The organism is Flavobacterium sp., assembly GCF_029242675.1.
In the GTDB taxonomy this organism is placed as follows: domain Bacteria; phylum Bacteroidota; class Bacteroidia; order Flavobacteriales; family Flavobacteriaceae; genus Flavobacterium.
In genome coordinates this window covers 1-47,847 of record NZ_JAQWTM010000356.1, presented here as the reverse complement: position 1 = coordinate 47,847, position 47,847 = coordinate 1, and the positions used below count along the sequence as shown (strand labels likewise).

At 35.4% G+C, this 47,847-nt stretch carries 36 protein-coding genes and 1 pseudogene; 24 read left to right on the top strand and 13 right to left on the bottom strand.

The window, feature by feature from the left end; genetic code table 11:
• Positions 1-3,295 (bottom strand): annotated as a pseudogene (locus P8M54_RS13180) (hypothetical protein); the annotation flags it as partial.
• A gap of 331 nt (positions 3,296-3,626) precedes the next feature.
• On the opposite strand from P8M54_RS13180, the gene P8M54_RS13175 reads away from it, so the two are divergent.
• Positions 3,627-5,117, top strand: a complete 1,491-nt coding sequence (locus P8M54_RS13175; protein ID WP_300288391.1) for a HAMP domain-containing sensor histidine kinase — start codon at positions 3,627-3,629, stop codon at positions 5,115-5,117.
• 11 nt (positions 5,118-5,128) lie between these two features.
• On the top strand, positions 5,129-5,758 hold the full coding sequence (locus P8M54_RS13170; RefSeq protein WP_300288390.1) for a response regulator transcription factor: 630 nt from the start codon (positions 5,129-5,131) through the stop codon (positions 5,756-5,758).
• 29 nt (positions 5,759-5,787) lie between these two features.
• Here the strand turns inward: P8M54_RS13170 and P8M54_RS13165 are convergent, their stop codons facing one another.
• Both P8M54_RS13165 and P8M54_RS13160 read right to left on the bottom strand, forming a co-directional pair.
• The gene (locus P8M54_RS13165; RefSeq protein WP_300288389.1) at positions 5,788-6,864 is read right to left on the bottom strand and encodes an ATP-binding protein; all 1,077 of its coding nucleotides are present in this window, start codon (positions 6,862-6,864) and stop codon (positions 5,788-5,790) included.
• A 70-nt stretch (positions 6,865-6,934) separates the two neighbouring features.
• Complete coding sequence (locus tag P8M54_RS13160) at positions 6,935-7,618, bottom strand: response regulator transcription factor (protein WP_300288388.1); 684 nt, start codon at positions 7,616-7,618, stop codon at positions 6,935-6,937.
• Positions 7,619-7,801: 183 nt separating this feature from the next.
• Here P8M54_RS13160 and P8M54_RS13155 point away from each other — a divergent pair, with 183 nt between their 5' ends.
• From P8M54_RS13155 to P8M54_RS13135, 5 genes are all read left to right on the top strand, one after another.
• Entirely contained in the window at positions 7,802-10,549 is a 2,748-nt protein-coding gene (locus P8M54_RS13155) for a TonB-dependent receptor (protein ID WP_300288387.1), read from the top strand.
• Between the two features lie 270 nt (positions 10,550-10,819).
• On the top strand, positions 10,820-12,031 hold the full coding sequence (locus P8M54_RS13150) for a hypothetical protein (protein ID WP_300288386.1): 1,212 nt from the start codon (positions 10,820-10,822) through the stop codon (positions 12,029-12,031).
• A 104-nt stretch (positions 12,032-12,135) separates the two neighbouring features.
• Positions 12,136-12,474 carry a T9SS type A sorting domain-containing protein gene (locus P8M54_RS13145; RefSeq protein WP_300288385.1) on the top strand — a complete coding sequence of 113 codons (339 nt, stop codon included), beginning with the start codon at positions 12,136-12,138 and terminating at the stop codon, positions 12,472-12,474.
• 125 nt (positions 12,475-12,599) lie between these two features.
• On the top strand, positions 12,600-13,580 hold the full coding sequence (locus tag P8M54_RS13140; RefSeq protein WP_300288384.1) for an acyl transferase: 981 nt from the start codon (positions 12,600-12,602) through the stop codon (positions 13,578-13,580).
• Positions 13,559-14,275: a hypothetical protein gene (locus P8M54_RS13135; RefSeq protein ID WP_300288383.1), complete on the top strand. Its 717-nt coding sequence runs from the start codon at positions 13,559-13,561 to the stop codon at positions 14,273-14,275. Before P8M54_RS13140 ends, P8M54_RS13135 begins: the two co-directional genes overlap by 22 nt.
• Before the next feature lie 72 nt (positions 14,276-14,347).
• On the opposite strand, the gene tyrS is transcribed toward P8M54_RS13135, so the two are convergent.
• Positions 14,348-15,646: a tyrosine--tRNA ligase gene (tyrS, locus tag P8M54_RS13130; protein WP_300288382.1), complete on the bottom strand. Its 1,299-nt coding sequence runs from the start codon at positions 15,644-15,646 to the stop codon at positions 14,348-14,350.
• Between the two features lie 114 nt (positions 15,647-15,760).
• On the opposite strand from tyrS, the gene P8M54_RS13125 reads away from it, so the two are divergent.
• Entirely contained in the window at positions 15,761-16,759 is a 999-nt protein-coding gene (locus tag P8M54_RS13125) for an NAD-dependent epimerase/dehydratase family protein (protein WP_300288381.1), read from the top strand.
• Positions 16,760-16,773: 14 nt separating this feature from the next.
• Here P8M54_RS13125 and P8M54_RS13120 read toward each other — a convergent pair whose 3' ends face one another.
• Genes P8M54_RS13120 through P8M54_RS13110 form a run of 3 tightly spaced genes read right to left on the bottom strand, consistent with a single transcriptional unit; the run spans position 16,774 to position 19,345 of the window.
• Positions 16,774-17,259, bottom strand: a complete 486-nt coding sequence (locus P8M54_RS13120; protein WP_300288380.1) for a DUF4296 domain-containing protein — start codon at positions 17,257-17,259, stop codon at positions 16,774-16,776.
• Positions 17,260-17,268: 9 nt separating this feature from the next.
• Positions 17,269-18,609: a dihydroorotase gene (locus tag P8M54_RS13115; protein WP_300288379.1), complete on the bottom strand. Its 1,341-nt coding sequence runs from the start codon at positions 18,607-18,609 to the stop codon at positions 17,269-17,271.
• A 10-nt stretch (positions 18,610-18,619) separates the two neighbouring features.
• Positions 18,620-19,345, bottom strand: coding sequence for a polyprenol monophosphomannose synthase (locus P8M54_RS13110; protein ID WP_300288378.1), 726 nt, complete (start codon positions 19,343-19,345; stop codon positions 18,620-18,622).
• A gap of 103 nt (positions 19,346-19,448) precedes the next feature.
• Between P8M54_RS13110 and P8M54_RS13105 the strand changes: the two genes are divergently transcribed.
• From P8M54_RS13105 to P8M54_RS13095, 3 genes are all read left to right on the top strand, one after another.
• Positions 19,449-20,120, top strand: coding sequence for a DUF4271 domain-containing protein (locus P8M54_RS13105; RefSeq protein WP_300288377.1), 672 nt, complete (start codon positions 19,449-19,451; stop codon positions 20,118-20,120).
• Positions 20,121-20,133: 13 nt separating this feature from the next.
• Complete coding sequence (locus P8M54_RS13100) at positions 20,134-20,883, top strand: uroporphyrinogen-III synthase (RefSeq protein WP_300288376.1); 750 nt, start codon at positions 20,134-20,136, stop codon at positions 20,881-20,883.
• Positions 20,884-21,064: 181 nt separating this feature from the next.
• On the top strand, positions 21,065-21,535 hold the full coding sequence (locus tag P8M54_RS13095; protein ID WP_300288375.1) for an Lrp/AsnC ligand binding domain-containing protein: 471 nt from the start codon (positions 21,065-21,067) through the stop codon (positions 21,533-21,535).
• 64 nt (positions 21,536-21,599) lie between these two features.
• Here P8M54_RS13095 and P8M54_RS13090 read toward each other — a convergent pair whose 3' ends face one another.
• Both P8M54_RS13090 and leuS read right to left on the bottom strand, forming a co-directional pair.
• Complete coding sequence (locus tag P8M54_RS13090; protein ID WP_300288373.1) at positions 21,600-22,292, bottom strand: zinc metallopeptidase; 693 nt, start codon at positions 22,290-22,292, stop codon at positions 21,600-21,602.
• 153 nt (positions 22,293-22,445) lie between these two features.
• Positions 22,446-25,322, bottom strand: a complete 2,877-nt coding sequence (gene leuS, locus P8M54_RS13085; protein WP_300288372.1) for a leucine--tRNA ligase — start codon at positions 25,320-25,322, stop codon at positions 22,446-22,448.
• Between the two features lie 160 nt (positions 25,323-25,482).
• Here leuS and P8M54_RS13080 point away from each other — a divergent pair, with 160 nt between their 5' ends.
• From P8M54_RS13080 to P8M54_RS13060, 5 genes are all read left to right on the top strand, one after another.
• Positions 25,483-26,358: a permease-like cell division protein FtsX gene (locus P8M54_RS13080; RefSeq protein WP_300288371.1), complete on the top strand. Its 876-nt coding sequence runs from the start codon at positions 25,483-25,485 to the stop codon at positions 26,356-26,358.
• Positions 26,359-26,398: 40 nt separating this feature from the next.
• On the top strand, positions 26,399-26,638 hold the full coding sequence (locus P8M54_RS13075) for a DUF3098 domain-containing protein (protein WP_300288370.1): 240 nt from the start codon (positions 26,399-26,401) through the stop codon (positions 26,636-26,638).
• A 70-nt stretch (positions 26,639-26,708) separates the two neighbouring features.
• The gene (locus P8M54_RS13070; protein ID WP_300288369.1) at positions 26,709-27,527 is read left to right on the top strand and encodes an undecaprenyl-diphosphate phosphatase; all 819 of its coding nucleotides are present in this window, start codon (positions 26,709-26,711) and stop codon (positions 27,525-27,527) included.
• Positions 27,528-27,535: 8 nt separating this feature from the next.
• A complete protein-coding gene (truB, locus tag P8M54_RS13065; protein WP_300288393.1) occupies positions 27,536-28,222 on the top strand; it encodes a tRNA pseudouridine(55) synthase TruB in 687 nt (228 codons plus the stop codon).
• A gap of 5 nt (positions 28,223-28,227) precedes the next feature.
• A complete protein-coding gene (locus P8M54_RS13060) occupies positions 28,228-28,761 on the top strand; it encodes a hypothetical protein (RefSeq protein WP_300288368.1) in 534 nt (177 codons plus the stop codon).
• A 165-nt stretch (positions 28,762-28,926) separates the two neighbouring features.
• Here the strand turns inward: P8M54_RS13060 and P8M54_RS13055 are convergent, their stop codons facing one another.
• Positions 28,927-29,547, bottom strand: coding sequence for a thioredoxin family protein (locus P8M54_RS13055; protein ID WP_300288366.1), 621 nt, complete (start codon positions 29,545-29,547; stop codon positions 28,927-28,929).
• Positions 29,548-29,641: 94 nt separating this feature from the next.
• Here P8M54_RS13055 and P8M54_RS13050 point away from each other — a divergent pair, with 94 nt between their 5' ends.
• From P8M54_RS13050 to P8M54_RS13035, 4 genes are all read left to right on the top strand, one after another.
• A complete protein-coding gene (locus tag P8M54_RS13050; protein WP_300288365.1) occupies positions 29,642-30,436 on the top strand; it encodes a patatin-like phospholipase family protein in 795 nt (264 codons plus the stop codon).
• 68 nt (positions 30,437-30,504) lie between these two features.
• Entirely contained in the window at positions 30,505-31,212 is a 708-nt protein-coding gene (pyrH, locus tag P8M54_RS13045) for a UMP kinase (protein ID WP_300288364.1), read from the top strand.
• A gap of 63 nt (positions 31,213-31,275) precedes the next feature.
• Entirely contained in the window at positions 31,276-31,839 is a 564-nt protein-coding gene (frr, locus tag P8M54_RS13040; RefSeq protein ID WP_300288362.1) for a ribosome recycling factor, read from the top strand.
• Between the two features lie 117 nt (positions 31,840-31,956).
• Positions 31,957-34,455, top strand: a complete 2,499-nt coding sequence (locus tag P8M54_RS13035; RefSeq protein ID WP_300288361.1) for a DUF5686 family protein — start codon at positions 31,957-31,959, stop codon at positions 34,453-34,455.
• A gap of 49 nt (positions 34,456-34,504) precedes the next feature.
• Here the strand turns inward: P8M54_RS13035 and P8M54_RS13030 are convergent, their stop codons facing one another.
• A complete protein-coding gene (locus P8M54_RS13030; RefSeq protein WP_300288360.1) occupies positions 34,505-36,775 on the bottom strand; it encodes a cation:proton antiporter in 2,271 nt (756 codons plus the stop codon).
• A 195-nt stretch (positions 36,776-36,970) separates the two neighbouring features.
• On the opposite strand from P8M54_RS13030, the gene P8M54_RS13025 reads away from it, so the two are divergent.
• The 3 genes from P8M54_RS13025 to P8M54_RS13015 all read left to right on the top strand — a co-directional run bounded on the left by P8M54_RS13025 (position 36,971) and on the right by P8M54_RS13015 (position 43,412).
• Entirely contained in the window at positions 36,971-39,385 is a 2,415-nt protein-coding gene (locus P8M54_RS13025) for an MMPL family transporter (protein WP_300288358.1), read from the top strand.
• 262 nt (positions 39,386-39,647) lie between these two features.
• Positions 39,648-40,484, top strand: coding sequence for a mechanosensitive ion channel domain-containing protein (locus tag P8M54_RS13020; RefSeq protein WP_300288357.1), 837 nt, complete (start codon positions 39,648-39,650; stop codon positions 40,482-40,484).
• 303 nt (positions 40,485-40,787) lie between these two features.
• Positions 40,788-43,412 carry a glucosidase gene (locus P8M54_RS13015; protein ID WP_300288356.1) on the top strand — a complete coding sequence of 875 codons (2,625 nt, stop codon included), beginning with the start codon at positions 40,788-40,790 and terminating at the stop codon, positions 43,410-43,412.
• A 50-nt stretch (positions 43,413-43,462) separates the two neighbouring features.
• Here P8M54_RS13015 and P8M54_RS13010 read toward each other — a convergent pair whose 3' ends face one another.
• Positions 43,463-44,245 carry a TlpA disulfide reductase family protein gene (locus P8M54_RS13010; protein ID WP_300288355.1) on the bottom strand — a complete coding sequence of 261 codons (783 nt, stop codon included), beginning with the start codon at positions 44,243-44,245 and terminating at the stop codon, positions 43,463-43,465.
• 112 nt (positions 44,246-44,357) lie between these two features.
• Positions 44,358-44,816 (bottom strand): RNA methyltransferase, encoded by a 459-nt coding sequence (locus P8M54_RS13005; protein ID WP_300288392.1) that lies wholly within the window; start codon positions 44,814-44,816, stop codon positions 44,358-44,360.
• Between the two features lie 438 nt (positions 44,817-45,254).
• On the opposite strand from P8M54_RS13005, the gene P8M54_RS13000 reads away from it, so the two are divergent.
• Positions 45,255-46,226: a zinc metalloprotease gene (locus P8M54_RS13000; RefSeq protein WP_300288354.1), complete on the top strand. Its 972-nt coding sequence runs from the start codon at positions 45,255-45,257 to the stop codon at positions 46,224-46,226.
• The last annotated feature ends 1,621 nt before the right edge of the window (positions 46,227-47,847 follow it).

The window sequence follows — 47,847 nt, the reverse complement described above, 5'->3', positions numbered from 1 at the left end:
TGTTGTTCGTTGTTGTTGTCCCTGAAATATCTGTTACATCGTTCCCTTTTGGATCTTGTGCTTTTACCAAAGCGCTGTTTGTAACTTTGCCTGCGTCGATATCGGCTTGGGTAATTGTGTAGGTTCCTTTGATGCTGTTGTTGGTCGCTCCTGCTGCTAATGTCGCAATTGGATTACCTGTTAGCACTAGTCCTAACATTGGATCACTAACCACTACATTACTCAAAGTGGTATTTCCTGTATTGGTTACTGCAAATGTGTACGTGATCACATCGCCTTTTACTCCTGTACCTGATACAGTAGCTGTTTTTACCAAGGCAATGCTTGGGTTAAACGAGGTTGGTGTTTCTGTTGGTGTGTTGTTCGTTGTTGTTGTCCCTGAAATATCTGTTACATCGTTCCCTTTTGGATCTTGTGCTTTTACCAAAGCGCTGTTCGTTACTTTATCTGCGTCGATATCGGCTTGGGTAATCGTGTAAGTCCCTTTGATGCTGTTGTTGGTCGCTCCTGCTGCTAATGTCGCAATTGGATTGCCTGTTAGCACTAGTCCTACCATTGGATCACTAACCACTACATTACTCAATGTGGTATTTCCTGTATTGGTTACTGCAAATGTATACGTGATCACATCGCCTCTTGCTCCTGTACCTGATACAGAAGCTGTTTTTACCAAGGCAATTGCTGGTGATTGTACAATTAAAGTCGCGGTACAAGTAGGACAATTTGGATCCACAGGACAAATTGTACATGGAGTTGGATCTGTCGAAGTAGCCGAAATTTGAGTACCTATTACTGTTATCGCCTTTACTGTTGCAAGGTTATAGACTACTCCAGCATCAATATCAGCTTGAGTTAAAAAATAGGTGCCCGAAAAAGTTGTACTATCACTGTTGTCCGGCTCTAAGCTAGCAATTGGACCACCACTAATAACGGCTTTTTCGTCAACAATTGTAATATTTTTTAGAGTTTGTTTACCCGTATTTGTAACAACAAATGTGTAATCAACCCTATCGCCTAAATTAGCAATACCATCATTATTAACATCTACAAAAACGCCCTCTTTAGTTACTTTTATAGAAGCAAAGTCACAAAGAAGATCTCCTCCATTGCTTTCGGTAGTATTGACAAATGCACCATAAATATTAATTGAATTAATCACACTAGCAATTGAATTTAGTGTAAGTCGGATTTCATCAAAGGCTAAGGTAGTTTTAAACCCAACACTGTAAGTTCCTGGTCTAGAACCCAAAACATCTAATCCTAATAATGACAAGTCAATTAGCTGACCACCCGTTTTAGATTCTTGTAAGACACCGTTTCTATAGGTCCTAATGGATAATGACTGAAACAAATTAACTTGTGCTAGCGTCCCTAGATCTTTAATAACAAATCCAGCAAAAGTTCCTTTTGGATAAGTATATAAAACATCTTTTACAGCTAACGAACCCGAAGCAACTGCCCCTGCAACTAAGCTGATGTTGGCAAAATCATTAGTATCCTCGGTAAGTAAATTTTGTGTTCCATTTACCGCGCAAGACACGCAAGCTACCCCTTCGATACCTGTTTTATCCGAGTCAATTATAACCGGAAACATAGGATTTGAAAGAACATAAGAAGTATTACAGGCAACTGTAGGTGCACATAGGTTTTGAAAAACGGCATTATATACTTTAACGCTACCCAAGTTTACTGCTAAAGTATTTATTACAGTAATACGAACCTCATCAAATGACTTGGTTGACACAAAGCCAATGGTTTGTCTAGTCGATCCTACCAACAAATCAGTACCTACACTAACAAGGGGGCCGTTTCCAGACTTCGTTTCTTGAAGCAATCCGTTTAAGTAGGTTCGAATGGTTATTGCATCAAGAGCACTAACATTTAAGAATGTAGGTGTTTCAATTGAATAACCTGCAAAAGTACCCGCTGGATAATCCGTGATTTCTTCTTTAACTGATAAACTCCCACTAGCGCCAATTGCGGCTGTCAAATTAATTTGTTCAAAATTAGTTAAGTCACTATCTATCAAATTATTTGTATTGGTGACTGTACATAAAGCACATACCACACCATCAATTCCTGACCTCGCGTTATTTACATATACTGGATAGACGGGTGCAATCAATGCTGTTTGAACATTACATGGTAATGCAGGGCCGGCACAAAATTTTTCGAAAATTGCTCCATATACTTTGGTTGTTCCTAAATTTAAACCCGCTGCTTGACTTAAGGTTAGTTTAACTTCATCAAAGCTTTTAGTAGTAACAAACCCTAATTTTATTGCGCCTTGGGAGGAAATCAATGATACACTCGCTACTAAATTACTACCCGAAAATTGTTCTTGAAAGGTTCCGTTTAAATACGTAGCCAAACTTATGTTACTCAAAGCGCCACTATTTAACAAGGCCAAATTTTCGATCTCCATTCCAGCGTAGGTTCCTGCTGGATAATCTGTAACTTGATCTTTAATAGCAAAATTTGCCGAAGCAAGTACGCCTGTCAATAAGTTGATGCTAGCAAAATCAGTAGCACTTGAACTTACGGCATGCTCGGGATTAGTAATACTTCCCACTGAAACTCCCGAAAATCCTGTCTGTAGTTGATCAATTGCAACTGGAAAAACAGGTAAGTTAACTTTGGTTACAGTGTTACAATCTAGGGCTGAGCCAGCACAATATTGTCTAACAACGGCATGGTAAATTGAAATGGAATTCAATGCAGCCACACCCGAGTTCAAAACGATTTCAATAGCATCAAAAGGTGCTGAACTATTAAACCCAATAATGTAATCCGTACTACTATTTAAAACACTCAAGCCCAAAAGCGACGAGCCACTAACGGATTCTACTAGTATATTATTTTTATAGGTTTTTACTGCAACAGCATCCAACAAACTTAAATTTAAAAGCCCTGATGTTGGAGCAATTTTAAAACCGGCAAATGTTCCTTGCGCGTAAGTTGTATTACCATCAGTAACACGCAAAGCATGCGTAGTACCAACTCCCAATACACCAAAACTTGCTGATGCACTATTGGTAAGGTCACTATCAATTAATCGATTAGCATTGAAAATACCACAACCAACCAAGCACAATCCAGTGGTTTTGGTTGAAACCGATAAATTATCAAAATTATCTAATATAAAAGGAGTAGGTGTTTCACTATTGCATTGACCAAACCCATTCACAGATACCAGTAAGCAACATGCCAAAACAACGATGATAGGTTGCTTTAAGATGGTAGTAAAAAAACTGGTGCATTTTATTCTATACAATTTAAGGTAATTATTTGCCATAGCATAAGTATTTTATTGTAGGTATAGGGGATTCATTACCGCTAAAACTGGTTATTGAGGGGGGATCTCAAAACAATACCAAATAGCGGTTATAGGTTATTACCAAATTTAAATGATAAAATCCTACTATTTAGGAAATAAGCCTAAACATAATTCGATGTGAAAGCAAAATAAAACCGATACAGAAATAGCTAAATGTCAATATTGCTCTGGACGGTTTCCTACAAAAAAGAGAAATAAATTTATTTTATTAATAAAATATTAACAATAGTGTATCATTTTACTAGTTCTAACTACTAATTGTTTTATAATTTAGCACAAACGATATTTCATGAAAAATCACTTACTACGATTCTTGTACCGGCTAAATCAAACCAACATTGTGACTTTGTTTGTGATCATATTAGCTTCTTGCTCGATGCTAATTTTTGTCAATTATTACACCATCAAAACCTTGTCAGCATCCAGAGCTTATGTTAGTGGTGAATCCCATTATTCAAAAGGACATAACATTGCCACGCACTATTTAATTTATTATATACTGACTTCTAAGAAAGAGTACTGGGATAAATTCGAATCCAATTTAGATATTGCTTTTGGTGGTGCCAAAGCAAGAAATGCGATGGCTACAAAGCTTGATCATAAAGCTGTAGCAGAGGGTTTTATACAAGGAAAAAATAATGAGGAGGACATCAATGATATGATTTGGTTGTTCCAAAATTTTAATTCGATTTCCTTTTTCAGAAAAGCAGTTCAAGAATGGAAAAAAGGCGATGCTTTAAATCTAGAATTATACCTAACCGGTTTGTACATTAAGGAGCAAGTAACGCATCAAAAGCTAGATTTTGCTACGCAGCTTAAATTACTAGAAGAGATCGATGCCATTAATACTAAGATTACAATCAATCAAGATGCCTTTTCCGATTCTTTTGGAGAAGGAACGCGACAAGTAAAGAATTATCTAATTGTGGCCAACACCTTTTTCATTCTAATAATTATTGGCTGTGTGAGTTTTTATTATGCCTTAACAATTAACAAACTAACTACATCACAAAAAAAGCTAAAAAATCAACAAGATAGATTGCGCAAAATCATAAAAGATTTACAGAAAACAAAAAAGAACTTGTCCACTGAAATTATTCAGAACAAAAAAATCATTGGAACGATTAGCCATGACATCAAGAGTCCGCTAAAGTACATTCAAGTCATCGCTAAACATTTAATCTCTATTACTGATAAATCAGAAATTGGATATCAATACATCAGCTCGATACACAAATCATCTAGCCAGCTCTTTGCGTTTACAAAAACACTAGTCGAATATTCTAAAATTTATACAAATGATCGCGACTTTGAACAAAAAACATACTCTGTTTTTGATCTAATTGACGAAAAAAGAGTTATATTTGAGGAGATTGCCGAAAACTACAATACCAAAATTGTAAATACCACGAATCGAAATTTAAATTCGAAAATCAACCGAAGAATTATTTCGATAATAATACATAATTTATTAGATAATGCGGTAAAAAACACCTTGAATGGTGCTATCGAAATAGGTGCAACCACCACAAACGACAGCATAACCTATTACGTCAAGGATACTGGAACTGGAATGAGTCAAGATATTATTGACTACTACACTAATTTATTTAATAACCGAGACCCTGAAAAATTAGTTCTAAGTACCTATGGTATTGGACTACACCTCGTTCTGGAATTAGTAATTATGCTAAATGGCACAATTGCATTTACAACAGGAGAAGAGGGAGGTACCATTGTATCTGTCGAAGTGAAATCTAAGAAGCAACTTACAAGTTAAAAAAATATAAAATGAATAAAGAAATACTTATCGTCGATGACCATTTAGTGGTACGGACTGGCGTATCGATCATTTTGCAGGAAAAATTTAAGCACTTTTCTATTTCAACAGCTTCGAATTATATGTCAACTATTGATATCATCAAAAGTAAAACTTTTGATTTGATTATTTTGGATATCAATATTCCAGGCGGAAAAAATACGACAATGGTTCACGAAATACGCGAAATTCAACCTGAAGTTAAGATTCTTATTTTCTCAGTTTATGATGAAAAAACACATGCATGTCCCTATATAGTTGCTGGAGCTAATGGTTATTTAAACAAACTAAGCAATGAAAAGGAAATAACAGGAGTAGTAAATACCATTCTATCCACTGGTCATTATATTAGTGCAGACATGGTTTCGGAACTGGTAAAAGCCTCTTCAAGCAAAGGGAGCTTAGACCCACTAGATATATTATCAACTAGAGAGCGAGAAATTGCCAATTTGTTGGTCTTAGGGGACGGCAACATAGAAATAGCTAATAAACTTGACATCCAGCTTACCACCGTAAGCACACATAAGAACAAGATTTACAACAAACTTCATATTAAAAACTTAGTAGATCTTATTAACTTATTTAAGAATTCTAGCAACTAATTCAGATGAAATAGAATTTTAAAGTAGACCTAAGTAATGACCTTATCTGCTTTTACCGCTTTTTCTATGGTAAACGAAAACTCAGAACCAATTCCGTATTCGCTTTCGACGTAGATTTTTTCCTTATGTGCCTCAATGATATGTTTTACAATTGCAAGACCCAAACCGGAGCCACCCTCTGAACGCGAACCACTCTTATTGACGCGATAAAAACGCTCAAAGAGACGCGGAATATTTTGTTGTTCAATTCCTTCCCCATTATCACTAATACGGACTAAAACTTTCTCTTTGGTCAAGTTGATAACAGCAACCTCCGTCAACCCTTTTTCTCGGCCGTACTTAATGGAATTCACCAATAGATTTTCAACAATTTGCTGAATCCTATCCTTATCACCTCTAACGTAGTTAGGATGAACAGGGCTGTTTTCGAATGCCAAAGTAATTTTCTTTTTATCCGCTTTCATTTCTAGCAAATCGAACACATTTTGGATCAATTCAACAATATCAAAATTGGTGTATTCTAAATTTAAATCACCCGATTCTAATTTAGTGATCATATCTAAATCCTCTACGATATAAATAAGTCGCTCCACTCCTTTCTCTGCCCGTTTTAGGTATTTTTTACGAATAGTTTTGTCTTCCATCGCACCGTCCAGTAGAGTAGAAATGTATCCTTGAACCGTAAATAAAGGGGTTTTTAACTCATGAGAAACATTCCCTAGAAATTCCCTACGGTATTCCTCACGCACTTGTAGCATCTCAATTTCTAGCTTTTTATCAGTAGCAAATTTCTTCACCTCTCTGGTCAGCGTTTCCATATCTGTGGTTATGGGTTGATTTAGAAGCGAACTTGATTCTAGAAGAGAAACGTCGTCATAGATTTTTTTAACACGACGGTAAATAAACCGTTCTACACGGTATTGAAGCACCAAGAAGGAAAAAGCATAGATTCCAATCAAGAAAATAATTCCAAAAAACAGCAAGCTTTTAAAAGTGTAATGAAACAAGGACATTAAAAGCAATACTACAAAAGCGGTAGAAAAAACACTAATGTACAAAGACGATTTTACTGCGAACTTATATGTTTTTTTAAAATTGATTTTCATTTATATGTATGATAACGCAAGAGACTGCCGATATTACTATTAAAATACCGTACCGCCATTTAAATTCTAATTAAACTTCAAATTTGTAGCCTACTCCTTTTATCGTTTTAAAAAGGTCTTCGCCTATTTTTTCTCGAAGTTTTCTAATATGCACGTCAATTGTACGACCTCCTACAACTACTTCATTTCCCCAAACTTTGTCTAATATCTCATCACGTTTAAAAACCTTTCCAGGTTTTGAAGCTAACAAATAAAACAGCTCGAATTCTTTTCTAGGCAATGCAATTTCTATATCGTCTTTGACAATTTTATACTCTTCGCGATTAATCTCAATACCGCCTACATTCAAAGTTTCGCTATTGTGTTCCTTCTCCTTTAGTCTTCGCAGTAATGCTTTGACTTTACTTACCAATAATTTTGGTTTTATTGGTTTGGTGATATAATCGTCAGCGCCAGCATCAAAACCAGCAACCTGAGAGTAATCTTCACTTCTAGCGGTTAAAAAAGTAATCAATACATTATTAAGTTCCGGGATTTTTCTAATGTTTTCGCACGCTTCCATACCATCCATTTCAGGCATCATTACATCCATAATGATCAGGTCCGGTATTTCTTTTTTAGCCTTAGCTATCGCTTCCTTGCCGTTGGTAGCTGTATAAATCTGATATCCTTCTTGCGTAAGGTTGTACCCCACAATTTCTAAAATATCTGGTTCATCGTCTACTAGTAATATCTTGGTGTTTTTCTTTTTCATAGGAAGCAAATTTACGTTTGCAATTGTAAATGTAAATGTAATAATAAATGAATTGTTAAAATAACCTATTTACCATAATTTAATTTCATAACATTTTCATAATATTAAATACACGCAATGATAACCTCGCGATAACTTCTACTTAATAATATCGTCCTTACTTTGCAAAAAATTTAAACACACATGAAACTTAAATTATTTATTTTGACCCTTTTCATCAGTACGCTTTCGTTTGCACAAAGTAAAGGTACGATTACTGGAGTATTAACAGATAAAGATTCAAACAACGAAACACTTCCTTTTGCTAACGTAATACTAAAAGGAACACCTATAAATGCCACAACAGATATCGACGGAAAATATAGCCTTGCAGCCCCAGCAGGTAGTTACATTATTCAATTTAGTTTTATTGGATATGAAACTCTTGAGTTTCCAGTTACAGTTGTAAGTGGACAAACCATTACAATTAGTAAAGGACTGGGTTCATCCAGCTATAAGCTAGAAGATGTCGTTATTACAACCACTGTAAACAAACAAAAAGAATCTGCTTTATTACTAGATCAAAAGAATGCTGTAGAAATTAAGCAAAGCATCGGAACTCAAGAATTAGCTCGAAAGGGTGTGAGTGACGTCGCTACTGCTGTAACTAAAACAACGGGGATTACAAAACAAGAAGGTTCTGGAAATATTTTTGTGCGTGGCCTTGGCGACCGCTACAACTCAACCACAATGAATGGATTACCTATTCCTTCTAATGATCCTGAAAAAAAGAATTTAAATCTTGAGATTTTTTCTACGGATATTGTAGAGTATATTTCTATTGATAAAGTATACGGCGGAAGCATTTATGGCGATTTTGCTGGAGGTAACGTCGACATTATCTCAAAGGATTATAAAGGAAACGGTTTTTTAAAAGTCGATATTGGATCTAAAGTGAATAGTAATGCTATTGCAGAAGATAATTTTCAACTTCGCACAGGATATAGCGGTCTAGGTTTTACTAGCCAATCTATTCCAAGTAATCCACTTACGCAATTTAACTATAGTTCTCTTCAACTTAAAGGCTATAATCCAATAGCCTCTTCAATTGGAATTTCTGGCGGAAAATCATTTGATGTCGGTTCAGAGGGTAAGCTTAGTTTTTTTGCTACTGCTTCATTTAGTAACGATTTTTCAGCAAAAAGCAATGGAACAGCTAAAGCTAGTGTAAATGGTGTTGGAATAGCCAATAAAATTTTTGAATCATTTACTGATTTGAAATACGAAACCAACACAACAGGTATGGCAAATATTAGCTATAAAATTAACGGTAACAACAAAGTTAGTTTCAATACCGTTTATGTAAACACTTCTAAGCAATCAACTGAAGAATATTTTGGATTTATTGTCGATCTTGCTAATAACGGAAATGGTTTAATTCGTCGTTTTAACTACGAAAAAAACAGTTTGTTGATTAACCAACTTCTTGGTGAACACAAAATTGGAGATCGCTCTAAATTAAATTGGGGCGTATCTTATAATATCATTGACGGAAGTATGCCTGACAGAGTTCAAAATATATTTAGAAAAGAGGCTAATGGTTTTCAATTATCAAGTATTTCAGCTCCTGATAATCATAGATATTTCCAAAAATTAAAAGAAGACGAACTAGCCGCTAATGCATCTTACGATTACAAATTTAACAAAAATGAAGATGGGGACTTTTTAGGAAAAATAACTTTTGGACTAAATGAAAGAATTAAGTCTAGAGGTTTTCAGGCAACCCAATTCAACATCAAAGCAACTAGCGGCAATACAAATACTATTGTTGACCCAAACAATTTAGACTTATTTTACAATCAACCTAATTTTGACAACGGTAATTTCACAATAGCTACTTTTAGAGGAAATTCGCAAGTTTTTAATGCATTGTTCCCTCAAACATATGGCGGAGACTTAATGATTCATGCCGCATTTGCAAATACAGAATACAAGCTCAAAAAACTAACTGCCGTACTTGGACTTAGGGGAGAAAACATTACTCAAAAAGTAGTATGGAATACGCAATTAGGTGCCGTAGGTGAGGATCAATTGACAAAAACAGCATTTCTACCAAGTTTAGTAATGAAATACGAACTAAACGACAAACAAAATTTACGCTTAGGATTAAGTAAAACATATACACTTCCTCAATTTAAAGAAAGAGCACCTTTTATATACGAGGAAGTACTGCAAGTAAAAGTAGGAAACAAAGATTTATATGCATCCGATGACTACAACTTAGATTTAAAATGGGAAATGTTTCCAAAAAGTGATGAGTTAATCTCTGTTACTGCGTTTGGTAAATATATTGTAAACCCAATGAATGAAGTAACAGTATCTTCTTCATCGAATGATATCTCTTATATTAATACCGGAGATTATGGATATGTAGCCGGAGCCGAAGCTGAATTCAGAAAGCAATTATTTAATTCTGATTCTAACAATGCCAAAAAACTTTCCGCCGGATTAAATGTTTCTTATCTATACAGTAATCAGCAATTAGATTCTCAGAAAGTAAAACGAGAAACAGATTTTCAAGTTGATTTTACAAATACAAAAGGAAAATTTACAGGAGCTTCTAATTTATTAATGAATGCTGATTTAACTTTCTTTAACGAGTGGAACAATAAAAATAGTAACCTTACAACTACCCTAGCTTATAGTTACTTTTCTGATAGAGTAAATGCTATTGGAACAAGTAGTAAAGGTGATTTAGTAGATAAAGCATTTGGCTCTTTAGACTTCATCACAAAATCTAAATTAACAGATAAATTAGGAATAGGATTAATTGCAAAAAACTTGCTTAATCCGGCTATAAATAGAGTTCAAGAAAACTTGAATGGAGACGTAAACGTACTTTCTTATAAAAAAGGAGCAACAATAAGTTTGAGTTTAAATTATCAATTGTAAAACAATAGTAAACACATTATATTCTAAAAAGAGCAGCTAAACAGCTGCTCTTTTTCATTTAATCTCTATGGTACTTTGCTTGGTAACATTCGCTTGATAACACTGCCAAAACTAAACCTAACATAATTAGCAAAAAACAGAATCAATTAACCTTAAATTAATACTACAGTAGCGATTTAGTAAACTAACATTCACGTTTAGATAACATAAAAACAAAAGACTTGATCCATCTTTGTAATTGAAAATAAACATAACTATTATCAAAGAATCATGAAAAAATCAACTGTAAAATTATTCGGAATTTTAACATTAGCAGCAGGCTTAATTACCAGCTGTTCTTCTAGTGACAATCCAACACCTACAACTCCACCATCATCTACTTTTACGGCAGATGCAAACAACTTCCAAGGAACTATTGATAATGGAACTATCACTTTAGATCCAGCAAAAACCTATAAATTAACTGGGAAATTACAAGTTAATAACGGTGCAACATTAACTATCCCAGCGGGAACAGTAATTCAAGGAACAGGTGGAACACAATCGTATATCGCTATTGCACAAGGCGGAAAATTAAATGTGGAAGGAACTGCAGCTAAACCAGTAGTAATGACGTCAGGATTAGCTACAAAAGCCGCAGGTGACTGGGGTGGATTAGTAATATGCGGTAAAGCACCTATTAACCGTATTAACGGAGGAGCAGGAACCGCTCTATCAGAAGTAGCAGATTTAACTTATGGAGGAACTGTAGCAAATGACAACTCAGGCTCAATCAAATACTTAAGAATTGAGTATGCAGGTGCAGCCTTTAACAGTGAGAAAGAATTTAATGGTCTGTCACTATTTGGAGTAGGTTCAGGAACAACAATCGACTACGTAGAATTTTTTCAAGGTGCAGATGATGGTGTTGAATTCTTCGGAGGTACAGTAAATACATCTAATTTAATCTCTATCGGAAACGAAGATGATCAATTTGACTGGACAGAAGGATGGTCCGGTACAAACACAAACTGGTACGGAAAATTAGGTTTCGGAAAAGGGAACAGAGGTATTGAAGCAGACAACTTTGAATTAGGGTATTCTTTTACTCCAATCGCTAACCCAACGATAACTAACTTAACTCTTGTAGGACCAGGAAGCGCTCCAACAGCTGGTACATGGTTAGAAAATGACGCAATGAAACTAAGAAGAGGAACTAAAGGAATTTTTACTAATTTATTCTTAAGCAACTGGAAGGTTGGTTTCAATGTAGAAAACGACGAAACTATCGCTTTTATACCTACTGGACTTAAAGCAGTAAACGTAAACTACACTACTGACGTAGCCACTAAAACATCTGGTAAACTAAATGCCGTTGCACCTGCAACTTCAGGATTATCAACTAATGTATCTGCAATCGTGACTTCAGAAGGAACTTCTACTGGGGCTGGAAATGGAGCAAATATGCCAGCATGGGCAGCAGGTTGGTCTGTAGGATTCTAATCAAACCCTTAAAATTAATAAAAATGCCTTTCAAAACGAAAGGCATTTTTTTTGGTACAGTATTTGAATTTATTTTCTTATATTTACAAAACCAAACAATTTCAATGAAAAAAAATTACTTTTATATTATAATTTTATCGGTACTTTTCTTTTCCTCGAACCTTCAGGCTCAAGATACTAAGACCGTAACAAAACAACAAGATTCTTCTATTATCGAGGGCTTAAGTATGTACCCAAACCCTGTGAGTAACGGTAAAGTATATATTTCTACCAAAAATGATTCTGACAAAGAAATTATTATTTTTGATCTTTTAGGTAAAAAAGTACTTCAAACCATGTTGAGTACGCGAGAATTAAACATCTCAAATCTTATACCAGGTGTTTATATCATTAAAATAAATGAAGATAACGCAACTGCTACTCGAAAATTAATAGTAAGATAAGTAAACAATCATATCAATTTTAAAAGCTCCATTGTAACCAATGGAGCTTTTTTGTTACCGATATCTTTGACGCTAAAAAATCTTATTATCTTACTAAATTTATACCTTTGCCCTAAAAAATAGTTTTGATTACAGCTACTGATATATTTACCATTTCGAATCAAAAACAATTTGAAAAAATTGCTCTTAAAACATTTCGTTTTCAATACGAAAACAACTTAGTCTATAAGGAATTTTGCGATTTACTTCAAACGAATGTCTCCAAAGTCAAATCAATAGCTCAGATTCCGTTTTTGCCTATTCAGTTTTTCAAAAGTCATGAAGTCGTTTCTAATACCAATGCTATACAACAGACATTTACCAGCAGCGGAACCACCGGAATGATTACTAGTAAACATCTTGTTACCGATACTTCCCTTTATGAAGAAAGTTACCAAAAAGGGTTTTCACAGTTTTATGGAAACATCGAAGACTATGTAGTACTAGCCTTATTACCTTCTTACCTAGAAAAAGAAGGATCTTCATTAATTTATATGGTCCAGGATTTGATACAATCCTCCAATCATGAAGAAAGCGGCTTCTATTTACACAATCATGATGAATTAATAAAAAACCTTACCGCACTGGATGCCGCTGGACAAAATGTGATTTTAATAGGAGTAACTTATGCTTTACTTGATGTAATCGAAAAGCACCAATTCCAACTACAAAACACCATTATCATGGAAACAGGCGGAATGAAGGGCAAACGAAAAGAGATGATTCGGGAAGAGTTACACCAACAGCTCTGCGCTGGATTTGGAGTGTCTGCAATCCATTCTGAATATGGAATGACGGAGTTGCTATCGCAAGCCTACTCGCTTGGACAAGGTGTGTTTGAGTGCCCAACTTGGATGCTAATCCTAGTACGCGATACCGAAGATGCGTTAACATATATTCCGCATGGTAAAACTGGCGGTATTAACGTAATTGATCTCGCTAACCTCAACTCCTGCTCTTTTATTGCTACTCAGGATTTAGGAAAAAAAATCACCAATAACTCTTTCGAAATTCTGGGTCGTTTTGATAATTCAGATATTCGCGGATGCAATTTAATGGTACTTTAGAAATGAATGTACGCTTTTTAAGCATTGCTTTATTCTTATTTTCTTTTTGTCTTCAAGCGCAAACTGAGGAAATCGAACTTGTTTTAGACTCTATCCAATACAAAGACCCAAGTGCTAATTCTCGCGTTTTTACTATTCATTATCGAATAAAAAACAAAACCGCAGCACCAATTTCTTTTATTCTCAACCCTAATGCCATTCGATCAAATGTATCTAGTGCATTGGCATGGATGCCTTCCTACCGTTTGTACCAAGATACTATTCGCATTGACGCTGAGAGTATATCGAGCCCTCTAACCAACGACAAAAAGAATAAAGAATTTATCGACAAAATGCAGCAAGAACTCCAAGATAATAAAGGTAATTTAGAAGCCTATTACCTTAAAAAAGAAAAAGAAAACAGGGAGACAACTAGTAAAAACATATTGAACAGCATACTAACTTTTGAACCTCACGAAAGCAGGTCGTATGCTGTAACCTTCAACTGGGATAAAAACCGATACGTTACCCATTATGAAAACGAATACTACCTTGACGAAAAAACGCCGCACTACATGGACCTTGTTGTGATTTTACTAAAGGACGAACTGTATGCTCGATTACTTCCTGAGGATAAACTTAAAATTGAAGCGAACGCAACTATACTAAGAGGCTGGTTTCAATCGAATAAAGTTGAGATCAATTTAAAAGAATAAGTTCCTTTTTAAACAAAAAAAATCCCAACACTTTTTCACAGTATTGGGATATTCTATTCTTAATAGAACCTATTACACAATTCGAACTACAAAATAATTTTTCTTACCGCTTTGTAAAAGCACAAATTGGTTGTTGATTAAATCTTTTTCCGAAAGGATAAAATCTTCTTTTACTTTTTCTTTATTTACAGCTATTGAATTAGCTGTTAAAGCTCTTCTTGCCTCTCCGTTAGATTTAAAGAATCCTGTTTTTTCGTTCAAAACCGAGATTATTTCGATTCCTGCTTCGATATCGGCTCTTGCTATTTCGGCTTGCGGAACACCGTCAAAAACTTCTAGAAAAGTAGCTTCATCCAATTCTTTTAAATCATCAGCCGTTGCATTTCCAAACAAAATATTAGACGCTTTAATGGCTTTTTCTAATTCTTCTTTAGAATGTACAAAAACAGTTAATTCTTCAGCTAATTTGCGTTGTAGCGCTCTTTGATGCGGCGCTTCTTTATGGCTTTCAATTAAGCTTTCAATCGTTTCTTGATCTAAAAAGGTAAAAATTTTAATGTATTTCTCAGCGTCAACATCAGTTGTGTTCAACCAGAATTGATAAAATTTATAAACCGAGGTTTTATCGGCTGTTAACCATACATTACCGCCTTCTGATTTACCAAACTTAGAACCATCAGCCTTTGTAATCAAAGGGCAAGTCATGGCATAAGCCTTAGCTTCTTCACCAACATTCATACGGCGTACTAATTCCGTTCCAGTGGTGATATTTCCCCATTGGTCTGAACCACCCATTTGAAGCAAGCAATTGTATTCTTTATGCAAATGATAGAAGTCATACCCTTGAATTAACTGGTAGGTGAACTCCGTAAAGGACATTCCTTCGCCTTCACCAGACAATCTTTTCTTAACAGAATCCTTAGCCATCATATAATTTACTGTGATGCGTTTACCTACATCACGAGCAAAATTGATAAAAGAAAGCTCCTTCATCCAGTCGTAATTATTTACCAGCACCGCTCCATTAGCTTCGGTAGCGTTAAAATCTAAAAAACGGGATAACACCCCTTTTATTCCTTCTACATTATGATTTAGCGTAGCTTCGTCTAGTAGGTTTCTTTCATCTGATTTTCCTGAAGGATCACCAATCATACCCGTGGCACCGCCTACTAAAGCAATAGGTTTGTGTCCAAAGTTTTTTAAATGTACCAAAAGAATAATAGGAACTAAACTACCAATATGTAAAGAATCAGATGTAGGATCAAAACCGATATAAGTAGCGGTCATTTCTTTTAAAAGTTGTTCTTCGGTTCCAGGCATAATGTCGTGAACTAATCCGCGCCATTGTAATTCAGTTATAATATTTTTCATTCTAGTACGTATAATTTTATGCAAATATAAAATATAATGTGGATTGACTAATTTGTTTAACTGCTTAATCTAAAAAAATCATGATTACTGCTTCCTATTTCGTAAATTCGCTATATGATTTTAGTAACAGGAGGAACAGGTTTAGTAGGCGCACACATATTGCTGCATATTGTATCGCAGGCTAGCGAGGCACAGTCGCAGCTGCGTGCTACCTATCGCTCGCAGGCCTCTATAAAAAAAACAAAATCCTTATTTGACCGCTACAATAAAGCAAGCCTTTTTGATCGTATCGAATGGGTACAAGCCGATATTCTTGATATTCCGGCTTTAGAAATCACTTTTGAAGGCATAACTATGGTTTACCATTGTGCTGCTTTTATTTCTTTCGACCCAAGAGACGAGGATATCCTACGAAAAACCAATATTGAAGGAACCGCTAATATTGTCAATTTTGCTTTAGCAAAAGGAATCAAAAAACTGTGTCATATTAGCTCTATTGCCGCTCTCGGGGATGTTATAGGATCCCAAACAGTTATTAATGAAGAAGCCGAATGGAATCCTGAAAAACAACATAGCGACTATGCCATCTCTAAATATGGTGCTGAAATGGAAGTGTGGCGCGCCCAACAAGAGGGATTAGATGTAATTATTATAAATCCAGGAGTTATATTAGGTCCAGGATTTCCCGACCAAGGTAGTGGTGAACTTATTACAAAAGTAGCCAATGGAATGCCGTATTATACTTTAGGCACAACTGGTTTTATTGCTGTTACCGATGTTGCTACTATAGCTTATCAATTAATGAATAGCTCTAAAACCAATAAACGCTACACTCTAATTGCAGAAAACATATCTTTCAAAGACTTTTTTGATACTGTAGCTACTGCCTTAAAAGTAAAAAAACCAACAAAGCACGCAACTCCTTTCATGATTGAAATTGCTTGGAGAATAGATGCTGTAATGGCGCGTGTTTTCAAAAGGAAACGGAAATTCACTCAAGCCGCTGCAGTAGCTTCTATTGCAATGAATACCTATTCGAATGATAAAATCAAAGCCGACTTAGATTTTGAATTTACCAATGTACGGCACTACATCCAAGAAAATTTCAGTTGAAATTAAAAGAATCTTTATTTCGTTTTAAGAATTACTCCCTTTGTTATATTTTCGTTGATAGGCGCTACCTTAATCTTTGCCAATGAATCTTTTTTAAGAGTTGCCTTCGCCTTTTTCGCTTTTATAGCTTCCCTTTTACTTTTCAATTTCTTATCCTTTTGGATAATGGAGTCAAGATCTGCTTTTTTTCGGTCGATTCTTTTAACTAAGGTATCGTACATGTTTTTATACTCCACATAGTCGGTGGCATAATACACATTACTTTGCGCAAGCTGCAAACTATCGATATTGTACTTTTTATAGATATAAGAAGCTGAATTGATTTGGTTACTATCGAGTGAAGTAGGATTTTGATATTTTATTCCTTCGAGTACTGCAATATCGTACATGATGTCAATCATCTTATCCTTGGCAATTAGCCGATCTGGTTTTGCGACCACATCCTCTTTGCAACTTACCAATAAAAGGAACACCACAATAACCGATAGTATCTTTTTCATCTCTATTTTTTAACGATCAAACAACAGTCTTTTTCCAGCACGGATATTTTTAACTTTAAAGGCATTATACACTAATTTACCATTTACAAAAGTATGTGTAATTCTGGACTTAAAGGTAAAGCCTTCAAAAGGAGACCAACCACATTTAGCAAAAATATTTTCTTTTTTTACGCTCCATGGTAAACCTGCATTTACAATCACTAAATCTGCGAAGTAGCCTTCTTTGATAAAGCCACGCTTTTCTATTTTAAAAATCTTAGCTGGATTGTGACACATTTTCTCCACAATTTTCTCTACGCTTATTTTACCTTGATGATGCGCTTCAAACATTGCTACAACAGCATGCTGCACTAACGGTCCACCTGATGGTGCTTTTGAATAAGGCTGTTGTTTTTCCTCTAAGGTGTGAGGAGCGTGATCCGTCGCAACAACATCAATTCGACCATCTAGTAAGGCTTCCCACAAAGCATCCTTATCGTTAGCCGTTTTAACGGCAGGATTCCATTTAATTAAATTACCTTTAGTAGCATAATCCTCATTGGTAAACCATAAATGATGTATACACACCTCAGCTGTGATTTGCTTTTTCTCTAACGGAATTTTATTGGTAAATAAACTCATCTCCTTAGCTGTGGAAAGATGAAATACATGCAAACGAGCACCGGTTTTTTTAGCAAGGGCTACTGCCTTTGATGACGAAATATAACAAGCCTCCTCAGATCGAATTAAGTGATGCGCCGTTACAGGAATATCCTCACCATACTCTTCAGTGTATTTAGCTAAATTATTTTTAATAGTCGTTTCGTCTTCACAATGTACGGCAATTAATAACGGCGTACTTGAAAATATTTTTTCTAATACCGCTTCATTATCCACCAACATATTACCTGTCGAAGAACCTAAGAATATCTTAACTCCTGCAACATTTTTAGGATTTGTTTTAAGTACTTCCTCAAGATTGTCATTAGTCGCACCCATCATAAACGAATAATTCGCGTAGGAGTTATTAGCAGCTAATTGGTATTTTTCTTCTAGGATTTCTTGGGTAACGGCGTTAGGTACGGTGTTAGGCTGTTCGATGAACGAAGTAATTCCGCCTGCAACAGCGGCTCTTGATTCCGACTCGATATCACCTTTATGGGTCAAGCCTGGTTCTCTAAAATGAACCTGATCATCTATGGCACCTGGCATTAAGTAGTTTCCTTCGGCGTCAACAATAACGCAATCAGAGGACTTGGCACTAATGCTTTCTGATATTTCAACAATTATGTCATTTTCAATTAAAACATCGCCCTCAAAAATTACTCCTTCATTTACTATTTTGGCATTCTTAATTAAAACCTTGTTCATTGTTTTTTTATTATAGACTATTAACTAATTTTTTTAATCGTAATGAAATCACTCCAAAAACGGCTTCTACAATAATCGAATTACTCATTTTTGATTCGCCCTTGGTTCGATCTGTAAAGATAATGGGCACTTCGACTATGTTGAATTTTTTACAAAAAGTTCGGTACTTCATCTCAATTTGAAATGCATAACCCACAAATTTTATTTTATCGATTCCGATGTTTTCTAGCACTTCTCTTTTGTAGCAAACAAATCCTGCGGTAGCATCGTGAATTTTCATACCCGTAATGATTCGCACATAAACCGAAGCAAAATAGGACAACAACACTCTATTCAAAGGCCAATTGACCACGTTCACGCCAGTTACATACCTCGAGCCAATCGCTAAATCAGCATTCCCAAAATGGCAGGCATTGTATAATTTTTCAAGATCGTTAGGGTTATGTGAAAAATCAGCATCCATTTCAAAAATAAAATCATATTTATTTTCCAATGCCCACTTGAAACCATGCACATAAGCGGTGCCCAAACCAGCTTTTTTCTTTCTGTTTTCTAAAAATAACCGACCTTCGAATTCCTTTTGCAACACTTTTACCTTGTCTGCAGTACGGTCAGGAGAATTATCATCAACAATAAGGATATGAAAGGGCTTATGCTGAGAAAGCACAGTTCGAATAATGCTTTCTATATTTTCTATTTCGTTATAGGTAGGAATTATAACAATACAATCGCTCATTTTCTAGTAATTTCACGGCAAAAGTAACCATTTTATAGCAATCGATTCATAATAAAATTATAATAAAAAGATTGATATAAAAAATTACTAATTTTGTACTCCTATGATTGAACATGTACTGCATCCTCGACTAACTGAAAATAAAGATTGGGCAACCATTCTATTTGTCCTTGCCTTTGCAATTATTGCGATCACTAAATCCGTTTATGAAAACCGATTTGGAGATTTCATGAATTTGATTTTCTCCGACAAATACTCGAAGGTTTACCGTGACAGCAGTCAATTAAAAAGCACTTTTACGATAGCACTATTCATCGTGCAAATTATTTCGGTTGCCTTTTTTATCCAATTAACGCTTAGTATTTTTGGATACGCTAACAAAACCGATGGAATTTTATACATTCAAATATTTACACTTCTTATTTTCTTCGTTTTAGCCAAGTTTTTGATTGAAAAAATTATAGGAACCGCATTTAATATTGAGGAATTTGTAGAACAATTTAACCTTCAAAAAGTAATCTATAGAACTTACATTAGTTTATTTATACTCCCAGTGAATGTAATCCTCTTTTATTACGACAGTATTTCTAAAAATATTCCCATCATATTCCTTTCTATAATATTAATAATCAGCACTCTAATCTATTTGGTTTCAATAAAAAATTATCAAAATTTAATATTCAGTAAGTTGTTTTATTTTATTTTATATCTTTGCACTCTCGAAATAGCACCTTACTTTTTTATGTACTATTTGTTTACAAATAGGAGTGCTTAGAAAAAATTAAAATATGAAAGTGAAAACAATTTTGGTGTCACAGCCTGAGCCTAAGGTAGAGAATTCTCCTTACTTTGAGCTACAACAAAAGCATAAAGTGAAAATTGATTTCAGGCCTTTTATTCATATAGAAGGAGTTAATGCCAAAGAGATTCGATTACAAAAAATCGATCTTAATCATTATACCGCTATTATTTTAACAAGCAGAAATGCTGTAGACCATTTTTTTAGAGTAGCCGAAGAAATGCGTTTCAAAGTTCCTGAAGGATTAAAATATTTTTGCCAATCAGAAGCAGTTGCATTTTATTTACAAAAATATGTTGTTTACAGAAAACGTAAAATCTACGTAGGACCTAAAGATTTTGCTGATTTATCGCCACTGATTAAAAAGTATAAAGACGAAAAATTCTTATTGCCAGCCTCAGATCAATTAAATGCAGATGCACCTATTACGCTAAACAATTTAAAAGTAGACTGGACTCAAGCCGTTTTTTACAAAACAGTTATGAGTGATTTGTCTGATCTAGCAGATGTTTATTATGACATTCTAGCTTTCTTTAGCCCAACAGGAATCAAATCATTGTACAAGAATTTTCCGGATTTCGAACAAAACAATACGAGAATAGCTGTTTTTGGAAGTACCACTCAAAAAGAAGCTTTAGATCACGGACTAAGAGTAGATATTCTTGCTCCAACACCTAATACACCTTCTATGACAATGGCACTTGAGAAATACATTGCTGAAGCAAATAAAGGAAAGTAAAAAAACACTCCTTCATCATACAAAAATCATCTGTTCGCAGGTGATTTTTTTTTGACTGAACTTTTAGCCAATCTGAAAAGTAAAACACAAATCACTTTTATTACCACTTTTTAATTGAATTTATTTACATTTGATTTCAATTTGAAACTGAATACTCAATTACAGTTATAAACAATAAGACATGAAGATTAATTCCTTAGTTGTCGAAATAGACGGAATCGATAAAGAAATTTTAAGAGACCTCATGGATGATGCTCGAAAACCTATTTTGCAAATCGCTAATAAAATAGGCATATCAGGTGCTGCGATACATCAAAGACTACGCAAACTCGAGCAGTCTGGCGTGATTTCGGGCTCTAAATTCACCGTTAACAACAAAATACTAGGATACAACACCATGGCTTTTGTAGGCGTATATCTAGACAAAGCCGCACGAAACCCTGAGGCTGTAAAAGAGCTAAAAAAAATACCCGAAGTACTCGAATGCCACTACACCACTGGAAACTGGTCGATATTGATAAAAATCATTTGCAGAGATAACGAACATTTAATGCAACTCTTAAATACTAAAATACAAGCGATCGAAGGTGTTTCAAGAACCGAAACTTTCATTTCCTTAGACCAGCAAATAGACCGTCAAATCCAGTTATAAAAAAACCGACTCATTAGTTAAATGAGACGGCTACAATTATAACATGTGAATTTTAGAAAATACTTTAATCTCTTCGACTTCCCGCTCCCATGTAAAGCGAAACATAATAGAGTAGCGTAGCAATAGATCCTAATGCTGCAACTACGTAGGTTCTAGCAGCCCATTTCAATGCATCCTTTGCTCTTACTTGCTCTTGTTGTGTTAGCATTCGTTTGTTCTCTAACCAAGCTAAGGCACGATTACTCGCATCATATTCTACCGGCAAAGTCACAATCGAGAAAAGTGTTGTGGCTGCAAAAAGTACAATCCCGCCCAACAATAAAGCCGGAAAAGTATTGATTAACAAAATCCCACCCAACAAAACCCATTGCATGTAACTAGAAGCTACATTAACAAAAGGAACTAGCTTTGAACGCATCGTTAGCCATTGATAACCTACAGCATGTTGTACTGCATGACCACATTCGTGTGCCGCTACTGCAGCAGCAGCCGCATTACGCTGATTGTATACTGATTCACTAAGATTCACCGTTTTGTCCACGGGATTGTAATGATCTGTAAGTTGACCTGGTGTCGAAATAACACGTACATCTCGAATACCATTATCCGCTAACATTTTCTCAGCGATTTCAGCACCCGACATTCCGTTTTGCAAATGCAGTTTAGAATACTGTTCAAATTTACTTTTGAGCCTATAACTTACTAACCAGCTAAAAAGCATGATAGCACCCGCTAGAATTAAATATCCTGATCCCATATCTTTATTTTTTAGTTTTGTTTGTTTGAATATAAATAGCAAAATCTGAACCAAATATAAAAAATGTCAGTTTGGCATCAGTTAAATATTTCTAAATAAAAAATCCCAATTGCACGAGTTGCAATTGGGATTTAGATTCTAGGTTCAAAAAAATTAACCTACTAAATTGATGATTTTTCCGGGAACAATAATCACTTTGTTCGGTGCTTTACCATCTAGTTGTTTTATAGTTCGTTCGTCTTTCATTACGATTTCTTCAATTTGTTCTTTGGTTAAATCCAAAGGCAACGTAATTGTAAAACGCATTTTTCCGTTGAAGGAAACTGGGTATTCTTTTTCACTTTCGACCAAATGTTTTGGTTCAAATGCAGGAAAAGGAACTAAGGCAATCGACCCTTCGTGACCTAACAGCGACCATAATTCCTCAGCAATGTGTGGCGCATAAGGCGAAATTACAATTGCTAAAGGCTCTAGTATCGCTCTTGAATGGCAGTTTTGAGTCGATAGTTCATTCACACAAATCATAAATTGCGAAACCGAAGTATTAAAAGAAAAATTCTCAATATCATCAGCTACTTTCTTGATGGTTTTGTGTAACGTTTTTAAAGCCTCCCCCGACCCCTCCGAAGGAGGGGAGTCAGAAACGTAAAAAGAATCATCAGGTCCATTATGATACAATCGCCATAATTTTTTCAAGAAACCAAATACACCCGAAATTCCGGCTGTGTTCCATGGCTTCGCTTGCTCTAATGGTCCTAAAAACATTTCGTACAAACGCAAAGTATCAGCACCGTATTCCGCACAAATATTATCAGGCGTCACTACGTTGTATTTCGACTTAGACATTTTCTCTACTTCGCGACCTACAATATATTTTCCGTTTTCATCCAAAAGGAATTCGGCGTCTTTATAATCTTCTCTCCATTTTTTGAAAGCTTCGACATCTAACTCATCTGAAGAATTGACCATGGAAACATCGGCATGGATAGGTTGAACATTTTGACCCTCAATCTTATTTTTAGAAACAAATGTATTCGTTCCTTCTAATCGGTACACAAAAGCACTAGTTCCCAAAATCATACCTTGGTTGATCAATTTCTTGAACGGCTCTTCGGTTGGTGCAAAACCTTTGTCTTTTAAGAATTTGTTCCAAAAACGAGAATACAATAAATGCCCTGTAGCGTGTTCGTTTCCACCAATATACAAATCGACACTTTCCCAATACGCTAGTGCTTCTTGGCTTGCAAATTCGTTTTCGTTTTTTGGATCCATATAGCGCATCCAGTAAAACGAACTTCCTGCCCAACCTGGCATGGTGTTTAATTCCAAAGGAAAAACAGTAGAGTCGTCAACTAAATCTGTAGCAACTACTTTATTTGTTGTTGTATCCCAAGCCCAAACTGCTGCATTTCCTAATGGAGGCAAGCCGTCTTCGGTAGGTAAGTATTTCTCCACTTCGGGCAAAATGATTGGTAAATATTTTGCATCAATCATTTGCGGCAAGCCATTAACATAATACACTGGAAAAGGTTCTCCCCAATAGCGTTGACGAGAAAAAACAGCATCACGCAAGCGGTAGTTTGTTTTTCCTTTTCCTTGATTTATTTTCTCTAACGCTTCAATAGCCTTGTACGTTCCATCCTTGTAGCCTAACCCGTTTAGGAAATCAGAATCCACTAATTTAAAACCTTCTTTAGCTCCAAAAGCAGCTTCAGAAATATCTTTATCGAAAATATTTTTGATAGCAGGCATTCCTGCTTGCCCTTTAAAGAAATTAGCAAAAGCATAGTCACGCTCATCTCCGCAAGGAACCGCCATTACAGCACCGGTTCCATATCCTGCTAATACATAATCACCAATCCAAACTGGAACTAGCTCCTTGGTAAAAGGATGCTCCGCATAAGCGCCTGTAAAAACACCTGAAATGGTTTTCACATCGGCCATACGCTCTCTTTCGGAACGTTTTGAAGATGCTACTATGTATTCGTTTATTTTATCCAAATATTCAGGAGTAGTAATTTCTTGAACTAAAGGATGCTCAGGAGCCAAGGTCATGAACGTCAAACCAAAAATAGTGTCAGGGCGTGTTGTGAACACCGAAATTTCAGCATTTGAATTTTGGACTTTAAAAGACACCATTGCACCAACACTTTTCCCGATCCAGTTGCGTTGACTTTCTTTGATGCTTTCGCTCCAATCAATATCATTTAAACCTTGTAACAAACGCTCCGCATAAGCCGATATACGCATGCTCCATTGTGTCATTTTTTTACGAACTACGGTAAATCCACCACGCTCTGAAACGCCATTTACGATTTCATCATTAGCCAAGACCGTTCCTAATCCAGGACACCAGTTTACTTCGCTTTCTGCTAAATACGTTAATCTGTATTGCAACAAAATCTTTTCTTGTTGCTCTTTTGCGAAAGCATTCCACTCTTCTGCTGTAAAAACAGCAATATTATCATCACAAACGGCTTTTACATTCGCATTTCCTTCTTTTTCAAAAATAGCGGTTAGTGTGCTAATGTCTTCAGCTTTATCAGACTCTTTGTTGTACCAAGAATTAAATAACTGAATAAAAATCCATTGTGTATGTTTGTAATAATCCGGATTTGAAGTTCGAACTTCTCTATCCCAATCAAATGAAAAACCTATTTGATCTAACTGTTTTCTGTAGCCGACAATTTTATTTCCTTCTTTATCAACGCCACCGTCGATATTAACACGAGTGGTATCCTCTGGACGTTGTCCGGTTTGAATAGCATACTGCTCCGCTGGAAGACCAAAACTATCGTACCCCATTGGATGAAGCACATTATATCCTTGATGTCTTTTGTACCTTGAATATACATCCGAAGCAATGTAACCTAGTGGATGTCCTACGTGCAAGCCTGCTCCCGACGGATAAGGAAACATATCCAGAACATAATGTTTTGGTTTTTCGGAGTTATTTTGTGCTGCAAATGTTTTGTTTTCAGCCCAGTATTTTTGCCATTTGGCTTCAATTTCGTTCGGATTGTATTTCATTATCTAGTTTCAAAGTTGCAAAGCTGCAAAGTTTCTATACTTTTTATTTATTATCGTGCTGGCAAATTTACGTTTATTGTACGAAAGTTAAAACTTTGGCCGTTATTAACTTCAAATAAAGAAATTCTTTATTATTTTTACCCCATAATTAAAATAAACTATGAGTTCTTCATTTGATAAGTTTCAAAAACGCAGGTTAATTTCCTCTTATTTTTCGGTTGTACTAAGTGTATTCTTGGTGTTATTTCTTTTAGGTGTATTAGGATTATTCATCATCAATTCCCAAAAGTTAGCGAATGATTTTAAAGAAAAAATAGCCATGACGGTCTTCTTTAAAAACGAAGCTAATGACACTATCTTGAAGGCTTTTGGCACAGAATTAAAAAGAGCAGCCTATGCTAGAAGCACTGTTTACGTGACCAAAGAGCAAGCAGCCAAGCAACATACGGATATTATAGGCGAAGACTTCATGACGTTCTTGGGCGAAAACCCATTGCAAAACTCTTACGACATTCACTTAAAAGCGGACTATGTTGAAAAAGATAGTATTGCTAAAATTGAAAGTAAATTAAGAGCAAACCCAATGATATCAGACATTGTCTATGATAAGCAATTGGTCAATTTAGTGAATGACAACATCAAGAAAGTGAGCATGTGGATTTTAATCATCAGTGGTTTCTTGACCTTTATAGCAGTTTTACTAATTAATAGTTCGCTGCGATTGTCTATTCACTCTAATCGATTTATCATAAAAACCATGCAAATGGTGGGCGCGACTAAATCATTCATTAGAAAACCATTCGTAATGCGCAGTGTAAAACTAGGAATGATTGGAGCTTTACTAGCCATTTTTGCGCTGGTAGGTGTTTTATTATATGTAGAAACAAGCTTCCCTGATTTGGGAATCTTAGACAATCCGTTATTGACTGGTACGGTACTAATTGCCGTATTTGGTATTGGAATATTAATCACTTGGGTTAGTACGCATTTCGCGACACAACGATTCCTGAATTTAAGAACAGACGATTTATACTAAACTATAAATAGGAGTGCTATGCATTCCTTGCAAAGACATTATGAAAAACAACGAGCAAAAACAAGAATTTCTTTTCGGAAAAAATAACTACACTATTCTTCTAATCGGAATAGGAGTAATTGTACTTGGATTTATATTAATGTCAGGCGGAGGTAGCGATGATCCTGCTGTTTTTAGCGAGGATATTTTTAACTTTAGAAGAATTCGTTTGGCTCCAACTACTGTTTTGATTGGTTTTGGAATTACCATTTACGCTATTTTAAAGAGTCCAAAAAAGTAGTCATTACCTTTTGGAAAAAACCACAATTTATTACCTTTTCCAAACTTAGCATCCTAACACCCTTATTTTCATGAATACATTACAGGCTATAATTCTGGCGATTATTGAAGGGCTTACGGAATTTTTACCTATTTCCTCTACCGCTCACATGGGTTTCACCGCGGCTTTATTGGGAATGGAAGAAACAGAATTCTTAAAAATGTTTCAAGTTTCGATTCAGTTTGGAGCTATTTTAGCCATCGTTGTTTTGTACTGGAAAAAATTCTTTGATTTTAAAAACTTCAATATCTACATCAAACTAGCTTTTGCAGTTGTTCCTGCGCTTGTACTAGGTTATTTATTCGATGATAAAATTGAAGCTGTTTTAGGGAATCAAATTGCGATATCAGCTGTATTGGTTTTAGGAGGTATTGTTCTTTTATTTGTTGACAAATGGTTTAAAAACCCAACTATTCACGACGAAAAAGATATTTCTATTAAAACAGCGGTTACTATTGGATTTTGGCAATGTTTAGCCATGATGCCAGGAACTTCGAGATCAGCAGCTTCCATCATTGGTGGAATGACGCAAGGTTTAAGCCGAAAAGCGGCAGCCGAATTCTCTTTTTTCCTAGCGGTACCTACTATGTTAGCGGTAACGGTTTACTCCGTTTTTGTGAAAACATGGGGAAAAGGAACAGCTTCTGAAATGAAGGGATACGAAATGATTTTTCAAGATGAAAATCATATTCAACTATTTATACTAGGTAATATTGTGGCTTTTGTAGTGGCGCTATTGGCGGTAAAAACTTTCATAAGTGTATTGACTAAATACGGTTTTAAATTTTGGGGATGGTACCGAATCATTATTGGAATTGCCTTACTCATTTATTTTTACCAAACTAAATAATGGAGAAAATAACACCCGAAGCTTATCTAGAAGGACAAATTTTATTGATTGACAAACCCTTAAAATGGAGTTCGTTTCAAGCAGTGAATAAGTTAAAATACGCGCTAATTAATAAAGTCGGACTTCCTAAAAAATTCAAGATAGGACACGCAGGGACTTTAGATCCATTAGCAACGGGATTGCTTTTAATATGTACAGGGAAATTCACTAAAAGAATCTCTGAGTTGCAAGGTCAAGCCAAAGAATATACGGGAACTTTTTTTATAGGTGCTACTACACCGTCCTATGATTTAGAAACCGAAGTTGACCAAACCTTTCCGACGGAACATATTAACGAGGCATTGATTCACGAAACAGTACAACAATTTCTTGGAGAAATAGATCAAAAACCACCCATATTCTCCGCTATTAAAAAAGATGGTGTTCGCTTGTACGAGCATGCTCGCGCTGGAGAAACTGTTGAAATAGCTTTTAGAAAAACGACGATTCATGAGTTTGAAATTACCAAAATTGATTTGCCAGAAATCGACTTTAGAGTAGTTTGTAGCAAAGGGACTTATATTCGTTCCCTTGCTTACGATTTTGGTCAAGCTATGAACTCCGGTTCCCATTTAACTGCTTTACGCAGAACAAAAATTGGTGATTATAATGTGATATATGCCACTGATGTGACTTTATTTGAAGACCAACTATAATGCTATTGAATTATAGAATACAGAACCTTTTGTTATTCTTGTTCTTATCAACGTTGGCTTTTGGCCAAAATAAAAAATTCACTTACACCCAATTTGATGTTACGGTTGCCTTGACAGGAAATCCTAACCGTGACGAAGTTGACCCTTACACTAATAAAAAACAATCCTTTTTTATACCAGATGGCATTGGATCAAAATTTGGTTATGGTATTCACTACCATAAGTGGATTGCAATAGGCGTTCACAGCGGCTTGAGCTGGGAATGGTCAAGCAAATTAGTCGTTGCTCCCATTTTTGCAAATTTAAGATTGAGTCCAAAAATCAGTGATGAAACTCGAATAACCCTTCAAGCTGGATTAGGAAAAGCGATTGCTTTGGGTCGTGGTAACTTGATTGGAGACTATAAAAAAATAAGCTTAGGATTACAAACAGACGATGATTTAGTACTTTTTATTGAAGTCAATCACTATACAATCCCTGTAAACAGACGAGGAGACTCTGGCAATATAAGTTTAGGTCTTGCCTTAATTAGTTTTTAGCACTACTACCCTGCCCCTGATAGCAGCGGCAGCCCCGACTGAAAAACCCTTTTTTTACGGAAGTTACAGAGCGACCAGCGGAAGCTCCTGTAATGACCTTGTAAAAAAAGGGTTATGAGGAAGGGCTAGAGCGAATAGCAGGAATTGGCTCTACTGTTTATACTATTAATCATCAGCAACTGAGTCGAGATCAAGCATCATGTCAATTAACTCCGACTGTGTAGACAATCCTTTGTCATGTAGGTACCACATTTGTAGATCGGTTTTGATGGTTTCATCGATCACCCCGTGCTCTTTTTTATAATTTGCTATAAGTTCTACAGCGGCATAAGGCCTTGGTCCCCAATGCGCGAGTGCACCACTGGTTGCTTTATTAATCACGATTAATTTAGGAATGGATTTGGCTTTGTTTGTCAAAAAATGATTCATTAACTCCTCATTATCGTCTCGTAAAACGATTCGAAGTTCAATTTTACCCTCAGATTGCTCGGCCATTTTATCAAAAATAGGCAATAACTGTGCGGCATCACCACACCAACCTTCGGAAATTACGAGCCAAATATACTCGTTTTGCAAGGCTTGTAAATTAGTAACTACTTCAGGCAGAATCGTCAAGGTTTTGTCCAAGCGGTTCATTCTCGTTTCGTTTAAACTGCTGTAATTCGTTAACGCTTCGGATTGTTCGTGACCGGTTGATTTGTTTTCGCGCAGCAAGTCGGTTACTATTTTTCGGTATTCGATGTAAGAGTGACTATTAAAAAGTGCTTTACCTATTGTTTTGTCCATGATTGTATATGTTTTTGTAAAGTTACCTAAAAATAATTAGTTAAAAAATGACAAAAATCAGTCAATCAATAATTGAAAAGTGTAATTTTATGATATGGAATCTTACAAGGATATTATCAATTCAAAATCAGTAGGAATTGCCCTTTCGGGAGGTGGTTCTAAAGGTTTAGCACATGCGGGCGTACTGCAATTTCTAGAGGAAAAAAACATCAAACCCAATGCGATCTCAGGAACTAGCGCTGGTAGTATCGTAGGAGCCATGTACGCTTGGGGCAAAAGTCCTCAGGAGATTTTAGCTTTTTTTAAATCGATTTACTTTTTTCACTGGAGGCATTTTACGTTTAAAAAAGCAGGATTGATCGACTCCGAATCTTTTAAAGCTTATTTCATCAATATATTCGAAGATGCTCAAGTAGGCGACTTAAAAATTCCTATGAAAATTACGGCTACTGATATGGTCAAAGGTCGTTTGAAAATATTTGATCCCGAAACCAAAATAGTCGATGCTCTGTTAGCATCATCAGCCTTTCCAGGGATTATTTCGCCTTATGAAATTAATAAGGAACCTTTTAGTGACGGTGGAATTTTAAATCACTTTCCCACTGACTTATTACAAGGACATTGTGAGACTATTATAGGTGTTTATGTGAGTCCGATTCAGAAAATAGAAGCCAAAGATTTGAACTCGATTCGATCCGTAACAACCCGCGCTTTCGATATTTTTTCAGCGAATTCTAACCTGCAGAAATTCAATATTTGCGATTGGATTATTGAACCCAAAGAGCTGAGTGCATATAGTACATTTGAAACCAATAAAACAAAAATGGATGCGATATTCAACATTGGCTATCAAGCTGCTAAGGAGTCGTACGAAAAACAAAATCCTTAAAATATGGAGTGTGCTATTTCATAAAAAAAGAATATGACTATATTTGCACTAAACAACGCAACACAGACATGAAATACAAAAGAATTCTTCTAAAATTAAGCGGCGAAGCTTTAATGGGTGAAAGACAATACGGTATAGATCCTACGAGATTAGCTGAATATGCTGCAGAAATTAAAAAAATTCACGATCAAGGAGTTGAAATTGCCATTGTTATAGGTGGTGGAAACATTTTTAGAGGTGTGGCCGGAGCAAGTAACGGGATGGATCGCGTTCAAGGGGATTATATGGGTATGCTCGCTACTGTAATTAACGGAATGGCGCTACAAGGAGCTCTTGAAGACAAAGGAATGTTGACTCGATTACAAACAGCTTTAAAAATTGAAGCGATTGCCGAGCCTTACATCAAGAGAAGAGCAGTGCGTCACTTAGAGAAAGGTAGAATTGTAATTTTTGGAGCAGGAACAGGAAATCCCTATTTCACAACTGATACCGCAGCTGTACTGCGTGGAGTAGAAATTCATGCTGATGTTATCCTTAAAGGAACTCGTGTTGATGGAGTTTATGACTCAGACCCTGAAAAAAACCCTGAAGCCATAAAATTTGATACTATTTCATTTGAAGATGTCTTGAAAAAAGGATTAAATGTAATGGATACCACAGCTTTTACTTTAAGTCAAGAAAATAAATTACCGATCGTTATTTTTGATATGAATAAAATTGGTAATCTAGAGAAAATTTGTGCTGGAGAAAACATTGGAACAGTAGTAAATATATAATAAACCGGAAACCACTGATTATCTAGCGAAAGAGTGGAAAACGGAATACTAAATTAAAATAAAATGACTGAAGAAATTGAATTTATATTAGATAGCACTAAGGAATCTATGACTGGTTCTATTGCTCACTTAGAAAAAGAATTTTTAAATATTAGAGCAGGAAAAGCGTCACCAGCAATGCTTGGAAGTGTTTTTGTAGATTATTACGGTTCAGCAACACCACTTTCTCAAGTTTCTAAAATTAGTGTTCCTGATGCCCGCACGATTACTTTACAACCTTTTGAAAAAAACATGTTGCAAGTAATTGAAAAAGCAATCATGGTGGCTAACATAGGATTTAACCCTATGAATAATGGTGATGTTATCATTATTAGTGTTCCGTCATTGACAGAAGACCGCAGACGTGAGCTGGCTAAACAAGCCAAAGTGGAGGCAGAAGATGCTAAAATAGGAGTTAGAAATGCGCGTAAAGATGCCAACACTGAAATCAAAAAATTAGAAAAAGAAGGCACCTCAGAAGACATTTGTAAAAGTGCCGAAGAAGAGGTTCAAAACCTTACCAACAGTTTCATCAGAAAAGTAGATGAATTACTTTTGGTGAAAGAAGCAGAGATCATGAAGGTGTAAACTTTTACTAAATCTAAAAATAGAATCCGTTTTGTTAACGCTAACAAAACGGATTTTTTATTATTATTTTTGCCATAACAAAACGCTTTTATTTTCGTTTTTCAAATAAACCTTTTCATGAAGCATATTTGTTTCCTTTTTTTTCTATTCTCGCTTTCGCTTCAAGCGCAATTTCAAGTGAATGGGCTAGTAACAGCTGATTCGACTAGGCAACCTCTAGCGTTTGCATCAGTCGTTGCTGATAATGGTACTAAAACCGTCACTGATGTCGATGGAAAATTTACCTTAAACACCAAAAAAAAGATTAGCTCTTTTACCGTTTCCTATATCGGATTTGTTACATCTATCATTACTATTACTACCAATAAAAGTACCTACTACATTTCCCTTGATGAAAAAAGTGATGATCTTAGAGAAGTTATTATCTCTAATGAAAATCCTGCACTTGCCATTATTAAAAAAACAATCGCAAAAAAAACAACTAATAATCCAGCAACTCGTTTGCAAAGTTTCGATTTTAAGTCTTACACTAAACTAGTAGTTACTGCCAATCCTGAAACTTTTGAAGGCACCATAGATTCTGTTTTCATCAAAAAGAAAGAACGCGAAATTTTCTCTAAAGTAGATTCTACTAATTACAAATTCAAAGAAACCATCCTCAAAAGGCATTTGTTTCAAACAGAAAAAGTATCACAATATCAATTTGATGGCGCCAAATTAAAAGAAACAATATTAGGAACTATAATGGCTGGTTTTAAACAACCAGTGTACGAAATTTTGAGTTTTAATCTACAATCCTTTTCTGTTTACGATAGAAATTATGAATTATTCGAAACGAAATACAAAAGTCCCATCACTGACGACGCTCCTACTGACTACAATTACAAGCTCCTAGACACGGTACCTATAAATGGTCGCGCTGCCTACATGATTTATTTTAAAAACAAAAAGGTTAGTAATGCCGCTGGACTAGAAGGTATCCTTTATATTGATGGAAAAAATTACGCTATTGCAAAAGCGATAATGCGCATAAAAGGGGTTTTAGATATTAGTGGGACACACGATTTTGAATACATTGCCGCTCAAGATCTTTGGTTCCCGAAGCGAAAAACATTCAAAATTGTAAAAGGAAAAAATGATGATGATATCAAAATATTAGGCGGAACAGTTCAGTTTGATGGTGACATGGACAAGGATTTTCAAACGAGAAAAAGACAACCTTCTGATTTTGTTTATTTATTATCTGAATCCAATAACTTTGATGTTACCTATAATTCACCCATTGCACTTAATCGCAAGTTTATTGCTGTAGAACTTAAAAAGGAAGCTATCGACCGACCCGAGAGTTTTTGGGATCAGTATAGAAAAGACAGTATCGATATACGCAATAGCAATACCTATAAAACATTGGACAGTATTGGAGGACAAAAACGTATTGTAAATCGCATTCGTTTGGGTCGAAAAATCATTAATGGTTATCTTCCGGTATCCATTTTTGATATTGATTTACGACATCTATTCACCTACAATAACTATGAAGGTTTTAGATTAGGTTTTGGCGGTGTGACTAACGATCGTTTTTCTAAATATTTTAAAGTCAATGGATATACTGCTTATGGAACGAAAGACGGGAAATTTAAATATAGTTTTGGTGCTGCAGTTAACCTCAACACTGAATCAAATACTTGGTTAAACGTATCTTTTACTGATGATGTTAGAGAAATTGGAACAACACTATTTTCAGTAGATAGTCGACGTTATAAAATTTATGATCCTAGACCTATCAATATCAGTACTTTTTATAATTATCGAACATGGAGAACCTTTCTTGAGACGAAGGTTATTCCTAAAACGGATAGCTTTATCGAGATTGCGCATGCTGAAATCGCCCCTAAATTCAATTATGTGTACAACCTGGACGATAAACTTTATTCAAGATACACCATGACCACCGCAATAATTTCATTGCAATGGAATCCTTTTAGTGATTATATGCAAACACCAACTGGAAGAGTTGAAGTTGAAAAACGATTTCCAAAATTCACCTTGCAGTACACTCAAGCTTTACCTAAAGTATGGGCGAATGATTTTACCTTTAGCAAAATCGACTTCAAAACTGAATATGAAAAAAAATACCTAAATGGCCAAAAAACAAATCTATTATTCCAAGCTGGCTATGCCACAGGTGACATTCCATTAACGCATTTATACAATACTTCGCCTAACAACATCACCAAAGAAACTGTGATGCAAAGAATTACATTTGCCAGTAAAAACAGTTTTGAAACGATGTTTTTTAACGAGTTTTTCTCAAATGAATTTGTTTACTTTCAATTTAAACATGGTTTTAAGAGAGTAACCATCTTCCCTAAAGTTAAGCCTGCCCTTGTGCTAGTTTCTAGAATGGGATGGGGAGATATCCAAAACCAACAGCAACATGTAGGTTTGGATTACAAACGACTAAATAAAGGCTACTTTGAATCCGGAATAGAGCTGAATCAAATTTTCAATGCGTTTGGACTAGTCGCTTTTTATCGATACGGACCGAATCAACTTCCTAAATTTGAGGACAACATTGCCATAAAAATCAGTTTTATTTTGAATTTAGGAATTTAATCAAAATCAAAAAACAAAGCTAATTGCAACTTTACAATTAGCTTTATTTTTAGGATTTCATTATCAAAACAGAGGATAGTTCATCAACCCAAGTGGTATCAGAATCAATACTTACTTTCCAACTTTCTAAACTAATTAATGTTAAATCTTGCTCCTTAAAAAAAGCGTGATCTAGATTACTTTCCGTTACTACCACAATATTATTGGGGAACTTTTGCGTAAGCGTCGCAATCGCACTTTGCATTACAAAATTATTTTTAATGAAGCCGTTGGTGTCTAAAAAACTAATTATTGAATTATTATTAAAAATCATTTTTTGCACATAATCAATCAAAACAACATCCTCCGACTTAATAATTGGGACAAATATGTGGTCTAACTTATCAAAATCATGATCAATTAATATTCCTAAAGGCGTTTTAGTTCTCGTAACAATTTGACGTGTTCTTTCATCAAAAGGAGAATTTTCAAACAATCCTTCTTTTCCTTTAAACTTATCAATTAAACGATCTGGGTTAATTATCCTTGTGGTAAAACCAATTACCTTACCTAATAAACTTCCCTGAAAAATCGATTTCCCAAGACCAACTAGTAACAAATCATAATCTCCATTATTGGCAACATCAGCAATCTCTGCCTCGATATCGTTAGTAACTTTAAATAACGAAAGTAGCTTTATTCCAAGTTGTTCTGATTCATCAAAAATAGGATCAAAACTTTCTTTCTCTATTTCCTCTAAATTAAAAGCATGTAATTCATCACTTTTAGATAAATGCATCGCAGTAATAACGGAATTTGTTGCTTGCTTTTTAGTCAAGCTATTGGCTAAACGCAATAATGACTTTCCTTTTTCATTATTCCCAAAAGAAATTAAAATCCGGAATTTACTCTCGTCTTGAGTATCTATCAGCTCAACCTCTCGCTTATTCTTGAAAATAAAACCAATTAAATTCAAAGCGGGGCCAGTCATAAAAGTAGTTATCAATGCCATAATAACCATCATGGTGAATACTTCGGGAGTTAGCACTTTCAATTCTAGACCGATGTTTAACACAATCAGCTCCATTAGACCACGGGTATTCATCAACGCTCCAATAGTTAAACTATCGTGCCAATTTTGCCCCACAAATCTGGCGGCTAACGCACTACCAACAAATTTACCAATAACAGCCACTGCAATAATTGCTGCAGTCACCTTCCAGAGATAAGGGTCATTGATTAATCCTACTTGAGTATGCAAACCTGTAAAAACAAAAAACAATGGCAACAATAAGATAACAGAAACATCCTCGACTTTTTCTATAAATATCATTCGGAATTTAGCGATATCAGGCATAATTGCACCCATCATAAAACCACCAAATAAAGCATGAATACCAATAATCTCGGTTGCATAAGACGAAATAATAAGGAGTAAGAAGAAAATTGCCATCACAGGTTTTCCTATATTATCTTTCTCACCATACAAATCACCTATACGTTTTAAGAAAGGCTTAACGATAAACAGCATCGCTAACACATACACCAATGCTAATGAAATCACATACAAAGAACCTACAAAGTCACCCGCCTTTACGATGGCAATAACCACCGCAAGTAAACACCATGCCGTAATATCATCGGCTGCAGCACATGTAATAACGATGGCTCCGAGGCGAGTTTTGTGAATACCCCTTTCTTGAACGATACGCGCCAAAACAGGAAAAGCAGTAATACTCATGGCGATTCCCATAAAAAGGCTAAAGGATAAAAACTCGACTCCCGCTGGAGCAAATTGATTGTAAACATAATAAGACAACCCAATTCCCATCGCAAACGGAAAAATGATACTAGCATGACTAATTACAATTGCTTCACTGGCTTTGTTCTTGAGGACTTTTACATCGAGCTCCATTCCTATAACGAACATAAATAAGATCAATCCTATTTGACTTAAAAATTTTAAGTTTCCCAATGACTCTTCTGGAAATAGCGCTGCTGAGAATTCGGGAAAATACATTCCTACAAGGGAAGGTCCTAAAATAATTCCTGCTATAATCTCGCCAATAACTGTAGGTTGCCCTATTTTTTGGAAAAACCAACCAAAAACCCTTGCCGTAAGAATGATCATGACTATTTGTGCCAAAAGAATCGCTAAGGGATCATTAAAGTTGTGTAACATCGAATTGATAAAATCTGTCCAAGAGTCATTACCGCTGGTTGCAGTCACATTTGCTTCTTGTAATTCGAGTAATTTTCCTCGTTTAATTATCCAAAAAATCAATACCGAAAAGAGACCGGTAACTCCGAAATAGAACAAAGTGTTCTTATATTTTTTCAAAACCATATTGCTTCAATAAGTCAATTAAATCAAAAACAAAGATGGTAAATTCTTCAATACAATTTACATGGATAAATCGAACAATTTTAACAAATAAAACGTCCCATAAGAGACCTTGAACTAGCGTTAAATATTCCTAATAAATTACAGCTTTACTTTGGTTTTCACTACATTTGCTGCCATTTTACTATTTCTATGAAAAACAAATTAAAAGTAGGGTTTTGGGAGCTCGTTGCTAGAATCGTACTTAAGAACCGTATATTTATTCTTGGTGCTATTTTACTGATAACTTTATTCCTTAGCACGCAATGGAAAAACATTCGTTTTTCGTTTACTGAAGCTAACTTATTACCTGAGACAAGCAGTATCACGAAAGGCTATAATACTTTTTTGTCAAAATTTGGCGAAGAAGGAAATCTAATCATCGTAGGCGTAAAAGACGATCGTTTTTTTACTCCCAAAACTTTTGCGGCTTGGACGACCTTAATGACCGAATTAAAAGCACAAAAAGAAGTTGATCTCGTCGTTTCTATCAACGATTTAAAAAAATTAGAAAAAAACGAATCTGTACAAAAATTTGAGTTGGTTCCTTTTGTAGATCAAAGCAAAACAAATAACCAAGCCTACCTTAACGAGATTAAGAAAAATTTATTTACTAAAATGCCTTTTTATGAAGGCTTACTTTTCAATAAAAAAGGTTCCATCCGCTCCGCAATCTATCTCGATAAAAAAATAGTGAATACTCCACAGCGAAAGGAGTACATCATGAATCATTTTATCCCAAAAATAGTGGCTTTTGAGAAAAAAACTGGAATCGACCTTAAGGTTTCAGGAATGCCTTATATCAGAACCTTAAACGCAAATAGCATCACCGGAGAAATCAGTCTTTTTATTGGGGCTTCCTTATTGATTACTTCTTTAATCTTCTTTTTCTTTTTTCGCTCTTTTAGAGCCACCCTTATTTCTATATTAATAGTTATTGTTGGGGTCATGTGGACTTTTGGACTTCTAGGGTTATTGCATTTTGAAATAACCGTTCTAACTGCCATTGTTCCTACTTTAGTCATTGTCATAGGAATTCCTAATTGTATTTTCCTTACCAACAAATACCAACAAGAATACAGCGCTCACGGAAATAAAGCTAAGGCACTGCAAAGGGTTATCACCAAGGTAGGAACAGCAACTTTAATGACCAACTTGACTACAGCAGCTGGTTTTGCCACCTTTATTATTACCAGTAGTGATATTTTAAAGGAATTTGGAATCATATCGTCCTTAAGTATCGTTGCGCTTTTCTTTTTATGTTTGATCGTAATTCCTATTTATTACAGTTACCAACCTGTGCCTAAGGCGAAACATCTTGAGCATCTTAACCGTAACTACACTAAAACGTTTATTAAGTGGATTGAAAAAACAGTAAAATACAACCGCCGATATGTTTATGTTGTTGCCATATTTTTATTTTTAGTAAGTACTATTGGTGCTTTTAAAATCAAGACTTCTGGAAATTTAATTGAGGATATGCCTAAGAATACCGGCTTTTACAGAGATATTCTTTTTTTCGAAAATGAATTCAATGGGGTAATGCCACTTGAAATCATGGTAGATACTCAAAGAAAAAAAGGAGTGATGAAATTATCTACTTTACGAAAAATGGATGATTTGCAAAATACAATTGAAGCAATTCCGGAATTATCCAAGCCTATTTCCATCCTGAATATTGTGAAATATTCGAAACAAGCGTATTACAATGGCAATCCAGAATATTATGCGCTTCCCACATCTCAGGAGCAGAGTTTTATCCTTGGCTATGCCAAAAATGCGACTAAGGATAATAAAAACAATATCATGAAAAGCTATGTGGATAGTACGGGTCAAGTAGCGCGCATAACCACTTTCATGAAAGATATTGGAACTGGGAATATGGCCAAAATTGAAAACCGCCTAAGTTCTAAAATAGACTCTATCTTCCCTAAAGATCGCTATAAAGTAGTGTTAACAGGTAAAGCTTTAATTTTTGAAAAAGGGACACAATATTTACTAGACAATTTGGTAAGCTCCTTACTTTTTGCAGTACTGCTAATTTCACTTTTAATGGTTTTTATGTTCCGATCCTTTAAAATGGTGGTCGTTTCGCTTATCCCTAATTTACTACCGCTGATGATAACTGCTGGTTTAATGGGTTATTTTGGCATTCCTTTAAAACCGTCAACAATCTTAGTTTTTAGTATTGCCTTTGGACTTTCTGTAGATGATACCATTCACTTTTTAGCACAATACCGTCAAGAATTAACACGCAATGACTGGAAAATCAAACGATCTGTTTTTGCTACAATAAAAGAATCAGGTATTAGTATGTTCTATACTTCGGTGGTTTTATTTACTGGATTCTCTGTTTTTATGCTTTCTGATTTTGGAGGAACAGTAGCTTTGGGAGGATTAATTGCCATTACCCTTGCCTTTGGAATGTTATCTAATTTAATGTTATTGCCTTGTCTTGTTTTGACTTTAAACAAATCACTTGCGAACAAGCAAGAGTTCAAAGAACCAACTGTTGATATCCTAAATAAGCCCGAAGAATCAAGCGAGCAAACCGAATCAGATAAATAGTAATTTTTTATATCTTCTGAAATAAATCATATCAAATCCCGTCTTTTTAGGCGGGATTTGTGTTAGTAGGATGGCCCTTATTTCGCATTGTGTTTTTATTTTCTTATCTTTGAGAAAATGGCCTGGTTGTCATTATCAAACTAAAAAATATCAGTTTTAATAGGGAATGCAGCAAAGCCAATAACAAGATGGAGTCCAGCCACCATTATAAAAACGGGGCGAAATCGAAAAGCCTAATGAGTAGAAAAAAAAGAAGTATTAAATGGCATTAGACCAACAAGTCACAGTAGTAAACAAGTATTTTGATAAAATTATCGATTTTGGGTTTGAATATGTACCCAAGCTAATAGGAGGACTTATCGTGCTGATTATTGGGTTATGGATAACTAAATTAATCACAAAAGCAGTAGGTAGATCTCTCGTAAAATCAAATATTGACCAATCCCTCGTTCCTTTCTTAAAAAGCCTAACTAATATTATTTTAAAGGCTTTGGTTGCCATAACGGTTATGGGAATGATTGGCATTCAAATGACATCGTTTGTAGCAATCTTAGGAGCTGCAGGACTAGCAGTTGGATTGGCTTTATCAGGTACTTTACAAAATTTTGCAGGAGGCGTTATCATTTTGATAATAAAACCATTTAAAATTGGTGATTTTATTGAAGCACAAGGATATACGGGTACTGTAAAAGAAATTACCATTTTCTCCACCATGTTAAATACAGCGGATAAAAAACTGGTAATTATTCCAAACGGCCCCTTGTCGACTGGTGCTTTGACTAATTTTTCAGCAGAACCTTTACGTCGTGTAGATTGGACTTTTGGTATTGCTTACGGAGATGATGTTGAGGATTTTAAAAGAGCCATGAATGATTTCATAGCTGCTGATGCACGCATACTGAAAGATCCAGCTCCTTTTATTGGATTATCCGAATTAGCAGATAGTTCCGTAAATTTTGCTGTACGTGTATGGGTAGACGGTCCTGACTATTGGAATGTATTTTTCGAAATGAACGAAAAAGTATATACCCAGTTTGCAAATTATAAATTGAATATCCCGTTTCCACAAATGGATATTCATGTCCAAAAAAACAGTTAGAATTATTAAATTTACAGCATAGATTCCAATGGGGCTTTCGTCATACAAGCGAAAGCCCTTTTTGTAAAATCATTACAATGGAGTTAACAGTTTGTCAAAGAATACAACTGTTTTTTAGGAATTTGTGTGCCTAAATTACCTATATCTATAATTAAGCAATAGTAATGCAGGACTTTTTAAGTTCTAAAAATAAAGCTTATTTTTACGCGCGAACTTGGTATGACTAGCGTAGTTCGAAAAACAAATTAGTTCCTATTTTATAGGTAGCTAATCAGAAATACAAATAAAATTACACCTTCATATATGAATCAGAATAGCTCTGAAACAGAAAAATTAGCAGTTGCTGATAATTATAGAAATTGGAAAAAATGGGGGCCTTATTTAGCCGAAAGGCAATGGGGAACTGTTAGAGAAGATTATAGTTCCAACGGAGATGCATGGGGCTACATTAACCACGATAAAGCACGTAGTAATGCCTATCGTTGGGGAGAAGAAGGTATCGGTGGCTTTTGTGATTCAAGAGAAATATTATGCCTTGCTCCTGCTTTTTGGAACGGGAAAGATCCTATTTTAAAAGAACGACTCTTTGGCCTAACCAATAATCAGGGAAACCATGGGGAAGATGTCAAAGAACTGTACTTTCATCAAGTCTCTACTCCAACTCACTCCTACAACAAATACCTGTATAAATATCCGCAAACTGAGTTCCCTTATGCAGAACTAGAATATAAAAACAAACGCAGTCGAGAAGATACCGAATATGAAATATTAGACACCAAAGCGTTTGAGCAAAATGCCTATTTTGATTGTTTCATAGAATATGCAAAAGCAGGTCCTGATGATATTTTAATGAAAGTGACTGTTGTAAATCGTGGTAACAACCCTGCCGAAATCCATATTCTACCGCATCTATGGTTTCGTAATTTTTGGAAACACAATGACAGACATCCTAGACCTACTATGTCGTCTATTGATGATCAGGTCCTATATTCCCAAAGTTCAAGAAACGGAGACTACTACTTATACCATGAAGATGGCCAACAATTATTTTGTGAAAACGAAACAAACAACGAGCGCTTATATCATGTTCCAAACGAAACGGTTTACGTAAAAGACGGAATCAACAATTACATCATTAATAAGCAAGCTACTGTGAATCCAGAGAAATTTGGAACCAAAGCAGCTATTTGGCATCATTTTGAACTGCAACCTGGTCAAGAAAAGAGTGTGAAAATACGCTTGAGCAATGTTAAAATTGAGCTCCCTTGGCACGATTATGACTCGATATTTGATCGATGTAAGCAGGAATGTGAAACTTTTTATGATGGTATTATAAGTAATACAATTCCAAAGGAACACCAAGCAATTGCCAAAAGTGCCTTTTCGGGCTTATTATGGACCAAGCAATTTTATTACTATGACGTTCATAAATGGTTGTTTGGAGGCACAAATGAAACGCCTCCCAATCGATCCGATCGACGTAATTACAGTTGGCAGCATCTTAACAATCGCCACGTAATCTCCATGCCTGATAAATGGGAATACCCATGGTATGCAGCTTGGGACTTGGCTTTTCATATGGCTTCGTTTGTAGAAATTGATCCGTATTTTGCCAAGCAGCAACTACTACTCGTTTTACAAGAGAACTACATGCATCCTAATGGTCAAATCCCTGCTTACGAGTGGAATTTTAATGATGTCAACCCACCGGTACATTCTTGGGCAGTTTGGACCATCTATGAAAAAGATAAAAAACGAACAGGAACAGCCGACACACCCTTTTTAGAAAAAGCATTCCAAAAACTACTAATTAATTTTACTTGGTGGGTCAATCAAAAAGACAAAAGTGGAACTGATTTATTTGAAGGAGGTTTTTTAGGACTTGACAATATTGGCGTTTTCGACAGAAACCATATGCCCAAAGGCATAAAAAAAATGCAACAAGCTGATGCTACCAGTTGGATGGCAATGTTCTCCTTAAATATGTTGCGAATGGCATTAGAATTAGCCAAGACTAATGAAATTTATGAAGACATATCAGTAAAATTCTTTAAGCATTTTATCAATATCGCTTGGGCCATGCACCATATTGGTAAAAAAGATCTTTCGCTTTGGGATGATAAAGACAATTTTTATTACGATGTCGTGGAGATGTCAGACGGAAGTACGGAGCGATTAAAAGTACGTTCCTTAGTTGGCGTAATTCCGATGTTTGCTGTCGAAATCATGAATGTAGAATTATTCCAAGAATTAAAAGAATTTCAAAAACAAACCAACGAAATCATCCGAACGCGTCCTGATCTCGCTTCCTTAATATCCAATATCGAAAAAAGTAATAGTGATGGAAATTTTCTTTTTTCTATAATGCGAGGATTTAGGCTTGAGCATCTTTTGATACGATTATTAGACGAAAATGAATTCCTATCGGATTACGGAATACGTTCCCTTTCTAAATACCATAAAGAACACCCTTACGTATTTGGTACTGAAGGCCATCATCAAATTCAGTATGAGCCGGGCGAAAGTCGCTCTGGCATGTTTGGAGGAAACTCGAACTGGCGTGGTCCAATTTGGATGCCGTTGAACTATATGATTATTCAGTCGCTACGAAAATACTATACTTTTTATGGAGACACCTATCTGTATGAATTCCCAACAGGCTCCGGCAATAAAATGAACTTAAAGCAAATTGCGAATGAGTTAACCAAACGATTAATTGCTCTTTTTGAACCCGACGAAAATGGCAAATATGCCTACCATTCTGAGGATCCAAATGATGTTTTCACAAAAGAGGAGCACTTCAAAAAGCAGCATTTCTTTTATGAATTTTTTGATGGAGATACTGGAAAAGGACTCGGAGCCTCCCATCAAACCGGATGGACAGCACTAATCGCTAACCTGATTCTGGAACTAGAAGAAAACCAATAAAAGTAGCCTTATTGTAAATTAAAGATCCCACTCGTATTGGGATTTTTAATTTATTTTTCAGAACTAACTTGCTGCAAAGCGACCGCTAAATCATGGTAATTGGAAGTAACCTTCTCGATAATTCCTTCCTTGTTCACTATAAAATGAGTTGGAAAACCATTAATTTGAAGCGTTTCATTCATATATAATTTCAAATTAGGCACAACAGAATAGGATAAAGGTCTTTTAGCTAAAAAAGTACGTAGCTGCTCGGGTGTATCTTCTGCCAAACTAATAAAAACGATATCTTTTCTGTTTTTATATTTTGCAGCCATAGCGTTTACTTCCGGAAATTCTTCAATGCACGCAACACAATGAATGAACCAGCACTTAACCACTACTATTTTTCCTTTGAGATTGTCATTACTAATTAAATTACCATCAAGGTCTTTAAAAGAAAAATTAGGAAAAGCTGTTCCTTCTTTTTTATAATTGTGTAGAGTACTAAAAGCCTCTTCCGCGATAGTCGCTTGAATGCTCGTATCTGAACTAGGTTCAATTTTAAAGAGTTGGTAGTGAAAATTTTCTTCATTGCTAGAGTTTAAGCGAATCGGGATAAAACCTCCGTCTCTTAACGCTATCAAGAACTCCTCTTTACTAATTTCTTTTGCATTGGCATCTAAACCAAAAAAATCTCTAGAAAGCATTACGTTATTATAGTGGTAAGTCCACCAATCCATGAAATTCTTCTGAATTTCTAGCGGATTAACTTCTGGTGATCCATAATGCGTAGCATTTGAACAAGAAACAAGCAGTAAAAAAAAAGCAAAACGGTAAAAAATATTTTTCATCATTCTGGTTTAAGGAACTAATGTAACCGATTTAAACCATACAAAACCAATAAATCAAATCTTTTTAGTAGCACAAAGTCTAACCGACCAAAGTAAGAATAATCAAATTACTTTTTTATGACCTCGGTTTGTTTAAACCTCTATCATAGAGAACGATGCTTCCTGCAACAGAAACGTTCAAACTTTTTTCAGATTTGAACTTAACCAAATGATGGCATTTTTCAATGGCTTTCTTGGATAATCCATTATCCTCAGCACCTAAAAGATAAACACAACGTCGTGGATGTTCGAAGGTTTCTAAATCTACCGCTGCATCATCAAGCTCAACACCTACTAGGCGAGCGCCTTTAGGCAGGTTTTTATAGAAATCTTCAAAAGTGTCGTAGTGAAAATACGGAATCGATTTTACGGCATTATGGGTATCACTCGACTGTTTAGCATAGCGGTTCCCAATAGTAAAAATATAGCTAGCTCCTAAATTTTGAGCCGTACGCCATAATACGCCCAAGTTCTCAGGCGTTTTTCCGTTTTGTATGCCTATCCCAAAATACTCGGTTATAAAATTGTCGTTCATGCGGCAAAAGTACAAACTGTTAGGTGGTTTGTCCAAATATAAGCGGTAATTTAAGACCGCCAAGCGTTGCCGAACGTTTGACAAAATACTCCTTTTGAGCTGCCTATTTATAAGTTTGGAATGCTGCCTACTACTTGTTTTCAAAATTTAAGATCACGTACTACTTCAAGAGTTGTAAGAATTTATTTTATTAGATAAAAATTTGTTAAAAAAAACCAAATTAAATACGGTTTTTAAACAGCAATCACACTGTTTTCAAAGCGATGTAAATCAATTACTTAAATTATAAAATCTAAAAAATAAGATTGCATTATCCTCAAAATTTTATACCTATAGTAATAATATGTTTTGTCAAAAACATAAATAGCTATACTATTGCATCTGTTTTCAAAGAAACAATGAATTAAAGTAATATTCAAAACCAAAAACAAACCCGTTATGAAAAAATTAGTATTAGCAGCTAGTGTTGTATTTATTATGTTTTCTTGTCAGAATGACCAAAAAGAATTAGACTCAGTTCAATCTCTTCAATCTAAAGTATCTAAAAGATCTTGCGCCACACAAGACATGTTAGAAGCTCAATTAAAAGCAGACCCGAGTTTAGCTAAAAAATTAGCAGATATGGAAATATCAACTGCAAAAGCTATGGCAACAGGAAAAATCGTAAATGGCGTTTTGGAAATCCCAGTTGTTTTTAATGTATTGTACAGAACTGCTGCTGAAAATGTTTCTCTGAGCCAATTACAATCTCAAATTGACGTATTAAATAAAGATTTCCAAGGTACAAATACAGATTACAATTCAAGCAATCCATACAATAGCGTAAGAGGTGCCTTGAACGTTAGATTTGTACTTGATCAAGTTATTCGTAAGGCAACTACAAGAACAGTTTGGTATTCTGAAGACGAATTTATGAAAGATGCTACAAACGGAATTACGGCTACTTCTCCAACCACAAAATTAAACTATTGGGTAGTTTCTAACTTAAGAAGAAAATCAGATAATGGCCAATTATTAGGGTATGGTAAATTCCCAGGTACAACAAGTGCTTCTTTAGATGGAATTGTATGCGGTAACTACTGTACAGGTACAAACGGTTTAGCTGCAGCTCCTTACAACTTAGGAAGAACAGCAACACACGAAGTAGGTCACTGGATGAACTTACGTCACATTTGGGGTGATGCTAATTGTGGTTCGGATTTAGTAAATGACACACCTTCTCATGATGGACCTAACTATGGTGTTCCAGCTGCAGGTATTCGAAGTTCATGTGCAGGAGCTCCACTTGAAATGTTTATGAATTACATGGATTATACTGATGATAGAGGAATGTACATGTTCTCAAGCGGTCAAGCGAGTAGAATGGCAGCTACTTTTGCTTCAACTGGACCAAGAGCGTCTTTTAGATAATTGATAAGATTTTAATATAATTAAACCCGCTCTTGTAGCGGGTTTTTTATTGAACTAATGTTTGAAAAAGAAAATCAACACCCAATACTACAAGTATAGATCGTTGTTAGTCTCCACTAATTTTATGTGTATCCTGCCGTTTAGTGTATTTTGAACTTGTTGAAAAGAGAAAAAGGATGCTTTGTTATTAAGCAGAACAAGTTAAACGCATAGTACATTTTAAATCACCTCAAATTTGTCATTCTGACGAAGGAAGAATCCAATCAAGTTGCTCAACATATAGTTATGCTTCGTTCCTCAGCAAGACAAAATTAGAGCAGATTGAAAGCTTATACTCAACTTTGTCTTTCTGACCAAGGAAGAATCTCAACAACTTGCTCAACTAACGGAGATGCTTCGTTCCTCAGCAAGACAAAATAAACACGCAGGACAATATAAAAAAACCTCAACTTTGTCATTCTGACCAAGGAAGAATCCAAACTAGTTGCTCAACATATAGAGATGCTTCGTTCCTCAGCAGGACAATGTAAACCTAAAATACAATATAAAACACCTCAACTTTGTCATTCTGACGAAGGAAGAATCTCAACAACTTGCTCAATAAACAGAGATGCTTCGTTCCTCAGCAGGACAAAATAAACGCTTAGTACAATATAAAACCTCAACTTTGTCATTCTGACGAAGGAAGAATCCAAACTAGTTGCTCAACTAACGGAGACGCTTCGTTCCTCAGCAAGATAAAATAAACGCGGACTACAATATAAAACACCCCAAACTTGTCATTCTGACGAAGGAAGAATCCAAACTAGTTGCTTAACTAACAGTGATGCTTCGTTCCTTACCAAGACATAATAAACTCGGACTACAATATAAAACACCCCAACTTGTCATTCTGACGAAGGAAGAATCCAATGACGTTGCTCAATAAACAGTGATGTTTTGCTCCTCAGCAGGGCAAAATTGGAGCAGAGTAAAAGCTTATAAGCACACATTTATCATCCTGACGAAGGAAGAATCCAAACTAGTTGCTCAACATATAGAGATGCTTCGTTCCTCAGCAGGACAAAATAAACGCGGAGTACAATAATAAACGTCTGAACTTTGTCATTCTGACGAAGGAAGAATCTCAACAACTTGCTCAACTAACGGAGATGCTTCGTTCCTCAGCAGGACAAAATAAACGCGGAGTAAATTAATAAACGTCTGAACTTTGTCTTTCTGACGAAGGAAGAATCCACTCAAGTTGCTCAATAAATCGAGATGCTTCGTTCCTCAAACGCTCAAACAAAGAGCAAAACATCCTGCCAACTACTACTCTCTAGCCCCGATAGGAGCGGCATCCTTTTACTTTTTTTCTTTAAAAAAGTAAAAGATAAAGCGGATAGCGGGAAATAGCTCCAAAAAAACAACTTTATAGGACTTGATTGCGTCCTTACTCCTTCGACATTTGAAACAAATGAATTATATTTGCAGTTAGAACTTAAGACAATTATAAAATCAACGATACACATAACATGAGACCTACAACAGTTAAAGACTTACTAAACATGACCAAGCCGCTTCATGAAGTAATTGCAAAAGGATGGGTGAGAACTTTTAGAAACAATCAGTTTATTGCTTT

Excerpts from the sequence above, each read along its gene's own strand:
- P8M54_RS13175 (WP_300288391.1), top strand. The coding sequence starts at position 3,627 with ATGAAAAATCACTTACTACGATTCTTGTACCGGCTAAATCAAACCAAC.
- P8M54_RS13170 (WP_300288390.1), top strand. The coding sequence starts at position 5,129 with ATGAATAAAGAAATACTTATCGTCGATGACCATTTAGTGGTACGGACT.
- P8M54_RS13165 (WP_300288389.1), bottom strand. The coding sequence starts at position 6,864 with ATGAAAATCAATTTTAAAAAAACATATAAGTTCGCAGTAAAATCGTCT.
- P8M54_RS13160 (WP_300288388.1), bottom strand. The coding sequence starts at position 7,618 with ATGAAAAAGAAAAACACCAAGATATTACTAGTAGACGATGAACCAGAT.
- P8M54_RS13155 (WP_300288387.1), top strand. The coding sequence starts at position 7,802 with ATGAAACTTAAATTATTTATTTTGACCCTTTTCATCAGTACGCTTTCG.
- P8M54_RS13150 (WP_300288386.1), top strand. The coding sequence starts at position 10,820 with ATGAAAAAATCAACTGTAAAATTATTCGGAATTTTAACATTAGCAGCA.
- P8M54_RS13145 (WP_300288385.1), top strand. The coding sequence starts at position 12,136 with ATGAAAAAAAATTACTTTTATATTATAATTTTATCGGTACTTTTCTTT.
- P8M54_RS13135 (WP_300288383.1), top strand. The coding sequence starts at position 13,559 with ATGCAATTTAATGGTACTTTAGAAATGAATGTACGCTTTTTAAGCATT.
- tyrS (WP_300288382.1), bottom strand. The coding sequence starts at position 15,646 with ATGAAAAATATTATAACTGAATTACAATGGCGCGGATTAGTTCACGAC.
- P8M54_RS13125 (WP_300288381.1), top strand. The coding sequence starts at position 15,761 with ATGATTTTAGTAACAGGAGGAACAGGTTTAGTAGGCGCACACATATTG.
- P8M54_RS13120 (WP_300288380.1), bottom strand. The coding sequence starts at position 17,259 with ATGAAAAAGATACTATCGGTTATTGTGGTGTTCCTTTTATTGGTAAGT.
- P8M54_RS13115 (WP_300288379.1), bottom strand. The coding sequence starts at position 18,609 with ATGAACAAGGTTTTAATTAAGAATGCCAAAATAGTAAATGAAGGAGTA.
- P8M54_RS13110 (WP_300288378.1), bottom strand. The coding sequence starts at position 19,345 with ATGAGCGATTGTATTGTTATAATTCCTACCTATAACGAAATAGAAAAT.
- P8M54_RS13105 (WP_300288377.1), top strand. The coding sequence starts at position 19,449 with ATGATTGAACATGTACTGCATCCTCGACTAACTGAAAATAAAGATTGG.
- P8M54_RS13100 (WP_300288376.1), top strand. The coding sequence starts at position 20,134 with ATGAAAGTGAAAACAATTTTGGTGTCACAGCCTGAGCCTAAGGTAGAG.
- P8M54_RS13095 (WP_300288375.1), top strand. The coding sequence starts at position 21,065 with ATGAAGATTAATTCCTTAGTTGTCGAAATAGACGGAATCGATAAAGAA.
- P8M54_RS13090 (WP_300288373.1), bottom strand. The coding sequence starts at position 22,292 with ATGGGATCAGGATATTTAATTCTAGCGGGTGCTATCATGCTTTTTAGC.
- leuS (WP_300288372.1), bottom strand. The coding sequence starts at position 25,322 with ATGAAATACAATCCGAACGAAATTGAAGCCAAATGGCAAAAATACTGG.
- P8M54_RS13080 (WP_300288371.1), top strand. The coding sequence starts at position 25,483 with ATGAGTTCTTCATTTGATAAGTTTCAAAAACGCAGGTTAATTTCCTCT.
- P8M54_RS13075 (WP_300288370.1), top strand. The coding sequence starts at position 26,399 with ATGAAAAACAACGAGCAAAAACAAGAATTTCTTTTCGGAAAAAATAAC.
- P8M54_RS13070 (WP_300288369.1), top strand. The coding sequence starts at position 26,709 with ATGAATACATTACAGGCTATAATTCTGGCGATTATTGAAGGGCTTACG.
- P8M54_RS13055 (WP_300288366.1), bottom strand. The coding sequence starts at position 29,547 with ATGGACAAAACAATAGGTAAAGCACTTTTTAATAGTCACTCTTACATC.
- P8M54_RS13050 (WP_300288365.1), top strand. The coding sequence starts at position 29,642 with ATGGAATCTTACAAGGATATTATCAATTCAAAATCAGTAGGAATTGCC.
- pyrH (WP_300288364.1), top strand. The coding sequence starts at position 30,505 with ATGAAATACAAAAGAATTCTTCTAAAATTAAGCGGCGAAGCTTTAATG.
- frr (WP_300288362.1), top strand. The coding sequence starts at position 31,276 with ATGACTGAAGAAATTGAATTTATATTAGATAGCACTAAGGAATCTATG.
- P8M54_RS13035 (WP_300288361.1), top strand. The coding sequence starts at position 31,957 with ATGAAGCATATTTGTTTCCTTTTTTTTCTATTCTCGCTTTCGCTTCAA.
- P8M54_RS13025 (WP_300288358.1), top strand. The coding sequence starts at position 36,971 with ATGAAAAACAAATTAAAAGTAGGGTTTTGGGAGCTCGTTGCTAGAATC.
- P8M54_RS13020 (WP_300288357.1), top strand. The coding sequence starts at position 39,648 with ATGGCATTAGACCAACAAGTCACAGTAGTAAACAAGTATTTTGATAAA.
- P8M54_RS13015 (WP_300288356.1), top strand. The coding sequence starts at position 40,788 with ATGAATCAGAATAGCTCTGAAACAGAAAAATTAGCAGTTGCTGATAAT.
- P8M54_RS13010 (WP_300288355.1), bottom strand. The coding sequence starts at position 44,245 with ATGATGAAAAATATTTTTTACCGTTTTGCTTTTTTTTTACTGCTTGTT.
- P8M54_RS13005 (WP_300288392.1), bottom strand. The coding sequence starts at position 44,816 with ATGAACGACAATTTTATAACCGAGTATTTTGGGATAGGCATACAAAAC.
- P8M54_RS13000 (WP_300288354.1), top strand. The coding sequence starts at position 45,255 with ATGAAAAAATTAGTATTAGCAGCTAGTGTTGTATTTATTATGTTTTCT.